The 56,513-nt window shown below is 60.2% G+C and carries 52 protein-coding genes (1 of these 52 only partly in view); 32 read left to right on the top strand and 20 right to left on the bottom strand.

The genetic code is table 11. The features are described from left to right. Window positions 1-554: 554 nt before the first annotated feature. Window positions 555-2,774: a TIR domain-containing protein gene (locus HMPREF1531_RS03620; RefSeq protein WP_084669260.1), complete on the top strand. Its 2,220-nt coding sequence runs from the start codon at window positions 555-557 to the stop codon at window positions 2,772-2,774. A 121-nt stretch (window positions 2,775-2,895) separates the two neighbouring features. Here HMPREF1531_RS03620 and HMPREF1531_RS03615 read toward each other — a convergent pair whose 3' ends face one another. From HMPREF1531_RS03615 to HMPREF1531_RS03575, 9 genes are all read right to left on the bottom strand, one after another. Beyond that, the gene (locus tag HMPREF1531_RS03615; protein WP_156860158.1) at window positions 2,896-3,594 is read right to left on the bottom strand and encodes a hypothetical protein; all 699 of its coding nucleotides are present in this window, start codon (window positions 3,592-3,594) and stop codon (window positions 2,896-2,898) included. Window positions 3,595-4,000: 406 nt separating this feature from the next. Continuing rightward, window positions 4,001-4,342 carry a hypothetical protein gene (locus tag HMPREF1531_RS03610; RefSeq protein ID WP_198010978.1) on the bottom strand — a complete coding sequence of 114 codons (342 nt, stop codon included), beginning with the start codon at window positions 4,340-4,342 and terminating at the stop codon, window positions 4,001-4,003. Between the two features lie 134 nt (window positions 4,343-4,476). After that, a complete protein-coding gene (locus tag HMPREF1531_RS03605) occupies window positions 4,477-4,845 on the bottom strand; it encodes a hypothetical protein (RefSeq protein ID WP_016668545.1) in 369 nt (122 codons plus the stop codon). Between the two features lie 72 nt (window positions 4,846-4,917). Beyond that, complete coding sequence (locus tag HMPREF1531_RS03600; RefSeq protein ID WP_016668544.1) at window positions 4,918-5,355, bottom strand: hypothetical protein; 438 nt, start codon at window positions 5,353-5,355, stop codon at window positions 4,918-4,920. Window positions 5,356-5,749: 394 nt separating this feature from the next. Beyond that, window positions 5,750-6,463 carry an MIP/aquaporin family protein gene (locus tag HMPREF1531_RS03595; RefSeq protein ID WP_016668543.1) on the bottom strand — a complete coding sequence of 238 codons (714 nt, stop codon included), beginning with the start codon at window positions 6,461-6,463 and terminating at the stop codon, window positions 5,750-5,752. A 273-nt stretch (window positions 6,464-6,736) separates the two neighbouring features. Then, entirely contained in the window at window positions 6,737-7,834 is a 1,098-nt protein-coding gene (locus HMPREF1531_RS03590) for a 1-propanol dehydrogenase PduQ (protein ID WP_016668542.1), read from the bottom strand. Then, window positions 7,834-9,168 carry a PocR ligand-binding domain-containing protein gene (locus HMPREF1531_RS03585; RefSeq protein WP_016668541.1) on the bottom strand — a complete coding sequence of 445 codons (1,335 nt, stop codon included), beginning with the start codon at window positions 9,166-9,168 and terminating at the stop codon, window positions 7,834-7,836. The genes HMPREF1531_RS03590 and HMPREF1531_RS03585 overlap by 1 nt, the downstream gene beginning before the upstream one ends. Next, complete coding sequence (locus HMPREF1531_RS03580; protein ID WP_016668540.1) at window positions 9,156-9,590, bottom strand: EutP/PduV family microcompartment system protein; 435 nt, start codon at window positions 9,588-9,590, stop codon at window positions 9,156-9,158. Before HMPREF1531_RS03580 ends, HMPREF1531_RS03585 begins: the two co-directional genes overlap by 13 nt. Window positions 9,591-9,598: 8 nt before the next feature. Next, a complete protein-coding gene (locus HMPREF1531_RS03575; protein ID WP_016668539.1) occupies window positions 9,599-9,955 on the bottom strand; it encodes a BMC domain-containing protein in 357 nt (118 codons plus the stop codon). Between the two features lie 156 nt (window positions 9,956-10,111). Between HMPREF1531_RS03575 and HMPREF1531_RS03570 the strand changes: the two genes are divergently transcribed. From HMPREF1531_RS03570 to HMPREF1531_RS03490, 17 genes are all read left to right on the top strand, one after another. Next, window positions 10,112-10,396, top strand: coding sequence for a BMC domain-containing protein (locus HMPREF1531_RS03570; protein ID WP_269593318.1), 285 nt, complete (start codon window positions 10,112-10,114; stop codon window positions 10,394-10,396). A 12-nt stretch (window positions 10,397-10,408) separates the two neighbouring features. Further along, window positions 10,409-11,197 (top strand): propanediol utilization microcompartment protein PduB, encoded by a 789-nt coding sequence (gene pduB / locus HMPREF1531_RS03565; RefSeq protein ID WP_016668537.1) that lies wholly within the window; start codon window positions 10,409-10,411, stop codon window positions 11,195-11,197. 16 nt (window positions 11,198-11,213) lie between these two features. Beyond that, window positions 11,214-12,875: a propanediol/glycerol family dehydratase large subunit gene (locus HMPREF1531_RS03560; protein ID WP_016668536.1), complete on the top strand. Its 1,662-nt coding sequence runs from the start codon at window positions 11,214-11,216 to the stop codon at window positions 12,873-12,875. A gap of 10 nt (window positions 12,876-12,885) precedes the next feature. Further along, window positions 12,886-13,551, top strand: coding sequence for a propanediol/glycerol family dehydratase medium subunit (locus HMPREF1531_RS03555; RefSeq protein WP_016668535.1), 666 nt, complete (start codon window positions 12,886-12,888; stop codon window positions 13,549-13,551). An 8-nt stretch (window positions 13,552-13,559) separates the two neighbouring features. Continuing rightward, a complete protein-coding gene (locus HMPREF1531_RS03550; protein WP_016668534.1) occupies window positions 13,560-14,087 on the top strand; it encodes a diol dehydratase small subunit in 528 nt (175 codons plus the stop codon). A 24-nt stretch (window positions 14,088-14,111) separates the two neighbouring features. Continuing rightward, a complete protein-coding gene (locus tag HMPREF1531_RS03545) occupies window positions 14,112-15,929 on the top strand; it encodes a diol dehydratase reactivase subunit alpha (protein ID WP_016668533.1) in 1,818 nt (605 codons plus the stop codon). Next, the gene (locus HMPREF1531_RS03540; RefSeq protein WP_016668532.1) at window positions 15,929-16,312 is read left to right on the top strand and encodes a glycerol dehydratase reactivase beta/small subunit family protein; all 384 of its coding nucleotides are present in this window, start codon (window positions 15,929-15,931) and stop codon (window positions 16,310-16,312) included. Before HMPREF1531_RS03545 ends, HMPREF1531_RS03540 begins: the two co-directional genes overlap by 1 nt. Next, a complete protein-coding gene (locus HMPREF1531_RS14265) occupies window positions 16,290-16,904 on the top strand; it encodes a BMC domain-containing protein (RefSeq protein WP_016668531.1) in 615 nt (204 codons plus the stop codon). Before HMPREF1531_RS03540 ends, HMPREF1531_RS14265 begins: the two co-directional genes overlap by 23 nt. 16 nt (window positions 16,905-16,920) lie before the next feature. After that, window positions 16,921-17,196, top strand: coding sequence for a BMC domain-containing protein (locus HMPREF1531_RS03530; protein ID WP_269593317.1), 276 nt, complete (start codon window positions 16,921-16,923; stop codon window positions 17,194-17,196). Window positions 17,197-17,199: 3 nt separating this feature from the next. Next, on the top strand, window positions 17,200-17,832 hold the full coding sequence (gene pduL / locus HMPREF1531_RS03525) for a phosphate propanoyltransferase (protein ID WP_016668529.1): 633 nt from the start codon (window positions 17,200-17,202) through the stop codon (window positions 17,830-17,832). 9 nt (window positions 17,833-17,841) lie between these two features. Continuing rightward, a complete protein-coding gene (gene eutJ, locus HMPREF1531_RS03520; protein ID WP_016668528.1) occupies window positions 17,842-18,648 on the top strand; it encodes an ethanolamine utilization protein EutJ in 807 nt (268 codons plus the stop codon). After that, window positions 18,648-19,373 carry a flavoprotein gene (locus HMPREF1531_RS03515; RefSeq protein ID WP_016668527.1) on the top strand — a complete coding sequence of 242 codons (726 nt, stop codon included), beginning with the start codon at window positions 18,648-18,650 and terminating at the stop codon, window positions 19,371-19,373. Before eutJ ends, HMPREF1531_RS03515 begins: the two co-directional genes overlap by 1 nt. A 1-nt stretch (window position 19,374) precedes the next feature. Then, window positions 19,375-19,644 (top strand): EutN/CcmL family microcompartment protein, encoded by a 270-nt coding sequence (locus tag HMPREF1531_RS03510; RefSeq protein WP_016668526.1) that lies wholly within the window; start codon window positions 19,375-19,377, stop codon window positions 19,642-19,644. Beyond that, entirely contained in the window at window positions 19,644-20,705 is a 1,062-nt protein-coding gene (locus HMPREF1531_RS03505) for a cob(I)yrinic acid a,c-diamide adenosyltransferase (protein ID WP_016668525.1), read from the top strand. Before HMPREF1531_RS03510 ends, HMPREF1531_RS03505 begins: the two co-directional genes overlap by 1 nt. Beyond that, complete coding sequence (locus HMPREF1531_RS03500; RefSeq protein ID WP_016668524.1) at window positions 20,702-22,123, top strand: aldehyde dehydrogenase family protein; 1,422 nt, start codon at window positions 20,702-20,704, stop codon at window positions 22,121-22,123. The genes HMPREF1531_RS03505 and HMPREF1531_RS03500 overlap by 4 nt, the downstream gene beginning before the upstream one ends. Continuing rightward, a complete protein-coding gene (locus HMPREF1531_RS03495; RefSeq protein ID WP_016668523.1) occupies window positions 22,120-23,097 on the top strand; it encodes a malate dehydrogenase in 978 nt (325 codons plus the stop codon). Before HMPREF1531_RS03500 ends, HMPREF1531_RS03495 begins: the two co-directional genes overlap by 4 nt. Before the next feature lie 69 nt (window positions 23,098-23,166). Beyond that, window positions 23,167-23,907 carry a helical backbone metal receptor gene (locus HMPREF1531_RS03490; protein ID WP_016668522.1) on the top strand — a complete coding sequence of 247 codons (741 nt, stop codon included), beginning with the start codon at window positions 23,167-23,169 and terminating at the stop codon, window positions 23,905-23,907. A 31-nt stretch (window positions 23,908-23,938) separates the two neighbouring features. On the opposite strand, the gene HMPREF1531_RS03485 is transcribed toward HMPREF1531_RS03490, so the two are convergent. Beyond that, window positions 23,939-24,487, bottom strand: coding sequence for a TetR/AcrR family transcriptional regulator (locus HMPREF1531_RS03485; protein ID WP_232210217.1), 549 nt, complete (start codon window positions 24,485-24,487; stop codon window positions 23,939-23,941). 796 nt (window positions 24,488-25,283) lie between these two features. On the opposite strand from HMPREF1531_RS03485, the gene HMPREF1531_RS03480 reads away from it, so the two are divergent. The 6 genes from HMPREF1531_RS03480 to HMPREF1531_RS03455 all read left to right on the top strand — a co-directional run bounded on the left by HMPREF1531_RS03480 (window position 25,284) and on the right by HMPREF1531_RS03455 (window position 35,540). Continuing rightward, a complete protein-coding gene (locus HMPREF1531_RS03480) occupies window positions 25,284-25,970 on the top strand; it encodes an ABC transporter ATP-binding protein (RefSeq protein WP_016668520.1) in 687 nt (228 codons plus the stop codon). A gap of 86 nt (window positions 25,971-26,056) precedes the next feature. Beyond that, on the top strand, window positions 26,057-28,303 hold the full coding sequence (locus HMPREF1531_RS03475; RefSeq protein ID WP_198010977.1) for an ABC transporter permease: 2,247 nt from the start codon (window positions 26,057-26,059) through the stop codon (window positions 28,301-28,303). Further along, the gene (locus HMPREF1531_RS03470; protein WP_016668518.1) at window positions 28,300-31,572 is read left to right on the top strand and encodes an amino acid adenylation domain-containing protein; all 3,273 of its coding nucleotides are present in this window, start codon (window positions 28,300-28,302) and stop codon (window positions 31,570-31,572) included. The genes HMPREF1531_RS03475 and HMPREF1531_RS03470 overlap by 4 nt, the downstream gene beginning before the upstream one ends. Next, on the top strand, window positions 31,569-34,571 hold the full coding sequence (locus tag HMPREF1531_RS12765; protein ID WP_016668517.1) for a polyketide synthase: 3,003 nt from the start codon (window positions 31,569-31,571) through the stop codon (window positions 34,569-34,571). Before HMPREF1531_RS03470 ends, HMPREF1531_RS12765 begins: the two co-directional genes overlap by 4 nt. Further along, window positions 34,568-35,266 (top strand): thioesterase II family protein, encoded by a 699-nt coding sequence (locus tag HMPREF1531_RS12760; protein WP_016668516.1) that lies wholly within the window; start codon window positions 34,568-34,570, stop codon window positions 35,264-35,266. Before HMPREF1531_RS12765 ends, HMPREF1531_RS12760 begins: the two co-directional genes overlap by 4 nt. A gap of 16 nt (window positions 35,267-35,282) precedes the next feature. Further along, window positions 35,283-35,540: an acyl carrier protein gene (locus tag HMPREF1531_RS03455; RefSeq protein ID WP_016668515.1), complete on the top strand. Its 258-nt coding sequence runs from the start codon at window positions 35,283-35,285 to the stop codon at window positions 35,538-35,540. Between the two features lie 94 nt (window positions 35,541-35,634). Here the strand turns inward: HMPREF1531_RS03455 and HMPREF1531_RS12755 are convergent, their stop codons facing one another. Then, a complete protein-coding gene (locus HMPREF1531_RS12755; RefSeq protein ID WP_016668514.1) occupies window positions 35,635-36,402 on the bottom strand; it encodes a 4'-phosphopantetheinyl transferase family protein in 768 nt (255 codons plus the stop codon). A gap of 62 nt (window positions 36,403-36,464) precedes the next feature. Here HMPREF1531_RS12755 and HMPREF1531_RS03445 point away from each other — a divergent pair, with 62 nt between their 5' ends. The 4 genes from HMPREF1531_RS03445 to HMPREF1531_RS03430 are packed head-to-tail and all read left to right on the top strand — an operon-like array spanning window position 36,465 to window position 41,097. Further along, window positions 36,465-38,297 carry a class I adenylate-forming enzyme family protein gene (locus HMPREF1531_RS03445; protein ID WP_016668513.1) on the top strand — a complete coding sequence of 611 codons (1,833 nt, stop codon included), beginning with the start codon at window positions 36,465-36,467 and terminating at the stop codon, window positions 38,295-38,297. Then, a complete protein-coding gene (locus HMPREF1531_RS03440; protein WP_016668512.1) occupies window positions 38,294-39,310 on the top strand; it encodes a hypothetical protein in 1,017 nt (338 codons plus the stop codon). Before HMPREF1531_RS03445 ends, HMPREF1531_RS03440 begins: the two co-directional genes overlap by 4 nt. Continuing rightward, entirely contained in the window at window positions 39,297-40,826 is a 1,530-nt protein-coding gene (locus HMPREF1531_RS03435; protein WP_016668511.1) for an AMP-binding protein, read from the top strand. The genes HMPREF1531_RS03440 and HMPREF1531_RS03435 overlap by 14 nt, the downstream gene beginning before the upstream one ends. Window positions 40,827-40,866: 40 nt before the next feature. Further along, entirely contained in the window at window positions 40,867-41,097 is a 231-nt protein-coding gene (locus HMPREF1531_RS03430) for an acyl carrier protein (RefSeq protein WP_016668510.1), read from the top strand. A gap of 275 nt (window positions 41,098-41,372) precedes the next feature. Here the strand turns inward: HMPREF1531_RS03430 and HMPREF1531_RS03425 are convergent, their stop codons facing one another. The 3 genes from HMPREF1531_RS03425 to HMPREF1531_RS13545 all read right to left on the bottom strand — a co-directional run bounded on the left by HMPREF1531_RS03425 (window position 41,373) and on the right by HMPREF1531_RS13545 (window position 46,985). Beyond that, window positions 41,373-45,650 (bottom strand): non-ribosomal peptide synthetase, encoded by a 4,278-nt coding sequence (locus tag HMPREF1531_RS03425; RefSeq protein ID WP_016668509.1) that lies wholly within the window; start codon window positions 45,648-45,650, stop codon window positions 41,373-41,375. Then, the gene (locus tag HMPREF1531_RS03420; protein ID WP_016668508.1) at window positions 45,647-46,633 is read right to left on the bottom strand and encodes a SagB/ThcOx family dehydrogenase; all 987 of its coding nucleotides are present in this window, start codon (window positions 46,631-46,633) and stop codon (window positions 45,647-45,649) included. Before HMPREF1531_RS03420 ends, HMPREF1531_RS03425 begins: the two co-directional genes overlap by 4 nt. Before the next feature lie 178 nt (window positions 46,634-46,811). Continuing rightward, complete coding sequence (locus HMPREF1531_RS13545) at window positions 46,812-46,985, bottom strand: hypothetical protein (protein WP_016668507.1); 174 nt, start codon at window positions 46,983-46,985, stop codon at window positions 46,812-46,814. A gap of 73 nt (window positions 46,986-47,058) precedes the next feature. On the opposite strand from HMPREF1531_RS13545, the gene HMPREF1531_RS03415 reads away from it, so the two are divergent. Together HMPREF1531_RS03415 and HMPREF1531_RS03410 are read left to right on the top strand one after the other, a co-directional pair. Further along, window positions 47,059-47,592 carry an HXXEE domain-containing protein gene (locus tag HMPREF1531_RS03415; protein WP_016668506.1) on the top strand — a complete coding sequence of 178 codons (534 nt, stop codon included), beginning with the start codon at window positions 47,059-47,061 and terminating at the stop codon, window positions 47,590-47,592. Beyond that, complete coding sequence (locus HMPREF1531_RS03410) at window positions 47,585-48,004, top strand: HXXEE domain-containing protein (protein ID WP_016668505.1); 420 nt, start codon at window positions 47,585-47,587, stop codon at window positions 48,002-48,004. The genes HMPREF1531_RS03415 and HMPREF1531_RS03410 overlap by 8 nt, the downstream gene beginning before the upstream one ends. Before the next feature lie 171 nt (window positions 48,005-48,175). Here HMPREF1531_RS03410 and HMPREF1531_RS03405 read toward each other — a convergent pair whose 3' ends face one another. The 3 genes from HMPREF1531_RS03405 to HMPREF1531_RS03395 all read right to left on the bottom strand — a co-directional run bounded on the left by HMPREF1531_RS03405 (window position 48,176) and on the right by HMPREF1531_RS03395 (window position 51,394). Continuing rightward, the gene (locus HMPREF1531_RS03405) at window positions 48,176-49,909 is read right to left on the bottom strand and encodes an ABC-F family ATP-binding cassette domain-containing protein (protein WP_016668504.1); all 1,734 of its coding nucleotides are present in this window, start codon (window positions 49,907-49,909) and stop codon (window positions 48,176-48,178) included. 234 nt (window positions 49,910-50,143) lie between these two features. Continuing rightward, entirely contained in the window at window positions 50,144-50,881 is a 738-nt protein-coding gene (locus HMPREF1531_RS03400; RefSeq protein ID WP_016668503.1) for an RCC1 domain-containing protein, read from the bottom strand. Window positions 50,882-51,040: 159 nt separating this feature from the next. Continuing rightward, entirely contained in the window at window positions 51,041-51,394 is a 354-nt protein-coding gene (locus tag HMPREF1531_RS03395) for a VOC family protein (protein ID WP_016668502.1), read from the bottom strand. Window positions 51,395-51,769: 375 nt separating this feature from the next. Here HMPREF1531_RS03395 and HMPREF1531_RS03390 point away from each other — a divergent pair, with 375 nt between their 5' ends. Beyond that, window positions 51,770-52,462, top strand: coding sequence for a 4'-phosphopantetheinyl transferase family protein (locus tag HMPREF1531_RS03390; protein ID WP_016668501.1), 693 nt, complete (start codon window positions 51,770-51,772; stop codon window positions 52,460-52,462). Here HMPREF1531_RS03390 and HMPREF1531_RS03385 read toward each other — a convergent pair. Both HMPREF1531_RS03385 and HMPREF1531_RS03380 read right to left on the bottom strand, forming a co-directional pair. Further along, window positions 52,450-53,634: an MFS transporter gene (locus tag HMPREF1531_RS03385; protein WP_016668500.1), complete on the bottom strand. Its 1,185-nt coding sequence runs from the start codon at window positions 53,632-53,634 to the stop codon at window positions 52,450-52,452. The genes HMPREF1531_RS03390 and HMPREF1531_RS03385 overlap by 13 nt on opposite strands. Before the next feature lie 17 nt (window positions 53,635-53,651). Next, entirely contained in the window at window positions 53,652-54,239 is a 588-nt protein-coding gene (locus HMPREF1531_RS03380; RefSeq protein WP_016668499.1) for a TetR/AcrR family transcriptional regulator, read from the bottom strand. Between the two features lie 637 nt (window positions 54,240-54,876). Between HMPREF1531_RS03380 and HMPREF1531_RS13540 the strand changes: the two genes are divergently transcribed. Then, window positions 54,877-55,335 (top strand): hypothetical protein, encoded by a 459-nt coding sequence (locus HMPREF1531_RS13540; RefSeq protein WP_156860156.1) that lies wholly within the window; start codon window positions 54,877-54,879, stop codon window positions 55,333-55,335. 153 nt (window positions 55,336-55,488) lie between these two features. On the opposite strand, the gene HMPREF1531_RS03370 is transcribed toward HMPREF1531_RS13540, so the two are convergent. Continuing rightward, window positions 55,489-56,513, bottom strand: partial view of a 6-phosphofructokinase gene (locus HMPREF1531_RS03370; RefSeq protein ID WP_016668497.1) — the 3' end only. It continues 1,201 nt past the right edge of the window; only the last 1,025 of its 2,226 coding nucleotides appear in the window; its start codon lies beyond the right edge, outside the window; its stop codon occupies window positions 55,489-55,491.

The raw sequence follows: 56,513 nt of genomic DNA, 5'->3' as shown, positions 1-56,513 counted from the left end.
CTCAACGGGTCAGTGCACCTGCCCCGACCCTGCTTGATGTCTTCGTCCTGTGGCATCCGGATGATACAGAAGGTGAAGGCGTCTGTGATGCCTTGTTCCGGCACTACCATTCGGAGGCTTTCGCTGGACTGGCTGGGAGCGCCATCGAAGTCTATGGACGATCCCATGCCGTGACCCCTGAGCGCGACAGCCAACCTGCCCCCATCCACACAGCCGATGGCGTGATCGGGGACCCCATCCGGTTGCCGACAGAACCAGCACCCTTTTCGGCCATCCTGCGCCTATCAGGAGGAAGCCCTGCACACTTGACTTTACGTGGCCGACGGGCTTGGTGGAACTGTGGCCTTGCTCGCCACCCTTCTCAATCTGGAGTTCACGCTTCCGGTGTTGCTGCAAGCCATCAGTTCCTATAGACAGGAGTACCGGATGCCGCGATCTCGTTGACGAGATCAAAGAATTGACAACCCAAGCCTCACGGGGTTGGATGAGGATGAGACATAAGCTGATGGCAACTCGTCGCGTATCAGAACTCGCAGGTCTTGTGGTGAAAGGGCTTGTGCAGTTCCCTGCTGAACCACTATCATTCCGATGCCTTCTCTGGTCTCGCCGGGGAAGGTATCCAGGTCTTCGCTCGCAGCAAGGGATGGGATGATCCAGATGGTCTTCCGCTTCCTGTCATTGAGGATGGCCGTCAACCGGCTGCGCTGACAGTTGTCATTCCGGTTATGTCACGACAACTGGACGAGGCTGCATGTGATAAGACTACTAAATGGGGCAAGTATCTCAATAATCTCCTTCAACGGGAGAACTGCCCTCCAAGTAATACGAGATTCATCATCTGTCCAGTTTGTGCCGGTGGTGTCGAGTTGGTCTCTGATCCCTTGAAATTAATGAAAAAGAAGCAGGCCATCTGGAGGGATAGAGAGTCGATCGGGCTTGATATTGACTATGACAAGAGTGGATGCGCAGCGGATGTATCAGATCGGTATATGCTTTCTCTTGAAGTGGGACATGTTGTTGCTCGTCAAGTGACGAATGAGAGCAACGGGGAGAATGACTTGGAGCCGTTAAAAGTATTTATAAGTCATACTAGGCAGCTTGGATCTGATGCGCCTGATGTGGCTGAGCTCGTCAGGAAGGAGTTGCAAAGGACTAGATTGGGTAGGTTCTTCGACGCGGAGAGTATTCAGACTACCACGCAATGGAAAGAAAAAATTGATTCGGAGGCGTCTAAGCGAGCCCTGCTCGTGGTGCGCACGGATCATTATTCGAAACGACGCTGGACTCAGCGAGAGGTCCGGCTTGCCAAGCAGAACGAGGTCCCCATCGTTGCTCTTTCTGCCTTATCGAGCGGAGATCAGTATGGGTGCTTCATGCTCGATAATGTTCCGACGATCCCCTTCCCTGCATTCCCTGTTGGTAATGCTGATGCGATTGCGCCTCAGGAGGAAGATGCTGATGCGATTGCGCATGAGGAGGAAGATGCTGATGTTCCGCAGAGGGACGCTGTGTTGCGTGCACTTCTGCGTCTGGTTGATGAGTGCCTCAAAAAGGCGGTCTGGGAGTATACGGTGGAGGCCTACGTGAGGGCAAATTTTGACTGGGTGTCTTTGCGTGCGCCTGAGCCTACCACCATTATGGATTGGTTGCAGAAGAAGAAGCGACTTGGCGAGGATCGTCACTTGTGGGTGTTGCATCCCGATCCGCCAATCACTTCCGAGGAATGGGAAATTCTTCGAGAAATGAGCAATCTGGCAGGCTTCAAAAAATCGAAACTCACGATCGTGACACCACGAGAACTGGATACTCGTGGAGGTTCTCTTCAAATAGGATCTGATCCTCAGATTCCTGTGTCGGCTGGCAGTCTTTGTGGGGTGAGGATTGGAATCTCGGCATCGATGAGTGATGACCTGCGAAGAATGGGTATGGATGCGATGCATATGGACAGTGCTGTTGCTGAGCTTGCGCGCCATGTGTTTGTTCAAGGCGGGACTCTCGTTTATGGAGGCCGGTTGTTTGATGAGGACAAACCGCATGATCTCATGCTTGTGCTCGGCGAGGAGGCGAAGCGTTACGGTAATGGCATCAGAGATCCGAAGGAAGGGTCTGATGAGACTGAACCGGACGATACGGGATGTCGACCAGTCTTTGAAAATTTTTTTGCATGGAGTAAATATAGCAAGGAGATAGCTGATCGTCTTGACGTACTCCAGGATCGTTTCTATCCCGATGTGAAGTTCTTTGTTGCTGACCCAGATGGCAATTGCAGGGATCTAGATTCTGCTCGCGAGGTCTTGTTTAGAGGCGACTATCCTGCAGAAAATCACCCCAACCATGAGTGCTTGACTAAAATGAGAGAAGTCCTGATCAAAGAAAGCGATATTCAAATTGTTATGGGTGGTCGGTTTCATCACGATGATAAATCTGAGGATAAACTTCCCGGCATCCTGGAAGAAGTATGGATGGCGGTGAAGGCTGGGAAACCACTCTATATTGCGGGAGGGTTCGGTGGAGTGTCTCGGGTCATCGCGGAACGTCTGGGGCTCACCGACAAGACATGGCTCAGTCGGGAACGGCTGAGCAAAAAGGCCTCGGAGGTACTCGATGAACTGGAAGAGTACTGGAAAAAGGGAGGTCAAGAGCGCACCGGTCTCAATGATGAAGACCTAGGCTTGCTGGCGACGACGTCTCGCCCCAGTATTATCATGCGGCTCGTCCTCAAGGGCCAGGAAGCCGCGAAGATGACAAGCGACAACAAGGCAACGGAGAAGTGACCTCGTCGCCCACCCGGCCTCGTTCGTGGGTGAGCGTTGATGGTCAAACCTGAGGAACCTCGGGAGTGAGTCTGTAGACAGACCCGATGATCGTGGCAGCAGGAATCGCCACGAAAAGATCTCAGCGGTAGCCGTTGGGTTGGGCAGCGAAGGGCTGTGTAAAGCCAGGCTGCATGGGAACAGGCTGTGCGGGGTAGCGCGTCGTCTTCAGGAGAATTGCGCCAACTAAGCACAGCGCGAAGGCGAAGCCATACAACCACGTCGCCCAGTTCGTCATGTCACCCGAGTTGAAGAAATAGAACCCGGGTGCCACGGCACCGGCGGCGACCAGACCCACCACGGAACCGATTATTGCTACCGCTTTCGCTGCCCGACCGCCCTTGGCCAAACAGCGCGCGGCACCTGCGATGGCCAGAACAGCACCAAGAACGGCTAGCCCGAGGCTCAGGTACATCAGCAATCCCATGGCTGGATTGAAACCCATCAGTGCTTGGATGTGCTGCCAGCCGTTCCGCCAATCGGCGGGCACCATGCCTATCCCACCACCGTCCATTGGCTCCCACGTGTAGTTCCTATACCACGGGCAGAAGAACCCCACCGCCGAACCAACGATGCCGAGCAGCACCAGGACAAACCCCACGCCGGAGCGTGCCTTTCCGCCGTGGGCCGGTGAACTGACAGGTGCGGGAACCGGCTGATTGCCCCACGGGGCCGGGGCCATCTGAGGTGAGATCGCTCGCTGTGGGTAAGGGGCCTGCTGTTGTGGCCATGACGCCTGTGACTGCGGGTAATACATCTGTTGCTGCGGTGGATGGGGCATTTGTGTGGGTTGGTTTCCCCATTGAGGTTGTGGGGCTTGCGTCGGTGCAGGTGGTCCGGGAATAAAGCCCGGGTGGGAAGGATGCTGCATGACGAAAGCTTACGGTGCAGCCGTCCTGGTGTTCGTGGTGGGGTATGGATCGGCTACCGCGGGTGATTGGCCTTAGCACGCGCCACTCGGTATGGGTTCAGCATGAGAAATGGGGCCGGGTATCCATCGTGGATGCCCGACCCCATCTCATGGGTGTGTGTGGCTCACTTGGGTTCGGGAGTCAGGAACCTGATCACTGGTAGGGGTGCTGATATCCGGCTTCGTTCTGCGCCGCTGTGGTGATGCGACACAGATCAGACCCCACCCGCACCTCACTGGTCCAGGTCTGCTACGACCTACCTCCTCAGCGGAACTGCTAACTGCTCGGGGCAGGCGGAATGTATTGCGTATCGTGTTCCAGAAGGTACTGCATGGCAGATGCGTCAATGACCGGGTGAGAGAAAACGATGACCCGGCGCTCATGTCGACCCGCAGCGAACATGCGGCTCCACCACGCGGCATCGCGGATCCTGTTCCGTTGGAGAGCGCGCTTGGTGGGTTTGATGACGAACTCGGAGTCAGTGATCCAAGCGGCTTGGATCTCGTGCCAGGACAACCGCCAACCGCTGAAGCCCAGTTGTTCCACGCCGTCGGCAGTCACGGACAGGCGAACCCGTGAACGTACCACGTACATCAACCCGAACAGTCCCCAGGTCACGACGATAGCCAGTGTGAAGATGTTGCCCCACGTGAAGGATCGGACCAGAATCTGAAGAACTCTCACGAGAGCGATGGCGGCGCAGACCAGACCAATCCCTCCCAGAATAAGGACGCGAGGGTACGTGGCGCGAATCATGCTCGGCGACCCCGCCGTCGGTCAATCCTGTCCTGCAGTGCGGAGCTTCGTTCCTGCAGAACCTTTCCTCTGGCCAGCAACTGCTCCTGCACATCGTCGAAACCCAACCGCGACTGGATCCCGGTGACGAGGGTACGGGCGAATGGACTGTCCTGCGCCAAGAGCGCAGTCAACGCTTCGGTGAATGCGGCTTCCAAACTGGCCCTCGTTGTCTTGTTGAGGCCGGTCCGTGAGGACAAGCGAACTGTGACCTGGGGGCTCGATTCCAGTGTGACCCATCCCAACGAATCCGTTGAGGAATGGTGCTCTTTCTCGAATCCTGAAATGGATGGATTCTGCTTGTCCGAGTTACTGAAGTTCTTCATTGCTTTTCTATTCACCTTCTCCTGTGGGAATGGGCGGCGGATAGCCGACGGGATCCCACTACCAACGTTTCATCACCGTCTCCGGTCCTGACCAGCGAGGCGGTAGCCGTTGGGCTGGGCGGTGGTGAAGGGCTGTGCAAAGCCAGGCTGCATAGAAACAGGCTGTGCGGGGTAATGCGCTATCTTCAGGAGAATTTCTCCGACCGTGCACAGCACGAGGGCGACGCAGTGCAGCCATATCGCCCAACTCGTCGTGCTAACCGAGCTGAGAAAGTAGAACGCGGGTGCCGCGGCGCCGGCGATGAACAGCATCACCCCGTACCCGCTTACCACTGCCGTTTTCACTCCCTGGCTGCTCTTGGTCAGACAGCGCGCGGCGCTTACGATGGCCAGAACAGCACCAACAAGGGCCAGCCCGAGGCTCAGGTACATCAGCAATCCCAGTGCCAGGCTGGAATCCATCAACGCGTGGACGACCTGCCAGCCGTTCTGCCAATCGGAGATCACCATGTCTCCTATCCTGCCTTCCGTGGTCTGCCACGTGTAGCTTTGTACCACGGGCAGGAGAACCCCACCACCGAACCAATGAGACCGAGCAGCACCAGGATAAACCCTAAAACGGAGCGTGCTTTTTGCGGTGCATGGGGCATTTGTGCGGGTTGGTTTCCCCACTGAGGTTGAGGGGCCTGCGCCGGTGCAGGTGGTCCGGGATTAAAGCCCGGGTGGGAAGGATGCTGCATGACGAAAGATTACGGCACAGTCTGTTTGGTGTTCGCGGTGGGTTATGGATCGGCTACCGCGGGTAATCGACCTCAGCACGCGCCACTCGGTATGGGTTCAGCATGAGAAATGGGGCCGGGTATCCATCGTGGATGCCCGACCCCATCTCATGGGTGCGTGTGGCTCACTTGGGGTCGGGAGTCAGGAACTTGATCACTGCGAAGGCGAGTCCGCCACCGATGAGCTGCATCAGGATGAACATCAGAACAGAGCTCGGAGCGATGCCGCACAGGCTGTCAGTGAAGATACGCCCGAAGGTCACCGCCGGGTTTGCGAAGGACGTCGAGGAGGTAAAGAAGATCGCACCCAGGATGTAGAAGCCGACGGCCAGCGGCACGTACTGGCCATTTCCCGCACGACCGGTGACGAAGACCACCAGCATCAGACCGAAGGTCGCGACCACCTCGCCGATCCACAAGCCGGGAGTATTGCGGGCTGTCGTGGAGATCTCCACTGCAGGCAACGAGAACATCAACTGGGTCACCACGGCACCGACGAAGGCACCCGCCAGCTGAGCCACGATGTAAGCGCCGATCTCACCCCACTTGGCATTCTTCGGGTCGAGCAGCCCACCGATGATCGACACCACCGGATTGAAAGACGCCCCGGAGATCGGGCCGAACAGCCAGATCAGGGCGGTCAGCACCGGGCCAGTACACACCGCCACGACGAGGACCTGGATTCCGAGATCAGCGAAGGGAGTCTTGTTGGCAATCTGGAGTGCCTGAGCCTGGGCGCCCGAGCCGATAATTACGGCAAGCAGGAGAGCGGTACCGATGAACTCTGCGGCCAGGCGCTTGACCAAACTCGGTCCGGCGGCCACGGTTTCGTCAGCCATTTTTTCCACCATTCTTCGACAAGCGCACAAGTGCGCGACGGTTCAGACGCAACATCGCGTCGATGCTCTGATGTTAGGGCAGCTTGCCGGAAGTCCAGAAGTCCTCTGCAGCGCAAGACGCAGTTTTGTGCACCAACAGGGCGGTTTTGTGAAGGAAATCCGGACCTACGGGCAGCGTGGCCAATCGCCGGGTACCCAACGGGTGTGGTGCCCGCAGGCAGCGAAATGCAGTTCACGGCCCCGAAACCACAAGGTCACAAGGCTGTTCATAGCTCACAAAGCAGCGATCATGATGCGCTCAAGATCGCTCGCATCCACCTTAGCCGGGTTGGTTCTGGTACAGGTGTCGGCCAGGGCCGCCCCGGTGATCTCAGATGCGATCCGCACGACGTCGCGGTCCACCCCAGCCTCGGTCAGCCGAGCCGGAATGTCCAGGGCCCGGTTCAATTTCTCGATCCGCGCGATGAGCGTGGAAATCGCAGCCCGCCCCGTTGACGAGGGAGAGACAATCCGCCCCAGCTGCGCATAGCGGGCGGCAGCGTGCTCGGAATGCTCGGCGTTGAAGGAGATCACGTGTGGCAGCAGGATCGCGTTCAGCCGCCCGTGGGCCACCGGGTAGTGGGAGCCGACGGCATGCGAAATCGAATGCACGATCCCCAGCCCGACATTGTCGAAGGCCGCTGCAGCGAGGGTGGATGCATTGTGCATGTGGGTGCGGGCGGCTAGATCACCACCATTGCGGTAGCACCTCTCCAGATTCTCGAAGACCAACCGCACGGCCTTCTCCGACAAGGCATCGGAGAAATCGCAGGCCCCCGAGGAAACATGCGCCTCGACGGCATGGGTCAACACATCCATGCCGGAATCTGCGGTGGTCCGTGGCGGGCACCCGGCGACGGCCGTGGGATCCAGGATCGCCAACTTGGCGACGAGGTCAGGGGAGACCAATGCCGTCTTGGCATGGGTGGCGTCGTCGGTGATTACTGCATAGGAGGTCACCTCAGAACCGGACCCGGACGTGGTGGGGATCGCGATCAACCCGCCGGGAGCTGCCATGCCGTGTTCGGTGGTGATCATGTGGATCGCCTTGGCGGTGTCCATCGCCGAACCACCGCCGTAGGCGATGATCACAAACGGCTCACAGACCACGGCCAACTGAGTCCCCTCTGCGACGAGAGAGGTCGTCGGATTGGGCAGCACCTTGTCGAAGACGACGACTTCGCCCAGATGAGCACGCACCTGGGCGAAATGCTCGGTTGTGGCAAGGAAGGAATCGGTGACGATCAGGGCACGCTTGTCCCGGTACTCGTCGAGCGCGGTGAGGGCGTCGGCGCCCATTCGCACGCGGGTGTTCAGGTGGAAGTTCTCCATCAGGCAACCTCTTCGGTGTACTTGTCACGGTATTCGCCGGGAGTCATGCCCGTTTGTTTCTTGAAGACCCGGGAGAAGTAGTTCTCTGGGCGGAAACCGAGCTGATTGGCGATGCGGGAAACGGGTCTGGTGGTGTGAACGAGCATGAGCTTCGCCTTTTCCAGTCGTTTGTCCTTGACGAACTGGATGAAGGAAAGACCGGTCTCGTCTTTGAACCGCCGGGAGAAATGGGATTCCGACCAGTTGAGGTATTCGGCGGCCTTGCCGACGGTGAGGAAACTCGTCGGATCCTTCTCGATCTCGTTAATGAGGGTGGCCACCGAACGATCCTGATCGGCGAGATCGGGCTCCATCAGATTGTGCATCTTCACCAACAACCGCTCGCAATACACTTGACACTCGTAGCGGTTGATGGCGCCGTGGCGCCTGGCCCGGTTGCTCGTCACCATGCGGGAGATCTCCCCGGCGACCATCGGCCCGTCCGTCCTCGCCAACCCGATGATGGCATCCTCGAACCCGGTGAGTTGACTGGGTTTGATTTTCATCGACCAGTGGGGGAGCACGTCGTCGAGGAAACGGCTCAGCATGTCCAGGTTCCCCGAGATGTTGCGCTCCATCAGATTGCGCAGCATCTCGTCCTGATCGATCAATGGTTTCGGATGGGGGGTCGCGATGTGGTTGAGCGCTGGCAGGCCATCTACCTCGAACAGCTGCGGTTCCCCGGTGCCATGATCCGTGCTCGCCGTCTGCCGGGCCGCCCCCAAATGAGCGCCGAATCGGGTGTGCACTGTGCCGGGGGAGACCCCCAGGGCTTGGTTAGTGAGCTGGATCAACTGGTCGGCCACTTGATAGAGGCGATCGACATGCACCACGTTGATCTGCTGCATGAGCTTTTCGGCATCGTCGCCAGCCACCTGCAGCTGACGGTTCAACTCCCCCATCGCCTCTGCCTGCTGCTCCCGGGAGTTCAGCACTTGACCAGCGAGAATGGCCCCGATGTAGGAATCGCCGACGAGGATCGGGATGGAGAAATCGACCAGCCCGGCGTGGCATTTGTAGACGATCGGGCGTCCTTCGATCGCGGCCTGCAGCCCGCCGTGCGCGTCGCAAGACATGCATAGCTTGCGGATCCGCGGATCCCTGCGCAGCAGCTGGCAGAAGCCTGAGAACTGGGAGCCGTTGGTTACCGGGGTGCCCACCGAGTCGACCATGATGATCGCCAGCCCGGTTTCGGCGGCCATCTCATCTTGGATTCGTTGCAGATCGGCGGAATCCACCAGGGAGCGCAGGTCTGGGCTGGCCAGACTCGGATGAAGAGCAACTACTTTGCGCATTCCAGCACCTCGACCAGATCGTCGATTCCCTCACCGGTGATGGAATCCACAACGAAGACACGGTCAACCCCGCCCTGTTGCAGTTTCCATTCGGTCATCTCGAGCTGTTCGGGGGTGGCAAGTGATTTCTTGGTGACCACGCCGGTCACCGGTCGGGGGAAGGTGGTCGCGATCCCAGGTGGGATGCGCAGGTCGTGATCGGTTGGATCCGCCAGCAGTAACACCCGGTCGACGTTGTTGGAACTGATCCGCAGGGCAGACCAGTAGACGCGGTGGTCGAAATACTCCCCAGGGGTGTCGGTGATCTCCTCCCCGGCCTGGATCGACTGGGTCTTCGCGTATTCGATGGGCATTCCCGACAGACGCTGGGTGAGCGTCGTCTTCCCGGCGCCGATGCTTCCGGTGAGCAGGATCTTGTACATGCTGCGATTCACGTGCGGGTAACCAATGCCGGGGTGAAGTCCAGGATCTGCTGCATCCCAGAGATCACCGAGCGCAGGGCGGATTCGACGTCGGCCAGTTCGCCAGTGATCACCACCGAACCAGAGAAACGGTCGACGAAGGCGAGCTTTACCGACGACGACTTGGAGGCGATGTCGGCGGCGATGATGGCGGCTTCGCTTGGTGTGATGGTGAGAATGCCGATGGCTCCTGAGTACTCGGAGGTGAGCCCGATGGCGCGGTGTAGATCCGGGGTGGGGGCGGCAATCACATGGGCCAGGGTCACCTGTTTGCCAGGGACGAACTCCTGGATGATGCGCTGTTTGCCGGGCGCCTCGTCGCTCATATCAGACCTCCTCGTCTTGCACAGATTATCGATGGATACACGAATGACTCAATCTTCGGGGCAGAAATGTGTACAACGCTGGTTGTTCCATGTATGGCAGCTGGTCATAGGCTGAGTTGCGGGTGACCACAGTTGGCCCCAACTGACGAAGGAGTCCTGATGCAAGAAGCACTCGGCATGGTTGAGACCAAGGGTCTGATCGGCAGCATTGAGGCGGCTGATGCCATGGTGAAGTCGGCGAATGTGTCGCTGATCGGCAAGGAGCAGATCGGTGCTGGTTTTGTGACGGTGATGGTGCGTGGTGATGTGGGCGCTGTGAAGGCTGCTGTTGATGCTGGTGCGGCTGCGGCGACGAAGGTGGGGGAGTTGATTTCCCAGCATGTGATCCCGCGTCCTCATGGCGACGTCGAAACCATCCTCCCGAAGAAGTCCGCGAAGTAAGGGGATTGACAGATGTCCAATGAACTCGTCGACCAGGTGATGGCCGAGGTCCTGAAGAAGGTCGGTGGATCCGCCCCTCAGGCTGCCCCGGCGGCCGTCACTCCTGGTGTCCGTCCGCAGAGCACCGAGTTCGTCGGTACCGGGCTGGGCGACACCATCGGCTTGGTGATCGCGAATGTTGATCCCGCGCTGACCGAGAAGATGAACATCGACCCGAAGTACCGCTCCATCGGCATCATCGGTGGTCGCACCGGTGCCGGTCCGCAGTTGTTCGCCGCCGATGAAGCCGTGAAGGCCACCAACACCGAGATCGTGCTCGCCGAGCTGCCCCGCGACACCAAGGGTGGCGCCGGTCACGGCTCGTTGATCGTTTTCGCCGCCGAGGATGTCTCCGATGCCCGGCGCGCAGTCGAGGTGACCCTCAAGGAGCTAGAGCGCACCTTCGGCGACGTCTACGGCACCGATGCCGGGCATCTGGAATTCCAGTACACCGCCCGCGCGTCCTATGCCTTGAACAAGGTCTTCGGAGCCCCGATCGGCAAGGCCTTCGGCATCACTGTCGGCGCCCCGGCCGCCATCGGCATCGTCCTAGCCGATACCGCGGTGAAGGCCTCGACGATTGACGTCGTGTCCTACGCGACCCCGCAGCACGGGCAGTCGTTCTCCAACGAGGTCACCATGACCTTCTCCGGCGACTCCGGCGCCGTCCGTCAGGCGGTCATCGCCGCCCGTGAGGTCGGCAAGACCCTGCTGGGCGCCTTTGGTGGCGACGTCGTCTCGACCACCACTCCCTACATCTGATCGAAGGCTGTGAATCGTGAGATCAAAGCGTTTTGAAGTACTGGACGCGCGTCCAGTCAACCAGGACGGCTACGTCACCGAGTGGGCCGAGGTTGGTCTGATCGCCGTCGACTCGCCCAATGACCCGACCCCGTCCATCCGGATCGAGAACGGCGTCGTGGTCGAGCTTGACGGCAAGAAGGCCGCCGAGTTCGACCTGATCGACTCCTTCGTCGCCCGCTACGGCATCAACCTCGACTTTGCCGAGGAGGCCATGAAGGTCGACTCCCTGGAGTTTGCCCGCCGTCTGGTCGACATCAACGTCCCGCGCTCCGAGCTGGTGAAGTACACCACCGCGTTCACCCCGGCCAAGCTGACCGAAGTCGTGAACCAGCTCACCGTGCTGGAAATGATGATGGCCGTCAACAAGATGCGTGCCCGTCTGCAGCCCGCCAACCAGTGCCACGTGACCAACACCCGTGACAACCCTGTTCAGCTGGCCGCCGATGCTGCCGAGGCGGCCCTTCGCGGCTTCGCCGAAGAAGAGACCACCGTCGGTGTGGTGCGCTACTACCCGTTCAACGCCTTGTCCATCCTCGTGGGTGCCCAGGTTGGCCGTCCCGGCATCCTGACCCAGTGCTCCGTCGAGGAGGCCACCGAGCTGCAGCTTGGCATGCGCGGGCTGACCGCCTATGCCGAGACCGTGTCGGTCTATGGCACCGAGGACGTCTTCATGGACGGCGACGACACCCCGTGGTCGAAGGCCTTCCTGGCTTCCTCCTATGCCTCCCGTGGCCTGAAGATGCGCTTCACCTCGGGCACCGGCTCTGAGGTGCAGATGGGCTTCGCCGAGGGCAAGTCGATGCTCTACCTGGAAGCCCGCTGCCTGGCCTTCACCAAGGCCGCCGGTTCCCAGGGCACCCAGAACGGTTCGGTTTCTTGCATCGGTGTTCCCGCTGCGGTCCCCGGTGGCATCCGTGCGGTGCTCGCCGAGAACCTCATCGCCACCATGCTGGATCTGGAATGCGCATCGTCGAACGACCAGACCTTCACCCACTCGGACCTGCGTCGCGTGGCCCGTTCACTGATGCAGTTCGTGCCCGGTACAGATTTCATCTGCTCCGGCTACTCGGCCACCCCGAACTACGACAACATGTTCGCCGGTTCGAACTGGGATGCCGAGGATTTCGACGACTGGGCCATCATCCAGCGCGACCTGAGGGTTGACGGTGGCCTGACCCCGGCCGTCGAAGATGACGTCGTGGCGATCCGCCGCAAGGCCGCCCGCACCCTGCAGGCCGTCTTCCGTGAGCTGGGGCTGCCGGCCATCACCGACGAAGAGGTTGAGGCCGCCACCTACGCCCATGGCACCAAGGACATGCCGCACCGCAATGTCGTCGAAGACCTGAAGGCCGCCGACGAGATGATGAAGCGCAATGTGACCGGCTTGGACGTCTGCCAGGCCCTGCTACGGGCCGGTATCGAGGACACCGCCGAGGCGATCTTCAACCTGCTGCGTGTGCGCTGCGCCGGTGACTACCTGCACACCTCCGCGATCTTCAACGAGAAGTGGGAAGTGAACTCGGCGGTCAACTACCCGAACAGCTACGAGGGTCCGAAGACCGGCTACCAGATCTCCGACGAGCGCTGGAAGCAGATCTCGACCATTCGCAACGCTGTCAGCCCGGAAAGCATCTGAGGTGGCAACGATGGACCAAGAAGCACTGCGCAAGATCATCGAGCAGGCGATTCGTGAGGTGGCTGCCGCCCAGGACCAGGCAGTCCCTGCAGCCCAGGTTCCTGCGGCCAGTTCGGTCGCAGGCTCTGGGGAAATGACCCTCACCGAGAACGGTGACGCCACCCGCGGCACCGATCCCAAGGAGGTCGTGATCGCTTTGTCCCCAGCGTTCTCCAGTACCATCCACGAGACGATCATCGGCCTCAAGCACTCCGATGTCCTGCGCCAGATCTGCGCGGGTATTGAGGAGGAAGGGCTGAAGTTCCGGTTCATCCGGGTTTACAAGACCGCCGACGTCGGCTTCGTCGCCCACGAGGCCGCCAAGGCCTCGGGCTCCGGCATCGGCATTGGCATCCAGTCGCGTGGCACGACGGTTATCCACCAAAAGGATCTACCGCCGCTGTCGAACCTGGAGCTGTTCTCTCAGGCACCACTCATTGAGCTCGACACCTTCCGCGCCATCGGCCGTAACGCCGGCCAGTACGCGAAGGGGATGTCTCCCGATCCGGTGCCGGTCCGTAACGACCAGATGGCCAGGCCGAAGTACCAGGCAGTCGCGGCTCTCCTGCATAACAAGGAGACCAAGCTGACCCAGAAGTCCAAGAAGCCGCAGGCCGTCCAGGTCTCGTTCAACTAGGAGAGGTCATGGACCAGGAATCTCTGATTCGCCAGATCATGGGCGAGGTTCTCAAGAACCTCGACAACAACGAGGTCTCATTCACGAAGACCGCTGCGCCTGCCGCGGCTGCTCCCGTCGGCGGTACGCTCCGTCGTGAGGACTACCCGCTGGCCGAGAAGCACGCGGATCTCGTGACATCGAACACCGGCAAGGCCCTCAAGGACCTGACCTTTGCCGACGTCAAGGCCGGCAGATTGAGCGCCGACGATTTCAAGATCTCCGCCGATACTCTCGAAAAGCAGGCGCAGATCGCCGACGCCGCCGGACGCCCGACCCTGGGCCGCAATTTCCGTCGCGCCGCCGAGCTGATCTCCGTTCCCGACGAGCGGGTTCTGGAGATCTACAACGCCCTTCGCCCCTACCGCTCCACCAAGGCGGAGCTGTACGCGATTGCCGAGGAACTCGAAGGCACCTACGGCGCCAAGGTGTGCTCGGCATTCGTGCGGGAGGCCGCCGACGAATACGAGCGCCGCGGCCGTCTGCGCGAGGACTGAGGAACGAAGGAAAGGAGTCCGGTCATGGGAATGGTGGCAGGCATCGACATCGGCAACGCGACCACCGAAGTCGCGCTGGCGGTGCGTGAGGGAGCCGGGATGCGGTTCCTCGCATCGGCCACCACTCCCACGACCGGCATCAAGGGCACCAAGGACAACATCAAGGGGGTCTTCCACTCTCTGTCCATCGCCTTGGACAAGGCCGGACGCAAACTCGAAGAACTGGAACTGATCCGGATCAACGAGGCCGCCCCGGTCATCGGCGACGTCGCGATGGAGACGATCACCGAGACGATCATCACCGAATCGACGATGATCGGCCACAATCCCTCTACTCCCGGCGGTGTGGGCACCGGAGTGGGCATCACCATCAGGATTGAGGATCTGGGCGCGGCGAGTGCGGGCGACTACGTCGTCGTCGTGTCTCGCTCCCACGACTTCGCCGAGGTGGCTGCCACCATCAACGCGGCCCGGGTCAATGTGACTGCCGCGGTGATGGAACTCAATGACGGTGTGCTGGTCAACAACCGGCTCGACCATATGATCCCGATCGTCGACGAGGTTGGGCTCATCGACAAGGTGCCGATCGGGATGAAGGCGGCCGTCGAGGTCGCCGAGACCGGCAGGATCGTCGAGGTTTTGTCGAACCCCTACGGCATCGCTACCCTCTTCGAGCTGAGCCCCGAGGAGACCAAACAGGTTGTTCCGCTGGCTCGCGCTCTGGTGGGCAACAGGTCGGCGGTCGTCATCAAAACCCCCGCCGGCGACGTGAAGGAACGTCGCATCCCGGCAGGGTCTCTCACCTTCCACGGGATCACCGCCACCGCGGCCACCGAGATCGTGGTCGACGTCGACTCTGGCGCCGATGAGATCATGCAGGCCGCCTCCCGGATGCGGGAAATCCACGACATCACCGGTGAACCCGGAACCAATGTCGGTGGGATGATGGAAAAGGTCCGGGTCACCATGGGCCAGCTGACCAGCCAGCATCCCCGCGACATCAAGATCACCGACATGATCGCGGTCGACACCATGACCCCCAAGCAGGTCTCCGGTGGGCTGGCCAATGAGTTCTCCATGGAAAACGCAGTCGGCATCGCGGTCATGGTGCAGGCTGATCGCCTCCAGATGCAGGCCATCGCCCAGGACATCGCCGCCCAGATCCGGATCCCGGTCGAGGTCGGTGGCGTCGAAGCCGATATGGCCATTCGTGGTGCGCTCACCACCCCGGGAACCAGCGCCCCGATCGCGATTCTCGACATGGGGGCCGGTTCCACCGACGCCTCGGTGATGCGTGCCGACGGCACCGGAGTCTCCACGCACCTGGCAGGGGCCGGGAATATGGTGACCTTGATGATCCAGACCGAACTGGGCCTGGACGCCTGGGATGCCGCCGAGGATGTCAAACGGCACCCGCTAGCCAAGGTGGAAACCGTTTTCTCGATCCGTCATGAGGACGGGTCGGTGCAATTCTTCGATGAACCGCTGCCCCCGCACCTGTATGCCAGGGTGGTGGTCATCAAGCCAGAAGAGGGGCTGGTACCCATCGGCGTCGATCTGCCGGTGGATGCCATCCGCAACATTCGCATCCGGGCCAAGGAGAGGGTCTTCGTCGCCAATGCGGTGCGTGCCCTGCGCCGGGTGTCACCCACCGACAACGTGCGCGATATCGATTTCGTGGTGCTCGTCGGCGGTTCAGCCCTCGACTTCGAGATTCCGCAGCTGGTGACCAAGGCGCTGGCCGAGTACCGGGTTGTCGCCGGGCGGGCGAATATTCGTGGCACCGAGGGGCCCCGCAACGCGGTGGCTACTGGCCTGGCCCTGTCGTGGGGTGAGCAGTGATGCCGCAAGCCACTCAGGAACGCCCGGTCATCCGGCTGCACGTGAACGAGCACGTCGACCTGCCAAGGTTGCGTGATCTCGTGCTGGGTATCGAGGAGGAAGCCGTGCCGGTCTTCGTCGAGGTGACCAGCGATGGCGACGCCGCCCACCTCGCCCACCAGGCATCCGTGCAGGCCACCTTGGAGATCGGGATTGGAGTCGACACCCAAGACATCGCGGTGACCACCAGCAAACTTCCCGATGGTGCCCCCTATCTGATCACCGGATTGAACCTTTCCGCCGCCAATGACCGCAATATCGGGGCGAATGCCGCCCGGTTGGTCAAGCGGAACCCGCTGCTACCCATCGAGAGGAGCCCACATGCTGGCGCTGGGAACCATTGAGACAGTCGGTCTCGCGGCCGCCATCGAGGCCGCCGACGTCGCCTGCAAGACGGCTGACATTCACCTCGTCGGCTATGAACTCACCAAGGGCGGTGGCCTGGTTGTGGTGAAGGTGGAGGGCCAGGTCGCCTCGGTGCAGACCGCCATCCAGGCCGCCCAGGCTGCGGCCAGTCTGGTTGGCCGGGTTGCGGGGATCTCGGTGATACCCCGCCCCAGCGAGCAACTGGAATTGATGGTCCGCAACCCGAAGACCGTTGGGTGGGCCACTCGCGCCCCGGCTTCCAAGGCTGCCGCGCCCGCCGTCGCGCAGTCCGCCCCGGCATCGAAGCCCGCGGCCAAAAAGCCCAGCCCACAATCCGGGGCCGTTGCCGCCGAGGCGCCGAAGACCGCCACAAAGGAACCGGTGGACAACGAGCAGCCCAAGGTGCCCGGTGAACAGGAAAAGACCCCCGCCGCGGAGAAGCAACCGGCCCCCAGCAAGGGAGATGCCCCGGCCAAGGTGGCCAAGAACACCGAAACGGAATCCGAACCCAAGACCACAGCGGCCAAACCCGCCACGGGTGGGGCCCGTCCCAAGCAGATCAAGAAATGAGCAGGAGGAATGAGGAATCATGAGTGAAGCACTCGGCATGGTTGAGACCAAGGGTCTGATCGGCAGCATTGAGGCGGCTGATGCCATGGTGAAGTCGGCGAATGTGTCGCTGATCGGCAAGGAGCAGATCGGTGCTGGTTTTGTGACGGTGATGGTGCGTGGTGATGTGGGCGCTGTGAAGGCTGCTGTTGATGCTGGTGCGGCTGCGGCGACGAAGGTGGGGGAGTTGATTTCCCAGCATGTGATCCCGCGTCCTCACGGCGACGTCGAAACCATCCTCCCGAAGGCCTGATCGATGGCTGACAAGCTTGTCGAGCAGATCGTCGATGTCGTCGTCGACAAGATCTTCGAGGCTGACCCCAGCCGTGTGAAGGTGGGTATCTCCAACCGGCACGTGCACCTGTGCGACGCTGATTTCCGCACCTTATTCGGTTACGAGGCCCCGCAGGTGTACAAGATGGTGCGCCAGCGCGGCGAATTCGCGGCCAAGGAGTCGGTGACCGTCGTCGGGCCCAAGGGGAGATTTGAACGCGTCCGGGTCATGGGCCCCAACCGCAGCGCCACCCAGGTGGAACTGTCCGCCACCGACGCCCGTGCGCTTGGGGTGAAGGCGCCGATGGCCCAGTCCGGGCAGCTGGCCCAGGCCGCCCCGGTGACCATCATCGGCCCCGAGGGACAGGTGGAGTGCGAGCATGCGGCGATCATCGCCGGGCGTCACATCCACATGAGCCCCTCCGACGCGGCGGCCCTGAGGCTGGAGGACCAGGACCGGGTGTCGGTTCAGTTCGACGGTGACCGCGCCGCGCGACTGGACAATTTCTTGGTACGGGTCAAGGATTCCTACCTTCTGGAACTCCACCTGGACACCGACGAGGGCAATGCAGTCAGCGCCCGCAGCGGTGACTGGGCGCTCATCTTGGGGAAGTGAGCACTAACCATGGGTCGTCAAGCACTGAAGAAATTCGCGAAGATGGTGCGCACCGGTGAGGTCGTCGAGGGCAGCGGTGAATACCGTCTCGGCATCGACCTGGGTACCGCCAATATCGTGCTGTCGGTGGTGGACGGCTCCAACAATCCCGTCGCTGGTGCCTGGCGGCACTCCACCGTGGTGCGCGACGGGATCGTCGTCGACTGGCTGGGCGCGGTGCGCGCGGTGCAGGAACTCAAGGAGGAACTGACCACCTCCACCGGTCATGCATTCGACCGGGCCGCCTTCACCATCCCGCCCGGCATTGATGAGGCTACCGTCAAGGTCTTCGCCAATGTGGTGCAGGCCGCCGACCTAGAGGTCGACGAGGTGGTCGACGAGCCCGTCGCCGCCGCGACCGCCCTAGGTATCACCGACGGCACCATTATCGACGTCGGCCACGGCACTACCGGTGTCTCACTGCTCAACGATGGGAAGGTCACCTTGTCGATCGACGAACCCACCGGCGGCCACCACATGACCCTGGTCATCGCCGGCGCGATGGGCGTCGACTACGAGGAGGCCGAGAAATTCAAGAAGACGGCCAAGAACGCCAATATTGCCGGGCCACTGGTGCGTCCCACCCTGGAGAAGATGGCGACCATTGCTGCCAGGGCTCTTGAGGGACGCGACCCGGGAACGATCACCTTGGTTGGTGGCGCGGCCTCGCTGCCCAATGCGACCGGCGTCTTCTCCCAGGTGCTTGGTCACCCGGTGGAATGTCCCGCCGAACCACTATTCCCGACCCCGCTCGGGGTAGCCATGAGGAGGCCATGATGACTCCCGGGGAGCTTAAAGAACTGGTCACCGCCATCGTCAAGCAGGTGCTTGCCGAGCAGGCCGTCGCCGAGGAGCGTCCCAGCGCGCTGGTGCTGTTCACCGGTGCCCTGGTCGGCTTCGAGGACGCCCTCACCTCGCTGACCGCGCTATCGGCCAGTGCCGATTTGGACATCATCCAGACCCCGTCGGCCCAGCGCATCCTCGACCAGCAGGCCATCGCCCGCATCGGCATGACTCCCGTCGAGCAGGGCCTGGTCTGTGGCCATGACATGCTCATCATCGCGTCGCTCACCGCGAACCTGGTGGGCAAGGTGGTCAACGGTATCGGGGATTGCATGGCCTCCAATGTGACCGCCGATTTCATCATGGCGGGCAAACCCGTCATCGCCGCCCGCGACGCGGCTTGCCCGGACAGCCCCGGCAAGCGCCGCTGGTTCCCCACCTTGCCCGAGGGATATGCGGCGATGATGCGCGAGAATCTCACAAAGCTGGCCTCCTTCGGGGTCCGGTTGACCTCCGCCAGCACGCTGGATTCCGTCGTCATGGATGCCTGGACGGCACCTTCGGAGATGGTCGGCTTCGACGCCAAGGTGCTGTCGGCCACCGACCTGCGTGGGCTGGCACCGGGTACCCAGCTGCAGATCGGAGCGCACACCGTCATCACCGCCCTGGCCAAAGAGGAAGCCGCGGCCCAAGGCATCACGATCTTGAGGAGGAGCTGACATGCAGTTGGCCAAGGTTGTCGGCAATGTGGTATCGACAAGCAAGGACGAGCGTCTCGTCGGCTTCAAGCTGTTGCTGATCCGCAAGATCGACGAGAACGAGAACTACATCGGGGAACTGGAGATCGCCGTCGACACCGTCGGCGCCGGTGCTGGTGAGGTGGTCATCGTGGTGCGCTCGGGTGGTGCCCGGCACGCCGCTGGCCGGGAACAGGCGCCGCTGGACGCGGCCATCGTGGGAATCGTGGATACCGTGGAAATGGAGATGTGATGCCTGCCATCTACACGCGCACCGGTGACAAGGGCGACACCGGGCTGTTCGGCGGGTCGCGAGTGCCCAAGCAGTCCCTACGCGTCGAGGCATACGGCACTATCGACGAGGCGAATGCCGCCATCGGTGCCGCGAAGGCCTGGATGGAGCGCGGCGAGTGGTGGGATCGCATCCAGCACATGCAGCTGCGGCTATTCGTGCTGGCCGCCGAGGTAGCTTCCGATGAAAAAGGCCGGGCCACCATCGGCGACAAGATCTCGGGAACCGACATCGCCGACCTGGAGCACCTGATCGACGACTGCCTGGCGATCACCGGCCCGCAGCGGGCCTTCGTCGTGCCGGGTCGTGACCACCGCTCGGCGGCCTTCCACCAGGCCCGCACCGTGGTGCGCCGCGCCGAGCGGGAGATGTTGCGCTTGGCCGAGGTGGAGGAACTGCGCCCCGAGCTCATCAAATACTTAAACCGCTGTTCGGATGCCGTCTATTCGCTGGCCAGGCTGGCCGAGCACTGGCACGACGAGCAGCACATCCGGGAACTCGTGGTGGCCGCCGTCGAGAAGATCCTCGGCAAGACACCCGATGACAGTTCCCTCGGCAAGGCGACCGATGGGAGTCGCCTTGGCAAGGCACCTTCCGGGCCGGTTCCCACCCGGATCGACAGCCTCGACCTGGCCTTGGCCCAGCGGCTGTGCGACGCGGCCTTGGCCAAGGCTGACGAGATGGGGGTGGCAGTGGTTTTCGCGGCGGTGGATGGCAGCGGTGCGCTGCTGCTGCTCAATCGCCAGCCCGATTCGCTGCTGGCCTCGATTGACGTCGCGATGAACAAGGCCTGGTCGGCTTTCGCCTTCAAGCGGCCCACCGCCGATCTGAAGAAACATGCCGACGATCTCAAGGGCCTCGAATCGACCAATTCAGGCCGGGTCATCATGTTCCCCGGAGGGGTACCGCTGACCGTCCGCGGCCGGATCATCGGAGGCATTGGGGTTTCTGGTGGATCCGACGAGGAAGATCTCGCAATTCTTGAACACGCACTCTCGACAGTGATTGGAGATAACCGATGAGCATCGACACCGCAATGCTGGAGAAGGTCATTCGTGACGTTCTGGCCAGCTACTCCGCCGGGGAGACCTCTGCACCGGCAGCAAAGGAGGTCGCTGGTGGGGCCGACGGCATCTTCGACGACATGGACTCCGCTGTCGAGGCCGCCGATAAGGCATGGCGCGAGTACATGGACTGCTCGCTGGCCGACCGGCGTCGTTACGTGCAGGCGATCCGCGACGCGATGTCGAACGAGGAACATCTCACCTACATGGCTGAGCAGGCGGTCAAGGAATCGGGCATGGGCAATGCCGCCCACAAATACCTGAAGAACAAGATCGCTGCCTTGGAGACCCCGGGGGTTGAGGACTTGGTCACCGACGCATGGTCGGGCGACGACGGGCTGACCGTGGTGGAGTACTCGCCGTTCGGCGTGATCGGAGCCATCACCCCGACCACCAATCCGACCGAGACCATCACCTGCAACTCGATCGGCATGCTGGCTGCCGGAAATGCTGTCGTGTTCTCCCCGCACCCGCGCGCCAAGAATCTGTCGCTGTGGCAGGTGCGCACCCTGAACCGGGCTTTGGCCGAGGTTGGCGCCCCGGCGAACCTGATCGTCACCGTGGCCGAGCCCAGCATCGAGAACACCAACAAGATGATGGCTCACCCGAAGGTGCGCATGCTGGTGGCTACCGGCGGGCCTGGCATCGTGAAGACCGTGCTCTCCTCGGGCAAGAAGGCCATCGGCGCCGGTGCGGGCAACCCGCCGGTTGTCGTCGACACCACCGCCGACATTGATCTGGCCGCGAAGTCGATCGTCGACGGGGCTTCCTTTGACAACAACCTGCCCTGCACCGCGGAGAAGGAATGCCTGGCGGTCGACGACATCGTCGACCTGCTGAAGTTCAAGATGGTGGAGAACGGCGCCTACGAGATCACCTTGGAGCAGGCCAAGCAACTCGCCGACATCGTGGTCAATCACGACAAGCATGCGGCTCAGACCGCATGGGTGGGCAAACCGGCCACTGTGCTGCTTGAGCAGATCGGTATCCAGGCCCCGGCCGGTACCCGGCTGATCATCGCCGAGGTGCCCTTCGAGCACTGCTTCGTGCAGACCGAACTGATGATGCCGATTCTGGGCGTCGTGCGGGTTCCGGATGTGGACACCGCCATCGACCTGGCCGTCCAGGCCGAGCACGGTAACCGGCACACCGCGATCATGCATTCGAAGGATGTCACCAAGCTCACCCGGATGGGCAAGCTGATCCAGACCACGATCTTCGTGAAGAACGGTCCTTCCTTCGCCGGGCTGGGCATCACCGGTGAGGGGTATCCCACCTTCACCATCGCCGGGCCAACCGGTGAGGGCCTGACCTCGGCCCGGTCCTTCGCGCGCCGTCGTCGCTGCGTGCTCGTCGGGGAATTGAATATCCGATGAGGAAGATCGCGATCACCGGGGCGGGCGGCAAGATCGGTTACGCGCTGGTCTTCCGCATCGCATCCGGGGAACTCTTCGGTGATGAGCCGGTGCAGTTGCGCCTGCTAGAAATCCCGGGTGCGGTGAAAGCGCTTGAGGGCGTGGCCATGGAACTTGAGGATTGCGCTTTCCCGACTCTTGCAGGAGTGGAGATCGGCGACTCTGCCGAGCAGGTCTTCGACGGGGCCAACGTCGCTATGCTCGTTGGTGCTTCCCCGCGCAAGAAGGGGATGGAACGCTCCGACCTGCTGGGTGCGAATGGTGCGATCTTCCGGGAACAGGGGCGGGCGCTGGCGGCCCGGGCGGCTTCCGATATCCGCGTGGTGGTGACCGGTAACCCAGCCAACACCAATGCCTGGATTGCCCACCGCAATGCCGATGGGATTCCCGCGCAGAGGTTCACCGCGCTGACCAGGCTGGACCACGATCGCGCCCTGCGACAGCTTGCCGATAAGGCGCGACGCGGGGTCGGTGAGGTGTCGAATATGACGATCTGGGGGAACCATTCCTCCACCCAGTACCCGGACGTGTTCAACGCCAGGATTAACGGGAAACCTGCCGCCACGTGGCTGGGCGACGACGCGTGGATCAATTTTGATTTCATCCCGACCGTCGCCAAGCGCGGGGCCGCGGTGATCGCCGCCCGGGGTTCGTCTTCCGCGGCGTCGGCGGCCGATGCGACGATCCGGCACGTGCACGACTGGTTCGCCGGAACCCCCGAGGGTGATTGGACCTCGATGGGCGTGGTCTCCGACGGTTCCTACGGGGTGCCCGAGGGATTGGTTTCCTCCTTCCCGGTCACCACCGGCGACGGGCAGTGGCGGATCGTGCCGGACCTTCCGGTCTCCGCATTCGCACGCCACCACATCGATATCTCGGTCGCCGAGTTGGCCAGCGAGGCCGCTGCGGTGAAGAAACTCGGTTTCGTCTCCTGAGCTGCTGCCTCGCTGCATGCCAGACGGGGCGTCGTCCAGTTCGGTGGGGCCGGGAAGGAGAATGGTCGTGTGTACGACGATCTCGGTTTCGATCTCGGGTCAGTGACACCTCCTCGGCGGGTGGTGTCGCTGGTCCCTTCCCTCACCGAGGCCCTAGCTCTCACGGTTCCTGGGATTCTGATCGGTGCCACTGATTGGTGCACCCATCCCGCAGGCCTGACGGTGAAACGGCTGCGCGGGACGAAGAATCCTGACCTGGACGGTATCCGGGAGTTGCGCCCGGATCTCGTCGTAGCGAACCAGGAGGAGAACCGGCGTGCCGACGTGGACAGGCTGCGCGCAGCAGGAATACCGGTCTGGGTCACCCGGATTGATAGCGTGCCCGGCGCGCTGGACAGCATGGGCAGGTTGTTTTCCGAAGTCTGCTCGGTCGGCGTTCCGGGGTGGCTGGATCGGGCCCAAACCGTGTGGAAAGCACCGGCGCAGTTCCCACCACTACGGGTGGCGGTCCCGGTGTGGAAGGACCCGTGGATCTGGGTGGGGGCCCACACCTACCCAGACGACGTGCTGCGCCGGAGCGGGGCGCACAATGTAGTAACCGCTTCCCGCTACCCGCATCTCGACCCCGGCGAGGTCCTCCGGCACCACCCGGACCTCGTTTTGCTGCCTGACGAACCTTACCCGTTCACCCGCGATAACTGCCCGGAGTTATCCAGTGCGACCAGAACCGTGTGCCTGCCAGGGCGCGCACTGTTTTGGTATGGCCCCGCCATGGTGGATGCCCGGAAGGCGCTGACGGATTGCTTTTAGGCAACGTGACCGGAACGCCCATTGGTTCAGCTCAGTTCTGCGAGGTAAGGCCCGAAGCCCCCGGTTCGGGTGTGAGCAGCCCGTCGATGATGGTGTCGAGCTGTTCTTGGGTGATGGGTTCGTGCAGCATCGCCAGCCTGTAGATGGCACCGCCGATGAGCAGGTCGGCCAGATCTGGGCAGGGGACAGCACAGTGCAGCTCCCCTGCGGCGGAGACTCGCTGCAATGCCGTCACAAGGAGCTGCCGGGCCGGCTCGACGATTCGGTTCCGGTAGTAGGCGCGTAGGGTCTCATCCTGCTGACGATGCAGGTCCATCGCCACCGCCAGCCAGGAGTCGCGGCCAGCATTCACTGAACCGACAAGCATTGCGCAGGCAAGACGGAGATCGCTCACCGGATCATCGGATTGGATCATCGTGCGCTCGCCGATGGTGCTGGCGATCGTCTCGACCACCAAGTGTGGCAGGGAGGGCCACCTGCGGTAGATGGTCGTCTTGGCTACGCCTGACAGTTTCACGATCTCGTCAATACGCACATTGGCGTACCCCTTGTCGGCAAGCAGTTGAAGGGTCGTGGTCATGACCCGTTCCTGGATCTGCGGATCCCGGGGTCGTCCTGGTGGCGTCATCATGTTCTCCTTTTAGGCTCTGGTATGAGCTCTTCGTGTTACACTACCGTTAGTAGTGAAAGCACCAGCGAAGAGGGTGGTGTCATGACAACGCATGACGCACGGGGCAAGCGACTTGTGCGGGCACCAGTCGATCGTGCTGCCACTCCTTGCCAGCTGGGGCGAAGTCGCTTGGGTGCTGAGTATCCGGGTGATCCATGTTCGGGGTTTCGCGTCATCCTTGCATCCCACCTTGAGCTGTGTATGGGGCGCGACTACGACGGTCGGAGCAGGTTGGCCAGGCTTCTGAAGCATCCCAGCTCGGAGAGTGTTGCGGCACGGTTGTGTATACAACCTGTGCCAAGCGCGTCAGTTCTCCCCGGCAACGGGAAGATGATGGCGTTTCGCTGCTGAATCGCATCCAGAACAGTGAGGACATGCCATGAGAGCGCATGAGATATCGGGAATCGTGGGTGCAGGCCCACCAAATTGCACAGAGCCTGACTTCTTGCATCACCTGCTGTGATGTCCTTCTGACCTTGACGTCTACCTTGGTGCTCGTCGGTGATCACTTTGAGGAAGACTGTAGGTTATTGCGTGCCCTCGAATAGTTTGGGCTGCACAGTCATGCGTTATTGACGCACATGCCGTTATTGATGTCAAACCTTAGCCAAGGGGATTCCATTCATTTTGTAGGAAGGCCTGCTGTGTGGAATGTGTTCCCATTGTGTGACGGTTTGCTGCACTCTGTCGACCCAAGGAAAACCCCATGTCATTGATTTCTGCTCGAGATGTTCAACGTGTCTACCGGACTGGGAATATTGATGTCCGTGCGCTGGACGGCGTGTCACTCGACATTCATAATGGTGAAGTGTCGATCATTGTGGGTCCCTCCGGATCAGGAAAATCTACTTTACTGAACATACTGGGTGGTATGGACCAACCCACTTCTGGGACTATTGAGTGTAATGGGGTTCGGATTGAGGAGATGACGAACTCGGGATTGACGAGATACAGACGTGAGAGTGTTGGATTCGTTTTTCAGTTCTACAATCTCATTCCCACGCTTACCGCTGCTGAGAATATCGGAATTGCCAGTCGTGGTGTCGAGTCGCCCATCGACCCATCTCAGATCCTTGCTCAACTTGGTCTGGAAGGGCGTGAGTCGTCTTTCCCGCACGAGCTATCGGGTGGCCAGATGCAACGGGTTGCGATCGGAAGAGCCCTCGCCAAGAGGCCGGCTCTGCTGTTGTGTGACGAGCCGACTGGGGCGCTCGACTCTGTCACTGGTGACGAGGTGATGGCAACCCTGTGTGAATCTGCCCATACCTCCAACACTGCGGTGGTCATCGTCACACACAACGAGGGATATGTCGGCTTGGCGGACCAACTGATTCGCCTTCGCGATGGTCGAATCGCTGAGGTTGTCAGGAATAACGTGGTGAGTCTCCCATGAGTAAATCTAGTGGAATGAAATTTAAGGTAGCCATGTTACGGCGTGGTCTGCTCCACTCATGGGCACAGTTCATTGCGGTTTTCTGCATGGCTACTCTCAGTGTTCTCGCATATACTGGACTCGAAGGTGGCTGGCGGGGAATGCAGGTGAGTCTTCAGGACTATGCCGAGTCATCATCCATGGCGAAAGTGTGGATCCAAGCTATTCACGTCGAGGAAGCGCAACTTAACGAGGCCAAAAAAATCCCCGGGGTCGATGCTGTGGAGAAACGTGTTATCCGATCTGCCGAGGTGGCATCGGACAATGGGGACACCTCCTGGCTGTCCCTCACTTCGACTGCGAATGCCGACTCGTGGCGGGTCAGCGTTCCCTCGGTCGTTGACGGGGAACCAGTCACGGATGCCGGTGAGGGGATCTGGGTGAGTCCGCGGTATCGCGACGCGAACGAACTAGTCCAAGGCAATCAACTGACGTTGACGGTAGCTGCCCCCGGAGGACGGAGAGAGGTGACGGTACCTATCCGAGGAATCGTGCAGTCCCCCGATCAGCTCTATGACGTCAAGGAGTCACTCTTCTTGGTTCCGGAACCAGGCATGTTCAGCTACGGCTTCATCACGCCTGCCACTGCTCAGAAGTTGTGGGGCCCTTCGTGGGAAGATGCAGCAAGTAACAGCATTTTGGTAAGTGGTGATGATTCCTCGGGGACAGTGGACGAACTGTGGGACTGCTTCGACGAGCAGGGATTGCGTATTACCACACGCCAGACCGACAGTCACATCTCTGCTGCCTATGACAGAGTCACCGTGATTCGCAATGTGTCGATGCTCTTTTCTGCGCTTTTCCTCCTGGTCGGGGTACTGGCTATGTACTCCTCGACGAGGCGCTTGGTAGACAGCGAGCTCAAGACAATTGCGACCCTCCAATCCATGGGCTACGGGCGTGGTGAATTGCGCCTACACTTTTCAATGTTTGGCATGCTGGCCGGTGTGGCGGGTTCCGTCGTGGGGCTCGCCGTGGCGCCGCTCTTGTCGCGCGTCGTGCTGCGCTCACAGTCGACCCAGTTCGATCTACCGCATTGGCGTGTTGCGTACACCTGGGCACCACTACTCGTTGCCGTCCTCGTGGTGGTGGCATGCGTGGCCGGGGGCTATCTTGCATCAGGGTCAGCACTTACCCGGTCTCCCGCGTTGTTGATGCGTCCGGGGCTGGTCCGGGCCTCTCGTGCAGCCACCAGGTTGCGTCGTCTGGGTAATGGCCATCGCTATGGCATTCGGTGGGCGATCCGTGACACCGCATCCAACATCGCACGATTTCTGATGGGAATAATCGGAGTCGCTGGTTGTCTCATGCTGCTGTTCACCGGGTTTGGGCTACCCGACACCATGCAAAACAGAGCCGAATCGTCATTCAGCGCCGACTCCATGGACTATGACTTCCGAGTAGATATGGGTGGCCTTCCCCAGGTGACCACTCCCATTGAGGGATTGGGATCCAACCCACAAGCTATCATGCAGATGCCTGTCATGACTGACCCTTCTGATGGGTATGACCGAGTCATCACCGTGCTGGACGAGAACGATCGATTCCATCTGCGAACCCAAGATGACCAAGCCGTGGTGGGGGATGGACTGTGGGTGACCAGCGACACTGCGGAGCGGCTTCGTCTCGACGCTGGTTCCCCGGTGAGGCTGAGGCTTCCACGTGGTCTCGGTGATCTCGATCTGACCGTCAGTGGCATCGTCTCAGCGGAAATGCCCCAAGGATTCTTCATGAGCCGACAGGGCTGGGAATCACTGGGGATGGTCTTCTCCCCGACGTCGATGCTCGTGGGATCGGATGCCGATGTCACTCAGGTACTTGATGACCCGCGAGTGCTGGATGTTGTGTCCAGGGCTGATCAGCAGTCCAATTCCCTCAATATCAAAGAAAGCCTCGGTGACATCTTCAATTTGATGAGAGTGATGGCAATCCTGCTGTGCATCATCGTGCTTTATTCGCTGGGGAGTCTCACTTTCGATGAACGTCAACGCCAGTATGCTACATTGAGTGTGTTGGGGATGTCTCCTGGTGAACTGCGGCGGTTGTCCTCTGTAGAGGTCGTGGCTTCAGCTTTGATTGGTGTGGTGCTCGGGATTCCCGGTGGGGCCTGGTTCCTGGATCTCTACTTGGCTCAGTTTGCGAGCCCTCGCCTTCAATACCTCCCCTACATCACATCTTTGTCAGTGACGCTTGCAGTGGTGATTGCCGTGTCCTCCGCACTGGTCACGACTATCGCTTTGGGCAGCAGGATAGCCGGGATCAATATGGTCGACGCACTAAAGGAGGCGGAATGAATATCCCCGTATCATCCACCGGAATCTCTCACGACGAAAGAACCCATGACGTCGCTGTCATAGCCGATGGGGATGGGGCCGAAGAGCCGACCTGGCCTCAGCAGATTCTTTTGAGGCAGATTGACTTGTACCCTCAGGATCCGGCGCTGACCATCGTCCGGTTGATCAGGGTGTCCGGTGAAGTGGACACCGCTCGCTTGGAGCGAGCGGTGGATAGTGTCCTGCAGAATGAACCGGGCATCGCGATGAGGATGGTACGGACCACGTCGGGTTGGCGTCGGCTCCTCGGATCCCATCCCCAGCAGACCTGCCGAATGGTAGAGATCGGTGATGATCCGGATCGGCAGGCGAAGCTCAGGGCTCGGGCCCGGCAGAAGTCGGCCATGGAGGTTGACCGTTCACCCTTGGTGCAAGTGGAACTACTCACCAGCCACGGAATGGTCACTCATATCTTGCTCTGGGCTTCCCACCTCGTATGGGATGCGCAGACGGGAGTAGTGGTTGTACGGAGGCTTTCGGAGGTCTATGCGGGTCGTGACCCCTACGCCAAGGGGCGCCAGCAGGCTACGGGGCTTGAGCCCAGCCATGCTGACAGGGAGCGTGCCGTTGCCGCCGCCGACTTCTTCGGAAAGGCCTTCGAAGGATTGGTCTCCTTCGGGCATGAGAGAATGCCGAGCCTTCGGGATGACCTTGGTCGTCTGCCTGGGCGCCGGGTGGAGATTATCGTGGACGGTGAGCTCGGCGCTGGGGTAGGCCGGGTGTGTCAGGATCATCATCTTCCTCCAAGCGCCTTGTTCATGGCGATATCGGCTCTGTTCCAAGCGCGGTTGCTCGACACGGAGTCGGTGGTCATTGGATGCCCGGTGAACACTCGCACCGCTTCCGAGGACTGCGGCTGTCATGTCAATACTCTTCCGGTTCTTATCAAGGTCCATGATCAGATGGACGTGGTGGAACTGGCTCGCAGCGCCTATACATCCATCATCGAGTGTCTGCGACGCCGCGATGTCGACTATTCTTTGACTGGAGTCCGACCCGGAATGGGCACGTTGGCCTCGTGTTTCACGTTTCAGGGTGAAGAGCCGTCGGGCACGCTGGGGGATGCGACGGTGACGCCGGTGTTCTTCCCGAGCGATTTCGTCTCCTTTCCCCTGTGCATCGTCGCGTCGACGTTTCGCAGCATTGACGGGCTCGGGCATCGTTTCATCGTGGAGGTGGGCCGGTGGGCGGATGGGATCGACATCGCGAGCACCCTGCGGTCGATCATCCAGCAGCTGCTGGCCGCACCCTTAGCTCCTCTCGGAACGATGAGCTTGGTCGGGACCGATGAGTATGACGCGGATCGGAGTGCTCTGATCGAACCCGTGATCGGTCAGGCTCCGGACATGGTGACGAGTCTTCGGCGCCAGGCCCAACAGGAACCTGAGCGAATCGCGCTGATCACTGGTGAGCGAGAGGTGACTTATGGCCAGCTCGACGACCGGACGGATCGACTCGCAGCAGCCATCCAACAGCGATGGCCTTTGGCCAGATACGTGGTCATCTGCCATTCGTGGGGTGTTGACGAAGTAAGTGCAGTCATCGCGGTGCTGAAGAGCGGCAAGGCCTATGTCCCCGTGGACCCAGATCTGATGACTCGGGTGCCGTCCATTCTCAAGGACCTCGGGAAGGTTCCGATCATCGGTGATGCGTGTACGTCGCAGTTGCTGGCGGCTCAAGGGATGGAGGCTGTCGCGTTCGAAGAGTTGGAGCCCACTCAGCCCGTTTCATCCTTGCGTGTGCAAGCTCACGACGATGATCCGGCTTATGTGATCTTCACATCGGGTTCGACAGGTCAGCCCAAGGGGGTGGAGGTGCCCCACCGGGCATTGTCGACGTTTATTCGAGGCTGGAGAGGGTTCGTCTCCTGTGAACCCGGTGACATATACCTACGCACTCATCACCTTGCATTCGACGTCTCCGTGGTCGAGATCCTCACACCCCTGGCGTTGGGCGCAGCTGTTCATCTTCCGGAGCAAGAGCAGATTCGTGATGCCCAGCAGTTCGCGGATGTGCTCGTCAGGTCGCGCGCAACTTGTCTGATGATCACCCCAAGCTTCGCTGACCAGGTGAAGGCGTTCTTGCCTCAGAGCGGCGTCCCGGATCTGCGCACAACCTTGTTGGGTGCTGAGGCGGTCCCTTCGGCAGTCGCGTCCAACTGGGCTGCCTGCGTGAGCAATCCAAGACACCGCATTATGAATGTCTACGGGCCGACGGAGGCAACGGTCATCTGCGTCGCCGGAGAAGTGGCTGCTGCCGATCTGCTCGATCGTGACGGGTTGGTTCCCCTGGGACGTCCGCTCGCCCAGGCAGGGGCGGCCGTTATCGATTCAGCCGGACGGCGCGTTCCACAGGGTGTCGTTGGCGAGTTGGTGGTGAGTGGCCCTTGCCTCGCTAACGGCTACCTCAACCGGGAGAAGAATACTCGTCGTGCTTTCGTGACCAATCTAGTGGGGTTGCCCGGTAGGTGGTACAGAACTGGTGATCTTGTCCGGGTGAATTCCGATGGCAGGTTTGCCTTCCTGGGGAGGACAGATGATCAGGTCAAGGTGGGTGGCTACCGCATTGAACTCGGTGAGGTAAGCAGTGCGCTTCGGCGTGTCAGCGGGGCCTCCAGCGCGGTTGCCTTCGTTGATCCCAAAAAGCGGACGAGGCTGATCGCCGCGGTTGTCGCGGATGAGGACTCCCCAGTGCAGAGCTGGCGGTCCGCAATGCGTCGCGTGGTCCCTTGGTACATGGTCCCTGAGCGGATCGTCACGGTTCCGGCCCTGCCCATGAACATCAACGGGAAGGTCGATGTCGCGACATTAGCAGTGTTGGCCGAGGAGATCACCGGAGCACATCTCGCCGAAGGCCCTGTGATCTCCGATCCGATGCAGGCACGTGTCCACGATGCAGTGTCGCAAGTCATCGGTTCGCGGGATTTCACCTGCTCGGAGAATTTATTCGACATCGGGGTCACTTCACTGAGCCTCACGGATCTCTTCGACCAATTACACCGCGATTTCCCAGACGCAAATCTGGCCATCGTCGATCTTTTTCAGCATCCAACGGTGGAATCCATCGCTGCACGTATCAGACACAACCGGGTGCAGGACGATGAGGAAGCGGAAGAGGCGCAACGTACTAAAGAGCTCGACCGGCAGAGGCGCCGTGATCGTGACCTTCAGCGGCGCGCGCAGCGGCGTCGCGACGCACTTGCTATACGAGAAAGAAGGACAAAGCAATGAGCGGATTCGACATCGCTGTAGTGTCTACAGCCGGGCGGTACAGCAGCGTGTCATCTCCTGATGAACTCTGGGAAGCTCTTGTCAAGGGTCGTGAACTGAATATGGATGCGGACCAGCCGATTCCGCAGGGTCACATTCCGCGGGTCCCTCAAGTAGCTGATGTAGCAGATTTCGATCATGAATTCTTCGGAATGTCGTCGGCCGAGGCAGACCTCACCGATCCGCAGCAGAGACTCATGCTGACATGCGCTTTCCGCGCTCTAGAGGATGCGGGATATGGAGATGGAATCCCGCGTCGTTGGGGAGTGTTCGCGTCGACCTCTTTCAGTACCTATCTGCTCAACAATGTGATGACTGCGCGCCCGGATCTCATTCAGGGGGCGAACATGCTCACCATGATTGGCAACATCCCGGATAGTGCGGCCACTCGACTTGCCTATCGGCTCAATCTCCAAGGCCCGGCGATGACTATCCAGACAGCCTGTTCCTCGTCCTTAGTATCCTTGGAAATTGCTTGCCGGAGTCTTCTGGACTATGAGTGCGATGGCGCCGTTGTGGCAGCTTGCTCATTGACCATCCCGCAACGAGGGACCAGACGACACATGCGGGAGTCGATTTTCTCCGCTGACGGTTACTGTCGGCCTTTCGATGTCAGCGGCGCAGGGACGATCAAAGGCAATGGATGTAGTGCAGTGGTGTTGCGCCGACTTGAGGACGCCATCGCCGACCATGATCCGGTCTTGGCTGTCATCGATGCCGTTGCTGTTAACAACGACGGTGACGATAAGGTCGGATACACGGCTCCCAGTATTAACGGTGAGGAGGAGGTGATTCGGGAGGCGTTGTCCCTCGCCGGTCTTGAACCTTGTGACATTGACTATCTTGAAGCTCACGGAACCGGTACGGCGTTGGGTGATCCGATCGAGATCCGTGCCCTTGCACGCGTCTTTGATTCACAGACCGTGGGACTTCCTGTAGGGAGTATCAAGGCCAACATTGGGCATCTCGACTGTGCTGCCGGGCTGGCCTCCTTGGTGAAGGTAATCAGCATGCTCCGCACCGGCATCATGCCACCCCTCATCAATTTCACTGGGTTGAATCCGGAGATTGATAATAGTAAGGGAACCTTCAGATTCCCGACGCAGATCGAGAAGAATCATCAACTGCGCCATATCGGCATCAGTTCCTTTGGGATCGGAGGGACGAATACTCATGCCATCGTCAGTGCTCATACAGGTCGAACGCATGCCGACAGGATGTCTGTTGTACAGCTGCCGACGTTGGTTCATGTCTCTGCCGTGCGTCCTCAGGATGTGGAGCGGAGACTCGATGACCTGCGGTGCACGGTCGAGTCCGGAGCTGACTCTTGGGACGTAGCCTATTCGGCCCTGCGCAACGACAGACGGATGAGTTGTGATGGATTCGCGTCCCTCGGCGGAGACATCCCCGGTGACGTCGCATTGGACAGGTTGCTCTCCTATACAAGTGTCACCACACCCGGTTTGCTCCCCGTTTTGGACGCGTGCCGCCGGGCAGTCATCGAGCGGCACTTGCTTCCGGGGCATGCTGAAACCGAGGCAGCTGTCCTCCTTTTGGTGGCAATGGTCTGCCCTCAAGATCCCATAGTGGCTCAGTTGGGTTTGGAGGAGGAAGCATCCCAAGTCATCAAGTTTTTGCCACCCGCTGAGACTCAGCTGTGGAATAGACCGGTCGGGTGCGATGCTGTGGATGCGCTCGGCGTTCTGCTGGGGTTTCTCCTGGGTACACGCGGGGATAAAAATCTCATGCCATTGTTCGCAGGTACTGGGGCGGTTCGTGTACCGATACCCCACTATCCATTAGCACGCATCAAGCATTGGGTCGGACCCGAGGATACTACCCGTTCTGAATGGGCACCGATGAGCAGTTCGGATGCTCACTCAAGTGTGCGTGTCGGATGGGTGCCCACTGTGCTTGATCGGGTGGTGTCAGCGGTGAGCGAGGTACTCAAAGTGGCGGCTGCACCAGACAGCGATTTCTTTGCTCTTGGCGGTGACTCGCTTCAAGCAATCGAGGTTCTTGACCTGTTGCGGGAGGAATACCCTAGTTTAAGCTTGGCAAGCTTTCTTGGGGCATCGAATTTACGTAATGTTGCGGAGATCATCGAGGCCGAAGCTGCATCCGGGCGATCTCACCCAGTTCTTCCTGAGAATTTCGCCGTGCTTCGCAACGATGCGGGAGACGAAGCGACACCGACCTTCCTCATTCATCCTGCCGGCGGCACGGTGTTCCAGTACCGGGCGATGAGCCGGATGATGATGACCCCTATGCGTCTCGTGGGCATCTCCTTGCCAGATGACTACCGCGATTACCAGAATCTACGCTCTCTGGCCGATCTGTACGCTCGACAAATCGACCACTTCTGGCCGTGTGGTGAGGTAAGACTCGGGGGGTACTCCGCAGGCGGGAACATTACCGTTGAAGTTGCGACGATTCTTGCTGAGCAAGGGAGGGTGGTCGTTCCTCCAGTTCTTATAGATCCCCTACCTCCGTTGAGCTATGCGGATGCTGATCCAGGAAGCAGCATCCCTCAGGGGATGCGGAGTTTTCTCCTGGAAGTCATGGGATTTGAGCCAGAAAAATTTGATGACAGTGTCGCTCATGATGAGCAAGCTATCCAGAAACTGTTAACCTCCCGGGGATTAACTCAGACCGAGAGCCAGGACATCGTCGATAAATGGCTCATGAACCACAGAATCCTGGCCTACAATCCGCCGAAACGCTTTCCGGGGGATGTGACTGTCGTATGCGCCCGGGAGAAGATGCCTCGAGATGTCCTCGCCGAGATGGGCATCGTGGAACACCCTCGCCGACTCTGGTCAGACTACATCGATGGGGTATGCCACCTAACTACCGTCAATGGTAACCACATGTCGATGATGACGGGAACCAACTTGGCTGCGGTCGCGAACCGGGTTGATGAATGGCTTTCCCAACTGACGACGGGAGTTCAGCGATGAAACTCTTCTGTTTTGCTCATGCCGGTGGTACCGCCGCATCGTTCGGTTCGGTCATCAAGCGTGTCGACGGTTGTGCGTTGGTTCCAGTAGAGCGTTCCGGCCACGGAACCAGACTGGCCGAACCTCTGCTGGAATCGATGGAGGATTATGTGCAAGACGCCATCAAACAGATGGATGCAGCGTTGGATGAGCCATTTGGTCTGCTGGGTCACAGCATGGGTGCGTGGCAGGCCTACGAGGTGGCTGCAGCACTCTATCGGATGGGTTTACCCCGACCAGCCGTGTTGGTGGTCTCGGGTAATACGAGACCGAGGACAGTTCCCAAATTAGATATGACGGAGTCGGTCAGTGACCAGGCTTTCCTTGAGTCGGTCAGGGGCTACACCAGCATTCCTGTGGAGATACTCTGCAGGCCTGAGTTGCGTAGCGTTTTCTTTGAGCCATTGAGGTCTGACTTCAGTGTCCTCGACAGGTACGTTTGTTGTGAAGAGATCGTACTGGAATGCCCGATCATCGCCTTGTATGGATCAGTCGATCCGTTAACTGCATCGGGTGATGCTGATTGGAGCTCTCTCACCGCCGACCGGTGTGAAGAGTACACCTTCGTGGGAGATCATTTCTTCTTCTATGAGAACGAAGAAGTTCCTCGATATTTGGCCAGCCGACTGAATGAACGTGAATCGATGGTTTGTTGAAAATGAGGAGTAATCAGTGATTACCTTTGATGAAATTGTTAATTTCCTGTCCGAGAGTTACGGTCTGCCCGCCGATGAGTTGACCCCGGACATGGACTTAACCTCGACATTCGGCATAGATTCGTTGGGACTTGTGACCCTCGGCGATAGGATCCAGGACCGATACAGGGTGGTGCTTCCCGCATCTGATCTCGTCGAGTGCCGAACGATAGGTGACTTTCAAGCTCTCATCGAGAGGCTCACAGCAGATGATGAGTCAGCCCAGGCATCGTGAGGCTCTCGCATCTCTGTCACGAGGTGTTGCCGCAGGCCTGATCAGCGTCGTTGTTCCTGTCGTGGGCCGAGTTCAAGAGTGGTCTTCGCCAGGGTCAGTGTGTCTTCGGCTGAACCGAAGGCGGTTGGACTTGTCTGTCATCCGGCGACGAGTTGGGAACGGTCCTGTCACCCCTCCACGACCGGAGAACGGGCAACTCCCCGGATACAAGGTCAGCCACGGCAGCCGAGAGGAACCAGGTGAGGTTCTCGATGGTGCACACGGACAAGGCATGATCATCGTCGAGCTCAAGCGTGATGCAATTCGCCATCCCGAAGGGCGTGTCATAGCAGGATTGAAGTCCCGTGTCGCGGATGAGCGTGCGCGAAGTCTTGGGAAGTGCCAGGCCCAGCCCGGTGACCTTCATAATCGCTTCCATTTGGGTCCATCTATGGAGAAAATGCGTGCGCGGGTTGGGCCCGGTGGGTTCGAGTTCCGCATCAATCGCCACCAACTGCCATCCGAGCGGGATTTCCTCGGGATGGTGTTGCACGTCGACTCCGATGCGATCATCTGCCACTGCGACGGCGACGAGGTCGCCGCTGTGGGAGATCGAGCACTCCAGCCCAGTTCCCGGCAGTTCGGGACGACCCCGCCGGTCCTGCAAGAAGGGCACCTCGGAGCTCTCCATACCCAAGTGGCAAGCTGCGAGTACACGCACTGCTCCGTGGCCGATCACGAAACGTCGACGGTCTACCTCGTGGCGGAACGCGGATGCGCGTTCAAGCTCCTCTCGCGTCAGCAGCGACTCGGCCCATGATGTCGCAGCACCGACCGCGCACAGCACCACCTCCGCCCCGTGCTCGGGGAGCTTCGTCTCCATAATTCCCAATGTTCACCCATTCCCCCCATCCCCGCAAAACCCTCAGACCTCTGGAGAAGACCATGACCATTGTTCGGGAAGAAGAGTTGTCTGCATTAGCGAAAGAGCTCTTTCCAGATTTAACCGATATTCCCCTCACCCTTCCCATGACCAGTATGGGCATCCTCGACGAGGAAAGGCGTATCATCCTCGGTGACGCGGTGGCCCGACGATGGGATGTGCCCGTCGAGGCCCTTCCCGCCCCGACCGGCGATGACACGATCGTCGGGTGGGTCCATGCGATCAACGCCGCGTTGGGGCTATCCGACATGACCGTACGCGACATGTTCCTTGATATCTGCCACCGTCACTTAAATGAGATCGCTCTCAGGTTCGATGATGAGGTTGTCACCTATGATGACCTGCACGCCGCCGTCATGACCCTGGCCGAGGGACTCCAGCGTTTGGATGTGCACGCCGGTGACCGGGTCGCCTTGTTGATGGAGAACCGGTTGGAATACATCTACTCCTATTTTGCCCTGTTCGTCTTGGGAGCTCTGCCTGTTCCTCTGAACAGCCGTTGGCAGGAACGCGAGATACGTAACGTTCTTGAGGACTGTGGAGCCATGGGGATGATTTTTCAGGAAAGAGGGGCGGGTAGATCATACCTCGAGATGGTCCAAAACTTGGTCGCCGAGGGTTTACCACTGACCGCGTGCATTGTCATCGCAGATGAGGTACCGGCGCCGTTCGTTCGATACACCGATGCAACGAAGAATGCAGGGGAGCCACGACTGGAGCCCATCGCTGGTGAGGATGCTGCGATGATCTCCTACACCTCGGGAACGACCGGCTCCCCGAAAGGTGTCGTCACTCGCAACAGAGACATCGTGACTATCTCATTGAGTACCTGCTACACTTTTGCGGCTTCGGGTCTGGAGGCATTGTCTATCGCGCCCCTCTACTCGGCTCAGGGGTTCATCGGGTTGTTCGAGAATTTTGCTCGTGAATGCGGTTTCCATATGCTGTCGACATTCAATCCCAATGACATTCTCCGGCAGGTCTCGACTGGGCAGGAACAGTGCATCCACACGCAGCCGACCATGTGGTCCCTCATGCTGCACTCCCGGGAGATGGACTTCGCTCGGTTCGAGGGATTGGAGCGGCTAGTCGTCTCCGGATCGGTATGCAGCCCCGAACTGGCACGGCAGATCGAGAACAGGCTAGGTTGCGAGCTGCTCAATGCTTATGGGCTGGTCGAATCCTGTTCGATCGCCACTATGACCCGGATTGGTGATCCCGAGGATGTACGCCTCCGGACGGTCGGTCGACCTGTCCCGGGGGTCGAGATCAAGATCGTTGACGCTGATCGCAGGGAGATCCCTCGGGGTGCGAGCGCCACCGGTGAACTGGCCGTTCGGGGGTTTGTCATGAAGGGATATTACGGAAAGCCTGATAAGACGGCTGAGGTAGTTGATGACGACGGATGGTTGTACACGGGGGACTTGGCGCGCTGGCACGATGAGGAGAACATCAGCATCGTGGGACGCTGCAAGGATATGGTCATCCGCGGCGGGTTCAATGTGTATCCCAGCGATATTGAGGAGCAACTGCTGCAGCTGCCGGGGGTGCAGACCGCCGCTGTGGTTGGTATACCGCACGATATCCTGGGCGAGAAACTCGTCGCTTTCGTTGTCCCGCTACCAGGGGAGGAGATGACCTCGGGAACATTGGCCAGGGCGATGAGGCCTCGGATCGCGGACTACAAGCAGCCGGATGAATACCACGTCGTTGCCCAGGTGCCCATCATCCTCGCCGGGAAGGTTGATAAGAAGGCGCTCGTTGACTGGGCCATCAATGGTATTCCGGGTGATCAGCAAGTCGTCTTTGGATGGGCGAAGGGGGCTGCGTTATGAGTACGGTTGTTGCCACAGGATTGGCGAACCCCTCGCAGCCCTGGGACATGGAGATCATCAGAAACAGTGTAGCGGCTTGCGACTTGGATGGAGGTCTGTGCGGGCGGTTGGTCGGCTATTGGATCGGTGAGAGCGATCAAGGCATAGTCGGGACCGCTTGGATGTGCAATATGGCTGATGCCGAACGCTTCGATGTTGCTTTTCCGCTGATGCTGTCCATGAGGTGGGATGAGGCAGGTGTGGTCAAATCCTTCGACATCGACGAGTCATTCCAAGGAAGTCAAGGAATCACCTGTTCTCGGTCCTTCATCGAGCGCAGGACGCGTGCTCATGTCGTGGGTGTTCCCCTGCGTACTCGGGAGCCGGCCCTTGTTGAGCCGACCAACTATGGATGCCGACATGTCTTCGAACTCGTTTACGGACTCGCTGGCTTCAAGGCCTTTCTCCAAGAGCGGCAGGAAAAAACGGGGCTGTTCCAGGAGTCGACCATAAGTCATCGGACCGACACCGGCCTGGAATTGTTCGATGTGATCGAATGCATGGATCGATGCACCGAAGTCACTGTGAATGCAGAACTCGACCCAGGTTCCATCGCTTTTGATCGGAATGGTGTGCTGCAAGGGATCGGAACGGTTCGGGTGAGCGCACCCAGTTTTGTAGAAAACGGTGTAACGACAGCTCATCCAGTTCCTGTTGGCTCTTTTTCCGGAACCACGAATTCTCAAGTCACCGCGATGGCAGTGCGCGCATTCACTCCCATCTGGCGATGGGTATCAGGTCATCATGGTCAGGCTCGGGGCCTATTGTGTTCCACCCTGTGGCCCCCGTCCATGTACAGCGTCCTAGTCCAAGGTCTCGCTCAGATTCTTTTCCACAACAATTTCACCTATTTTCAGCACTGCGTGGCCGGGTTGCAGCGAACGACCGGCAAGGCGAAGTGCATCGGCTGTGTTCGCAGCTTCGATGAAGCTGCCTCGATCTTCCCGGAGGTACGACGTGATGATTTCATCTGATCTGCTTAAGTTCCCGACCGCCCAGCAACTGGTTCGTGGATGCGCTGAGCGGTTTCCCGACATCCCGGCGGTTGTCAATACTCTCGATGGCGATTGCTCCCTCACCTACTCGCAGTTGGCGCGCGTTGTGTTCACCGCTGCTGCTCGGTGGGAACATGATCTGCGAGGGCGTGTTGTGCTCGTCCGAGGAGCCCTCGACGAGCACCTCATCGTCGATCTGCTTGCATTGCTGTGCGCTGGGGCCATAGTTCATCCGGTGCCTCCGAACACGAGCGTGGAAGTACTCGCGCACACGGCGGTTCAGCTCGGTGCAGTGGCAGTACGTGCTGATGGGATCGACCTTCCCGGTGCAGCGAACGTAAAGGTGCTGCCTCCGGCAGCTTGGAAGCCCAGCAACGCCGAGCCTGGGGAACAGCGTCCAGACGATGTCGCATCCTACTTCAGAACATCCGGCACCAGTGGTCTGCCCAAAGTCGCCGTGCTCACCCATGAAGCCGTCTTCACCGGTGTCGCTATCACCAACCAGCAGATTTTGGGCAAGCTGGATCTCGCCCCTGGAAGTGTCACTGTGCCGCTGCTTCCTGCGCATCATGTCTTGGGCACTGTGGCTGCGGTGCTGACCGCTATGGAGCATGGCTGCACCTTGGGGTGCGCACACAATATGAAAAACATGCCAGTTGTCATGCAGCACTATCAGCCGCGGATCCTGGTGACGGTGCCAATGATCGTCGAAGGGATCTGGAAGCTGTCACAGTCGGCCCGGATGAAGGCTGCGGGAATGGGGCCCAAGGAGTTATTGGGCGGGCATGTGGGGTACTTGGTGTGTGGGGCTGCCCCACTTCCGAGTCTGCTCATCAGCAGCTTGTCGGCCAATGGGATCCGGGTCCTTAATGGATACGGTATGACCGAGTGCAGCGGAGTGGTGTCGTGCCAGACCAGCCCCGAGGAGCCGGTCGGGGGTGTTGGGCTTTCCATGGGTGAGGTCATCCGTACTCGCGTTGTGGATGGACAGTTGCAGGTAGCCGGTCCCACACTCATGTCCGGATATCTCGTGGACGGTAAACCGGATTGTTCTCCGGTCAGCTCTGGGTGGCTCGCCACCGGAGATTTGGCTGAGATCCGGCCAGACGGAGAGATCATCCTCACCGGCCGCAGCAAGAACATCATCATCCTCGGTGACGGGAACAATGTGTCACCCGAGCAGATCGAGAGGGAACTGACGGAGTTTCCGTCTGTCGTCGAGGCCGTCGTCACTGCCGAGCCTTTGGGGCTGGGTGGGCGCGACGTGCTCGCAGCGACGTGCGTGTGCGACGAGATAGCGGATGTCGAGGTCAGTGAGTATCCGGGGATTAGGGTCGTCGGCCGGGTGCCGCAGTCACTTGTCAGTGCGGTGGTTGCGGTGAACAGCCAAGCGCCTGCCTATCGTCAGATACGGGTTGTCCGTGTCGCCCCAAGCGATGTCCCCCGTTCAGATCTGGGAAAGATCGTTCGCCGGAAGTTGACTTGGCAACGGTGAACGCTGCATCCAACGGGTTTTAGAGAAAGGAAAAGACACAATGAACCAGCACCTAATCGATGCACTGGGTGCGTACTGCGAGCCAGGTACCCAGCTGAGCGAGGACTTGCATCTCGTGACAGATCTTGGAATGACTTCCTTCGACCTCATCCAAGCTTTGGGTGATCTTGAGATGGCTACAGGGAAGGGCATCGATGTAGATGAACTGAATGGTATCGCAACCGTCGGCGATCTTAATTCGGTGGTCAACCGGGCCCTGAATGCCGATTGACTGGCGGTTTGCCTTTAAGAAGGTTGGTGGTTTTTGCAGGTCGGGGTGTGGGTCGGGTCTGAATCCGCTGACCGGACAAATGCTGGCCGACGACGATCAGACAGGGGTTGTCGAGACGGCGCAACGTGGTCAGGTTAGGTGAAGGAAGGTAGCGTGGGGCACTTTGAGGTCTTTGGTGAGCCAGCGTAGGAACTTCCATCACCTAAAGACCTCGGCCCGCATCCACACCCGACACCGCCACCGACCCACACTCGCATCTGCAAAAACCCAGGTTATCAGACTCCGATCAAGGCGAGCGCGGGTGGGACGACGGTCTGCGGTGACGGCCAATGCACTCCCAATGAGGCCAGTAATTTGTTTGTTTCCTTACTTGAGAAGGCCATCCCGTAGTTCCCGTCCCAGATATGGGCATTCAGTAGGCAGTTTCGCAGGCACTCATCATCGGGGTGATCTGCGAACTCTCGTTCCACCATGGCCCGGAATTGCTTGGCCGGAACGGGTGTCGAAGGGGCTCCCGCGAGCTGTTGGATGATCCCGAGTTCGGGGCGTGTCCCGTTCATGATATGGAACACGCGACTGTTCGGTAGGCTTTCTGCATGGATCAAGGTTGTCAGCGCCTTGGCAGCGACGTCGACGTAGGATAGATCCGCGATGGTCGCCAAGTTGTCGGGAAGCGCATTCAGCCTGGTGATAATTGAAAGGAGTGCCGTGAAGGTGATCTCCAGTGGGTTGTCGGGTGTCGCTCCGGTTCGGGAGTCGAAAGCGAGATTGCCCACTCTCATGACGGCACCGCCCAAGCCAGCATCAAAGGCCTTGAAACAGATCTGTTCCGCCAAAAACTTGCTCGACGAGTACTGGTCGATAAATGTTTGTCCCACGTCCCGACTCAGTTCACCAAAGATCCCTTGATTCCCCTCGACGATGCCCATGACTTGCGATGTGGATACATGGAATAAGTTGCTCTCCAGTGCTTGGGCAACCTCAATGACATTCCGCATGGCATTGCCATTCACCTCGGTGAGCAGACCCGGAGCCGCGAAATGGGAGACGTCAGCGGCGGCATGGATCACCGTGTCCACTCCGGAGCAGAAGGACAGGGCCGCTTCGGACATGCCGAGCATTGAGGAAGTGATGTCCCCTGGTATGGCGTGGATCCGTGCCAGGGCATCGCGGGGAATCTGATCACCGAACCGGGCGTTGAGTGTGCTTTCCACGCGTGCCTGTGCCTGGCTCGCTGAGTCTGCCCGGACCAAGCACCAGGTCTCTACGCCTCGTTCCAATTCCTCTCGCAGCAGGTAGCTGCCCAGGTATCCGGTGGCCCCGGTGAGCAGAATCTTGTGCACCGGTGGTCTCTTGGTAGTTCCCAGCGACTCCCAAGCCTGGGCGTGCTCTTGTGCTGTCCACAGCCGTGTTGACATTGTCGGCTGCGCGGGGATCTGATGGGTCTGCGGAATGAGTGCCGCGAGGCCCCTAATGGTGGGGTTTTCGAAGATGTCGTAGACCGAGAGGCTCCTGATGCCAGCATTCCGCAACTCCGAATGGAATTGGATGACGTTGAGTGAGTCGGCGCCTAGGTAGAAAAGGTCATCGTCGAGGTCCAATGACTCCTTGTCTAGGATGGTGCACCACAACCGCTCGATCAAGGCTTCGCGCGGGTTCATTTCCTCCTGGGTTGAATCGGTTGAATTGCTTCTGATCGGCGTAGGCAGAAGGGCCGTATTCACCTTGGAGTTGGCGGTCATTGGTAGCTGGTCCATACGGATCACGTGTGATGGGAGCATGTATTCGGGTAGACGAGAACGCAATTGGTCCCGCACGTCAACCAGGGACAACTCCGTGTCGCCGGTGTAGTACACGCACAGTGCCTTTTTTGCGCTGGGTGAAACCTCCTTGACCGCGACGCAGACCCGCGAGACAGGGAATGACCTGATGATGCTCGACTCGATCTCGGACAGTTCGATGCGGTGTCCGTTGAGCTTCACCTGGGAATCTCGTCGTCCGAGGAAACGGATCTCGCCATCTGGGTCGAGGAGCCCGTAGTCGCCGGTGCGGTAGATGCGCCCCAGGTCAGGGGTTGTGACGAATGCCTTGTCGGTGAGGTCGGGCGCATTGAGGTAGCTAGATGCGACGCCCTGACCTCCGATGCAGATCTCTCCGACGCAGCCCACGGGTGCGAGTCTCAAGCGGTGGTCGACGATCCACATCGATTGGTTTCTCATCGCGTGACCGTAGGGAATGGCTCGCCAGCTTGGATCAACCTTGCCGATGTCGAACCAGATCGACCAAATGGCTCCCTCCGTTGCGCCCCCTAGGCTCATCACCCGCGCTGACGGAGCTAGTGCGCGAATCCTGTCCGGTAGGTCGACGGGGATCCAGTCGCCGCTCATTAGGACGAGGCGTAGATCCCAAGGGATATCCACGTATTGTGCTTCATTTGACCTCCAGTAGGGCTGGAGTAACTGCTCATCACGTCGCTCGAGCTCATCGGTGACCAGGCTCATGATGGCGGGAACGGTGTTCCACACGGTGATACCATCGCGGCATAGGCCTTCTGTTAAGGAGGGAATGTCTCGCTGGTCGGGATAAAGGAGCAATTGTGCCTGGGACAGGAGAGCGCCGTAGATGTCGAAGACGGAAAGGTCGAAGGAGAATGAGGATACCCCGGCGATCCGGTCGCCCGGACCGATCGCGTGTGATTCAAGCACATCTAAGATTGTGTTGACAACCGATCGGTGGGAGATCACCACTCCTTTCGGGGTTCCTGTCGTCCCCGACGTGAATATTGCATACGCGGGGTCCAAGGTCATTGGCCTCGACCTGGTGCCCAAGCCTTTGTGCAGCGGCGTGATGCACGTCGACGTGATCCGTGCGCACGCATCGCTGGATTCAAGTATCTGCTGGTGGCGGAAATCGGGCTGGCGTGGATCGAGGGGGATGTAGGCAGCCCCCGCCTGCATAACCGCGAGCATGGCGGCAATGCTGCGTGCTCGTCGATGTCCGTCGACAGCGACGTAGTCACCGACGCCAATACCCATATCAACCAGACTCCGGCAGATGTTTTCGGCTTCTTTGAGCAGTTCTTGGTTAGTATGCCATCCTTGGTCATCGCGAATGATCTGACGATCTGGGTTGGTGGACATGGCTGCTTCCACCATGTCGTGGAGTAGCCCGTCTGGGTGTTCCCATTCTGTTGAATTTACATCGGCCCACAAACGTGCATCCTCGTCAGACAGTAAGCATGCAGTCTCGGGAGTCGTACCGGACTGACAGGCACGGAGCATGGCCATAATGTCGTCAAGGATTGCCTGCGCAATTCGTTCGTCGATGTAGGGCTCGCGGTAATCCAACGAGATCGTCACATCGTTCGATGTCTCGATCACTTGACAGTCGATGAGGACCTGTGGGGTGGAGGAAACTGACCACACGACGGGCCCGAAGGCCGCAGCTCCATCGTTGAAACCCCGAGAGTCCATCAGCATTCCGGTGAACACTACCGGGGCGGCCAGGTAAAAGTTCTGCCCGAATTGCGTCTTCAGGTCTTTTACGACGCTGATTCCGCTGTACCCACGGTGGGACAGCAGGTGACTCAGGTTGCGTGATAGTACTCGGGCATCTGTCCAGTAGTCCCCCGAAGGGGATTCCACGGGAAACAGCATCGTCGAGGTGTACTCTCCCAAGACCTTGGCACCCGTATGTGTGGCCCCTGGCCGGTTCGAAGTAGTGAAGTTGAGGGTGAACTCGGGTACCCCAGCCCATCGGCGGAGGGCATCCACGTATGATTCTACGATGGTCCCGATTGGCGGTACACCGTGTTCCCGGGATCTGTCCTTGAGTTCTTGCCACTCATCGATCGTGAGGATCTCACGGACCCGACGGAAGATGCCGGTAGGTTTTCCTGCAAGATTCCGGCCAAGGGGAAGAGGGAGGGGTTCCGGGGCGTTAGTGAAGAGGGACAACCAGAATTCCTGGTCCTTGTCACGGCGATGAGTCCGCCTTTCCTCGATTTCTTGGCAGAGGTCCACGAATCGAGGCTCATTCGTCTCATGGTTCGTGATCTGTGAGGACGGATCTGCGATGAGGTTCATGATCTCCTGAAAGAGCGCAAATATGCTTGGTCCATCCAGGAAGAACAAGTCAAAGTCTACGGCTAGCAGCTGCTTTCCGTGGGGGAGGAGAAACACGGAGAAACGGAAGCATGGCCAAGTGGTGACGTCCATAACCTCGAGGACTCGCTTCTCACGCATCTCGGCCAGATGCTGCTCAACTTCATCCATGGTCATATGCCGCAGGTCAGTGATTGGTACCCGGTAGCGAGGAGGAATGATTGGATACTGGGTACGTCGCTGTGGGCAGGCGACCATTCGCATCATCTCGTGTCGTTGGATGACGGTGTTAATGGCTTGTTCTAGTTTTTCCGGATCGACGCAACACGCATAGTCGTAATGTCCAGCGGTACCAACCCCGCCCAGTGGCACCTGCGGATCACGGCCTTTCAGATATGCTTCCTGAAGTTGTGTGAGGGGAATCTCGGGAGTATCCGTGTTGATTGTCATGCCTGCTCCTCCATAGTTCCGATTTCGATCGCGTGCACGACCTGCTGGGTGTTCGTGAGGTGAAGAACCTCGTGGGTTCCGTCGAAGTCGAAGTCGCCGATGCAACAAGAGCCGAGATGAGCGTCACATGCAGCGAGACTGAGCGTTGCGGCCACGACTCCGGCATCGATCAAGGCCAGCAGGTAGCCGAGGTCGTGGTACTTCGGCATGATAGCTACCAGATCTACCACGAGGATGGCCGTCATCGCGGAACTGTTGTGGATCGCGCGATTGGACAGATACTGGAAGGATTCTCCCCAGTTCCCCGGACCTTCGACCTCCACCAAGGCATTCTCTACCGGGTCAAAGGCGTAGATACCTGGTTCAATGGATTCGACTCTGTTGGGTTTCACATCAAGAAAGCAGTCGATCTCGTACAAGCCCCCAGCGCTCGGCCACCCGCGTCTTCCTTCGGGAAGATCTGCGCATGGCCGATGACGCAGTGGTGCAAGGAGTTGACCCAGCTGTTGACGAGTCACGGAACTGGTGGAGAAGCGCCGTATAGATCTTCTGTTGGCCAGCCAAGGGGGTAGTTGCGTTTCCGGCAGTGGGACGTTGCGGTTCCCCGCTGGTTGACGAGAAGCCTGCCGTGCGCGGAAAGCGGCATTCTTTTCGGGGTCGACCAGTTCTTGATCTGTGAGCAGTGGCTCTCCGAGAATGGCCGCTTGGCCATGTGCGAGCTGCTTGATGCCCATGGGTGCGTCGATGAGAACACCGAGTTGTCTCAACGATCTCACTAGTCGGTGGACGTCCCCGATTCCGGGGCATGAGGCAGCGATCTCCTCGCTCGTCGCGCCGCCCGCTGTCAGATCCGCGATGGCTTCGATGGTTTCTGACGCTGACCCAGGGAAGGTGCATCCGGCCACCTTGCAGGAATGCCCCAATCGGCGCACCCCCGCGCTGGGGTTCCAGAAGAGGCGGCCCTCAGTGGTTGACGTGTTCATTCCTACTCCTCGATTGTTGCTGCTCAGGATGAGTGCTTGTGGATTCGGTGGTCACTGGGTTGATGCTCATGGCGGTTTGTCGTACTGGCGAGGGCTCGCTCAGGACGCAGGTCACCTCTCGGGTCGTCGGTGGGTTCTAATTTCAACGCGGTGGTAATTGACACGATGGCGTCGACGGTCAAGTGGGCGAGGGAACCCCACCGTCTGCGATGGTCATCTTGGCCGCCCGTGAAGCCTTGACGATCTCATCGATGCAGAGAGCAGCGTGTCCCTTGACGATCAGCAGCATCAGCGCGGCTGAAGTAACTCTTTCCTCGATGTCCGGGGCAGGCAGGTGCCCTGACCGTGTCATCGTTCCTCCTCGTCTGCTGTCGAGAAATACGCTACTATATGTAGCAGAATTATGGGAGAAAGGAGCCACTCTCATGGATGCAGTACTCGATGATCGTCAGCGATGGGCAGTCCCGCTGTCGCTTGCGGTGTCCTTCGTAGCCAACGATGGTGAAGAAATCGTGACGCTGGTGCCGACACTGCACAAGACCTTGGATGGCCTGCCGTCGTGGGTGCGGGTGCCCTCGTGGTCCCGGCGGGTGGATCAACGCCACGTCAATGTGGGGATCGCCATGATGGGCGGGCTATGCGCCGCCGCTGTGGCGGACGGTGTGCGCACCAGAGGACGCGGTCGGCTGTACCAGGATTTCCAGTGGGTCTTCGGGTTACACGGAATCGGCCACTTGGCGATGGCGGCGCTCACCAGGGGCTACACCACGGGTTCGGCGACGTCCCTGCCGGTGGTGCTGCCGCAACTGGCGTACGCCATTCGTGCCCTTCGCGCCTGTGGGGTGCCCTCAACCGTCAGACCCCTGCGCGCCGTGTGTGTCGTCGGGGGATGGCTGGCTGCCTCCCATGCCACAGGTGCGCTGGTCTCGCACGTGCTAAGGACGCGCAATCATGACTGACTGTGATCGGGCTTGGGCGCTCACGGCGATGCTGCTCGGGATTCACCAGTCCGAGGAGGTCGCGATCAGCATGGCGGCGTGGCTCGACCGCGTCGGCAGCACTGGATTCCCACGCCTTGATGCCCACATCCGTCCGAACCCCCTGGCCGGGGAGGACATTCGTGTCAGGGCCGGGGTGATTGCCGCTCAGGCAGGGTTGGTGTGGCTCGCTTACCGGCTGACCCGCCGCAGCGCCACCGCCACCCGATGGGTGACCAGTGCCTTGGTCATCGGATGGGCTGCTGCATTTTGCATGCATATCACGGTGTCGGTGCGCACCCGATCCTTTATGCCGGGTACTGCAACGTCGATCCTGCCCGGGCTTCCGGGGGCCTTCATCGTCTTTCGGAAGATCTGGACGCTGACCCGCTGAGACCGTCAGAATCCGCCGTCGTTTCGTCGTCGATCCGAGACTTGGTGTGCAGGGTAAGAGCCGTGAGACTTGTCGGGGTGGACCCGGAATCCTGAGGTAGGGCCGCGGTCACCTTCGAAAACGCCAGCAGCGGCGGTCCGTCTCGCGCGATGTGCTGAACGGCTTCTGCGGCTATGGTGCGCCCAGTTCCAGCAGATCACCTGTCCAATGTCGGCGTAGCCATCGATCGTGTGATGCGATCAACACCGCTCCCGGATAATCGGGTATCGCGGCTTCGAGTTCGGTGACCAGCGCCAGGGAAAGGTGGTTGGTCGGTTCGTCGAGGAGAAGAATCTCAGGCGGGTCCGCGAGAATCGTCGCTAGGGCCAATCGTCGCTGTTGGCCAACGCTGAGGACCCCGATCTGACGATTCTCGTCTCGCCCTGCGATCAGGCCGAAGGTACTCAGAGGAACGCGCTCGGCTAGTTCAGGTCCGACGAGTTCGTTGTAGGCCTGTCGCACCGTCCGAGACGGGCCTCGATGGTTGGGATCGGGGAGGGAGACCTCTTGAGCGAGAAGACCGGTTCTCGCCCAGGAGGCGAGGGTGATGCTTCCGCTGGTCGGCTCCAGGTTGCCGCCGAGAACCTGCAAGAGGGTGGATTTGCCGGATCCGTTGGGGCCGGTGATTAGCCATTTTTGTCTGGCGCCCACAGTGATCGATGTCGTGGGGAGCCGACCAGCGACAAAGACGTTCGTTGCGACGAGGATGGCGCCAGAGTTTGCAGATGGTGCTTTGGCATCCGGCGCTGCAGCCGTCAGCCCCTTGAAAGTCAGGTCCTTCGGCGGCTTGCGAATTTGCCGCGCTCGGAGGTCTTCTAGCTTAGAACGTGCATCGTTCACCCTGCGGGAGACGACCTTGGCGTTGCGGTCGGCATAGAACTTCTTTGCCATGCCTGCCTCGGTGCGCGGTTTGCGGCCCTGATGCCCCACACTGTGGCTTTCGTGGAGTGATGCGGAGAGTCGTTTGAGTTCCGCCTGTTCGGTCTGAAACTGATTGATCCAGCGGGCCCGCGCATCTGCCCGGTATTGCTTGAATTCAGTGTAGCTGCCGGTGAAACGGGTGACGCCGATCCCGGATCCGGTGTCGTCGCCGAGTAGCTGTTTTCCGAGCATCTGCGGGATCGGCGCCGGGTCCAGGTCGGCCAGTCCGGTCACTGTTTCATCGAGGAAAGCACGATCGTGGCTCGCGATAAGCACCGGATCGTTCCAGGCGGCCAGCGAGCTGCACAGGTGCTCCGTAGCTGCGTCATCTAGGTGGTTGGTCGGTTCGTCTAGCAGCAGCAGATCGGGATGAGAGAGCAGGAGCCAGGCCAACGCGAGCCGCGCGCGCTGTCCTCCAGATAGCTGTGCGGTCCGCCGGTTTCTCGGAAGGCTGGCGAGCCCGAGCCCGGCTAGCGTCTCCTCGACGTGGGCGTCGATATCCCACACGCTGAGTCGTTCGGCTTTCTCTAGGGCATCCGCATAGGTCTGGATGGCAGTCTTGTCCGTCGGAGCCGCCGTCATCGCATCTGCTGCACGGTCCAAGGCCGCAGCGGCGGCCAAGACTGGGGCGACCGCATCGTTGAGTGCCTCGGTGACCGTTGCGGTGGGCGCAAAAGGAGGCTCTTGATGGAGGAGGCCGAGCCGGGCGTCGTGCCCGCCAGGAACGCTGATCTGTACCGTACCCGCATCGGGCTCGATCAGACCGGCGATAACTTGCAGCAAGGTGCTCTTTCCGGATCCATTCTCGCCAATCAATCCCAGGCGTTCACCGCCTGAGATCGTGAATGACACGTTGGTAAGGACTCGACGCTCACCGAACGAAACGGAGACCCCATCGACGCGGACGTGGGTTGCCGCGGTGCTACCGGCAGAAGAAAGCGACACCAAATCTCCAATCTCATAGGCAACGCCAGCTGGATGCGAACTCGAGCACTGAAATGAGAGCTTTAAAATAATGAGGCTATCACAAGCTGCTCCGATGTCGGGGCTGTGTCAAAGCGAGGAAAAAGCGGGTGGTTGTTGAATAGTTGCCAGAATTTCTCTGGAGGTAGTAGCCGGTTTTCATACTTCTCGGTGATTCGGATTCACGCTACCTTGGCTCGAAGCCGTATCAGGGCCTCAGCCCATGCGGGTCCAGTCGAGAACGTTGCACTGACCATGGTCATTTCCGCCTGTAGCCAGGACGGTGCCGTCTGCGCGCAGGCCGAGGGTGTGGGTGGCTCCCGCATCGACAGCGACGATGTCTCGCCATGTGTGGGTGTTGCACTGTCCGTGACTGTTGGAGCCTGCTGTCACGACGAGACCGGATTGCATCAGGCCGATGCTGTGGTGGCTGCCTGCTGCTACGTGGACGATGTCCTTCCATAAGCCCACGTCGGGGCCATTACCGGCTGCCGTGCCGGTACTCAGAACCAGCCCGTCGGCGGTGAGCCCGAGGGAATGCTGGTATCCGGCGGATATGTCGACCACTTCATGCCAGTTGGCGACATTGATCTGCCCGGCTTGGTTGTTCCCGACCCCGACGACCGTCCCGTCGGCGCGGAGACCGAGACTGTGCCAGTCGCCGCAGGCTACTGCAATCACATCGACCCAGTCGTCCACAGCACTTTGTCCTTCCGCGCCGCGACCAGTAGATACGACGTGGCCGTCGGTGGTGATGCCGAGGGAGAAACGCCACCCGGCTGCGATGGCGCGGATGCCTACCCATTCGGTGACATCGCACTGTCCATGGGCATTCCATCCGGTGGCCAGCACCGTTCCGTCTGCTCGCAGGCCGAGGGTGTGAGACTTGCCAGTATTACTGAAGGCATGCACGTTCCCGGCGGCCACAGCCACCACATCTGACCAGTCGGACACGGAGCATTCGCCCGCAGCTCCGTTGCCTACAGCCAATACACTGCCATCGGTTCGTCTACCGACACTGTGGCGGCATCCCGCAGCCAGGACTGGTGGGTGATTGGCGACGGTTGTTTGCACGGCACCAGTCTGGTGGAACGAAGCACTCGCGGCAGCAGCTCAGCGCTCATCCGTGTGCATACCCACGTTGATGACTCGCCCGTCGCTGGCCTTATAGAAGAAGCGAGTCACGCCCCAAGGTTCTTCCGTGAGCGGATGGACAATCTCAACACCGGCGCGACGCGCGCGATCGAAGGCTTCGTGCACGTCATCGACGAAAACGGAAACCTCAGGGTTCACCGGGCCTGAGGCATCGTGTGTCATGAGGCTCAGTTGATGCCCATCGTCATCCGCCAAGGTGACGATCCACCCGTGATCCATAACTGGCCTGAGCCCAAAAACAGCAGTGTGCTCGGCGATTGCCTTCGCCAGATCAGTGACGGTGAGATTAGGGACAACTCGATTAATTCGCATGCCACCCACCTTCGCATGCCATTCACCTCAACACAATACTGTATGAATTGCTAGCGCCGGAGGTGCTGTCATCAGCCTGCCGGAACGCACAAGCCTTTTTGGGGTCTCGACCTGAACGTCGAAAAGCCGGATTGCTACGACGATGGCCGGGTTAGAAACTTTTGTCTGTTTACAGGGTGTGGGCAGGGTCGTGCGCCAAAAGATATAGGTATGCCGTATCTGACGCTGAAGAATTGTGCTTTTTGCCGGGCGGATGTGATCGTGACCAGCCAGTCAGCTGGTCTTGCCGAGACCGTACTGATCTAGTGTCTCGCGGTCAGCCCTGGGTATCGCCGGGAAGAAGGCGGCTGAACGGGAGTGGGGGATGATGGGGCCATGGTGATCGAACGAGTGCTCCCGGAGGGTGTGGCCTCCGCTGACACCTTCGAGGAGATCGAGGAGGCCTTGTTCGATGAAGAGTTATCCAGTATCGAACACGCGGTTGAGCGGCGGGTCCTCGAATTCACGACGGTGCGTGGATGCGCTCGCCGCGCATTGAGTGATCTGGGCATGGCTCGGACCCCGATGCCGTCGAAATCTGGGCACGGCCCGCAGTGGCCGCAAGGAGTTGTCGGGTCGATGACTCACTGCGAGGGCTACCGAGCTGCCGCCGCCGGGTACTCGTCCCAATGGCTATCCATGGGCATAGACGCCGAGCCGGATCTCCCCACGCCCGAGGGCGTCCTGAAAGAGATCTCGCTGCCAAGGGAACGTCGGCTTCTGAAGGCCCTCCAAGCCATTGATCCTTCCCATGCATGGGATCGCCTGCTGTTCTCGGCTAAGGAATCGGTGTACAAGGCGTGGTGGCCGGTGATGCGTCGGTGGCTGGGTTTCGAAGAAGTCGCGGTGATGGTCGACCGCCCGACTGGTGCATTCACGGTGCATGCCCTCAGCGACAACGCTAGGACATGCCCAATGCTCGATGGGGCGCACGGCAGATGGCTGGCCGATCAAGGTCACCTGGTCACCGCGTTGGTGCTGCCATCCCTCGACTCAGGTAAGCGACTCAGCCGGGACTACTTGGCTTGATGTGTTCCTTCTGGGAGCCGTGTCAGTGATACCCCACCGATCGCCGCGAGTGCGGCGGCGGTGATCACCATAGCTGCGGTGAACCCCCACAGCCCGGTAGTGATGCCGGTGAAAAGTGGGCCGCCTGCGAGTCCTGCAGCGTAGGCGAGGTTGTACAGCGCAAAAGACCCGCCGAGTGTCTGCGGCTTGGATTTGTACCCCTGTTCGCTGATGAGAGTCGTAGCCGGAGCCAGCAGTAACGCAGAGGAGAAACCGAGAAGCACCATGCCGATGCAGGTCTGCCACAGTTCAGTGGCGAACCCGGTCACTGTGAGTGCTGCCGCAACCGCGACGACCCCGGTGCCAATGAGCAGCCGCGGGGATGCGGTGGCCACTAGGCGACCGACTATGGGGTTAGCAATGATCGAAGCGAGGGCCGCGAGACCGAAGAGCAATCCGACTATCAGCGTGCTCGCGCCAAGGTGAACAGGTAAGACGGGCTCAATGGCAGACAGTACGGCTGCGCCGACTGCGACGGCCAGGACAATGGAGAATGACCCTGGCACTTTGAGTACCGCGAGTGGCCCGGCGGTGTCGTCGGTCACGTGGGGTGAGTCCTTCACGAGCACAATCCGCAATATCCCATCTGAGAGCGTTACGGCGGTGGCGAATAGGAACGGTGATGCGGTGCCGAAGTGTTCGACCAGGAACCCGGCCAGCGGCGGCCCGATCAAAACACCGAGGGTGACGGTGGATAGCGCGATGCCCATTGACTGGCCGCGCTTTTCCATGGGAGTGGTCGCCGCGATTAATGACAGCGCGGCGACCCAAGACATGCCACCTGCGATGCCTTGGGCGAGGCGGGCAACGAGCAGGAGCCAGTATGGACCTCCTGTGGCGAACAGCAGCGTCGCCATAGCGAGCCCGGCAAGGCCGATCAGTAGCGGGGTGCGCGGACCGTATCGGTCCACGATGAGCCCGGCGAACAAGGTTGCGATGATCATCGCAGCGGCATAGGAGGAAAACAGGACCCCGGTTGCTGCAGGTCCTGCCTCAACGACCGAGGGCAGGAGCGGCAGGACTGGGACTGCGAGGCCGTGTACGAGCATGTCCGTGAACAACGCTGCGGACGATACGATCAGCGCGCGCGTGGGAGTGGTGCCTCCCGTGGGGGCGGTATGTGAAGTTTTCATGTCTAGTAATGGTCTTTCTAGGACAGCAGCCCCCGAACCAGCGCAGCGACCGCGCTTTCGCAGTGTGGGGGTTGTGGAAGGTCTTGTGGGCGGGTCACCGCGGTCACGGTGAGCCCTTGAAGCAGGACAAGTACCAGCCCCGCTGTCTGTGCGGGAGGCAGTGTGCTCGTCACGGAGGTGTCGGCGAGGATTAGTTCGGTCAGGCGGGCATGCCAGTCATCCAGACCGGCTCCCTTCTCCGACGCATCGTCGAATGCCTGCGGTGCGACGAGCACTGTCGAAGATGCCAGCGCACGGAATAATGGGTCAGTACTCAACAGATGCACATACTCCGACAGCAGGCTCGATAGCCCGGTGGCTGCATCTGGGGTCACTTCGGACGGGAACAGTTGGTCGCCGTACTCGCCCCAGCCCCAGGCGAGGGCTTCGCGCAGGAGCGTGGCCTTGTTGCGGAAGTGGTGGTGCAGTGCGCCGCGGGTCACTCCCGCTCTTTCCGAGATCGCCTCGAATGTTGCCCCACGCCATCCCTTCGCGTCGAAGACCATCAGCGCAGCTTCGCACAACGACAAACGCGTGCGCTCCGCGTCCTCAACTGACCGTCTCATACATGCAGGTTAGCATGTATGTATGAGTGTTGTGAACTCTTCTCCCCGGTCAGCAGTGATGCAAGCAGCCGCATCGCTACATCGATGCTCGGGGTGGAATCTGCATAACCATTGCATTGGGCGTGCGGTCCATCTGGCGATGAGGTTCGTGAGATGACAGCCACACCGCGTTGTTTGGTAGACGGTGGTGAGCACTACTAGCGCCACCAGGTTGGTGGTCAGCAGATCGTTAGCGGCGGTCGTTTTGGGTGGAGCGTGCCGCCACGGCCTGCTGAGCCGTGACGGAGTCACAGCATGACTTTGGTGTTGTGTCCCTGGCCAAGTGATTGGCATAAAGCGTCGCTCATGCGACGTTATCTGCATGGAGTTGACCGTCGCGGGCGCAGCGCAGATTGCCGGAGTGAGCCTGCGAACCGTGCAGCGGGCATTGGGGAATGGCAGCCTGGGCACGGCCCGGGTACTCGGGCGACAGGCCACTACAGACGACCTTGCCGTGCAGGCATGGATCCGGACGACATCGCGTGGACGGAAGTGGTCGAGCAGGACACTCGAGGCAGCTATCGATTTGCTATCTGGTGGACGAGGTGAGTCGGTCTCATCGTCCGAGCGGTCAAGGCTGCGGGCGACACTACGTGAGATGACCGCTCGACAGATCGCATCCTCGTCGTGGATTGGCACATGGTCGAGATACCGGACCTTTGGTGAGGTGGACGCCCAACTGATCGGCCCCAGCATCGCCGATCTGTCTTTCTTGGGGATTGTGGCGGGTGAGTCGTGGATGCGGTTTGCCGAGGTGGCCGACCTTGACCAGTTTGAGGCGAACCAGCCGGTTGCGGCAGATCCCGATGGTGACCTTGTCGTCATTGAGCGTTTCCACGACAATCGCGGGGCCAGACAATTAGTGGACATATATGTGCTCGGCGATGCGCGGGAATCCGCTGCTGCAGCCTGCGAGCTGGAGGCGGCTGCTCATTGCTCCAGGGACCGGGTCAGAGCCAGCCAGTGCATCCAAACATTTCGCCAGAACTGGGTGGCCCCTTCATTCCTCGGGTCCACCACCGCGCCGACAACACGCCGCCGTCGTCCCAAGTCTTAGGTCCGGGGCGCCGAGGGTGCAGTGCTGATGTGAGCCGAAAAGGGAGCGCATCTCACCCTCGGCAGGTAACCTTCGCGGATCGTGATCCGGAACGCAGGTCGGCTCAGGTTCACGGCGGTGATGAGTGTTGTTGTTGATGGTGGTGTGCGCTCGTCAATTTTGCCGTGGTGGTTCGTCGGCCATCGCGCTCAGCACGGGGCGCAGTGTCATCCACCACTGGTCGATGGGGCGTCGGTGCTGGGTATCGATGTGCTCTGTCATGTGGGCCAGCGGGTGGCATCCGATGTGGGAATCCTGGAGGCCCAGATACCAGCCTCCTCCCTTGCCGGAGGCCAGCGCGGTGCCCAGCTGGTCGAGAGCTGCCGACGCCATGCGGGTGGCCAGCAGCCGGTCGGCGGGGGTCGGATCGGCGCCCTGCTGCACATGACCAATGATGTGGGTGCGCACATCGTAGGCGCCATCGGCCGCACCTTCGAGGAGTCGCCCGATGAACTCGGTGGTGTACGACTCCGAGGCCCGCTCATTGCGCACGGCCAGGAAGAGCCGCCGTCCCGCGGCGAAGGAGGCCTTGAGCCAGTCGACGTCGGCATTGAGGGCCGACAACGAGATGCCCTCCTCGTTGAGATAGACCCGCTCAGCCCCGCCAGCCAGGCCGCTCATCAGGGCCAGGTAGCCGCAGTAGCGACCCATGGTCTCCACGACGAATGATCTCGTGGTTGCCGACCCGGACATCTTGATCCGGTCGATCGCCTCGACATTTACATTGAGGGCGGTATCGGTGCCGATGGCCACCTCGGTGCCCGGAAGATTGTTGTCGATTGATGCCGGTATCGCGACGAGCGGGATCTGAAAGGCCGGGTAGCGGTCCCGCTCGGCATGCAGCAGGTAGGCGGCCTGATAGGCATTCCAGCCGCCGATCACCAGCAGCGCGTCAATGTGGTTGTCCTCCAGCGAGCGGGCCATCTGGTACAGGTCCTCGGTGACCGGGACCCCGCGACGCAGACCCAGCTCGGCCCCGCCGCGTCCGCTCCACCCGTCGACGTCGTCCCAGCCCAGCTCGCTCATGATGCCCTTGCGCAGCCCGGAGAACCCGTTGTGGATGCCGACCATACGGTGACCACGGGCGATGCCGAGCCGCACGGCTGCCCGGGATGCGGTGTTCATTCCCGGGGCCAGCC

It is taken from the genome of Propionibacterium sp. oral taxon 192 str. F0372, assembly GCF_000413315.1.
In the GTDB taxonomy this organism is placed as follows: domain Bacteria; phylum Actinomycetota; class Actinomycetes; order Propionibacteriales; family Propionibacteriaceae; genus Brooklawnia.
This window is presented reverse-complemented; position numbering and strand designations above follow the sequence as displayed.

What these genes read in the sequence shown, in the direction of transcription:
- HMPREF1531_RS03480 (WP_016668520.1), top strand. Translation starts at nt 25,284, where the DNA reads ATGTCATTGATTTCTGCTCGAGATGTTCAACGTGTCTACCGGACTGGG.
- HMPREF1531_RS14265 (WP_016668531.1), top strand. Translation starts at nt 16,290, where the DNA reads ATGCTGGCGCTGGGAACCATTGAGACAGTCGGTCTCGCGGCCGCCATC.
- HMPREF1531_RS03555 (WP_016668535.1), top strand. Translation starts at nt 12,886, where the DNA reads ATGGACCAAGAAGCACTGCGCAAGATCATCGAGCAGGCGATTCGTGAG.
- pduB (WP_016668537.1), top strand. Translation starts at nt 10,409, where the DNA reads ATGTCCAATGAACTCGTCGACCAGGTGATGGCCGAGGTCCTGAAGAAG.
- HMPREF1531_RS03575 (WP_016668539.1), bottom strand. Translation starts at nt 9,955, where the DNA reads ATGAGCGACGAGGCGCCCGGCAAACAGCGCATCATCCAGGAGTTCGTC.
- HMPREF1531_RS03470 (WP_016668518.1), top strand. Translation starts at nt 28,300, where the DNA reads ATGAATATCCCCGTATCATCCACCGGAATCTCTCACGACGAAAGAACC.
- HMPREF1531_RS03430 (WP_016668510.1), top strand. Translation starts at nt 40,867, where the DNA reads ATGAACCAGCACCTAATCGATGCACTGGGTGCGTACTGCGAGCCAGGT.
- HMPREF1531_RS03580 (WP_016668540.1), bottom strand. Translation starts at nt 9,590, where the DNA reads ATGTACAAGATCCTGCTCACCGGAAGCATCGGCGCCGGGAAGACGACG.
- HMPREF1531_RS03505 (WP_016668525.1), top strand. Translation starts at nt 19,644, where the DNA reads ATGCCTGCCATCTACACGCGCACCGGTGACAAGGGCGACACCGGGCTG.
- pduL (WP_016668529.1), top strand. Translation starts at nt 17,200, where the DNA reads ATGGCTGACAAGCTTGTCGAGCAGATCGTCGATGTCGTCGTCGACAAG.
- HMPREF1531_RS03510 (WP_016668526.1), top strand. Translation starts at nt 19,375, where the DNA reads ATGCAGTTGGCCAAGGTTGTCGGCAATGTGGTATCGACAAGCAAGGAC.
- HMPREF1531_RS03550 (WP_016668534.1), top strand. Translation starts at nt 13,560, where the DNA reads ATGGACCAGGAATCTCTGATTCGCCAGATCATGGGCGAGGTTCTCAAG.
- HMPREF1531_RS03540 (WP_016668532.1), top strand. Translation starts at nt 15,929, where the DNA reads ATGCCGCAAGCCACTCAGGAACGCCCGGTCATCCGGCTGCACGTGAAC.
- HMPREF1531_RS13540 (WP_156860156.1), top strand. Translation starts at nt 54,877, where the DNA reads ATGACCGCTCGACAGATCGCATCCTCGTCGTGGATTGGCACATGGTCG.
- HMPREF1531_RS03435 (WP_016668511.1), top strand. Translation starts at nt 39,297, where the DNA reads ATGATTTCATCTGATCTGCTTAAGTTCCCGACCGCCCAGCAACTGGTT.
- HMPREF1531_RS03420 (WP_016668508.1), bottom strand. Translation starts at nt 46,633, where the DNA reads ATGAACACGTCAACCACTGAGGGCCGCCTCTTCTGGAACCCCAGCGCG.
- HMPREF1531_RS03415 (WP_016668506.1), top strand. Translation starts at nt 47,059, where the DNA reads ATGGATGCAGTACTCGATGATCGTCAGCGATGGGCAGTCCCGCTGTCG.
- HMPREF1531_RS03410 (WP_016668505.1), top strand. Translation starts at nt 47,585, where the DNA reads ATGACTGACTGTGATCGGGCTTGGGCGCTCACGGCGATGCTGCTCGGG.
- HMPREF1531_RS03500 (WP_016668524.1), top strand. Translation starts at nt 20,702, where the DNA reads ATGAGCATCGACACCGCAATGCTGGAGAAGGTCATTCGTGACGTTCTG.
- HMPREF1531_RS03425 (WP_016668509.1), bottom strand. Translation starts at nt 45,650, where the DNA reads ATGACAATCAACACGGATACTCCCGAGATTCCCCTCACACAACTTCAG.
- eutJ (WP_016668528.1), top strand. Translation starts at nt 17,842, where the DNA reads ATGGGTCGTCAAGCACTGAAGAAATTCGCGAAGATGGTGCGCACCGGT.
- HMPREF1531_RS12765 (WP_016668517.1), top strand. Translation starts at nt 31,569, where the DNA reads ATGAGCGGATTCGACATCGCTGTAGTGTCTACAGCCGGGCGGTACAGC.
- HMPREF1531_RS03390 (WP_016668501.1), top strand. Translation starts at nt 51,770, where the DNA reads ATGGTGATCGAACGAGTGCTCCCGGAGGGTGTGGCCTCCGCTGACACC.
- HMPREF1531_RS03585 (WP_016668541.1), bottom strand. Translation starts at nt 9,168, where the DNA reads ATGCGCAAAGTAGTTGCTCTTCATCCGAGTCTGGCCAGCCCAGACCTG.
- HMPREF1531_RS03545 (WP_016668533.1), top strand. Translation starts at nt 14,112, where the DNA reads ATGGGAATGGTGGCAGGCATCGACATCGGCAACGCGACCACCGAAGTC.
- HMPREF1531_RS03600 (WP_016668544.1), bottom strand. Translation starts at nt 5,355, where the DNA reads ATGGTGATCTCCGATTGGCAGAACGGCTGGCAGGTCGTCCACGCGTTG.
- HMPREF1531_RS13545 (WP_016668507.1), bottom strand. Translation starts at nt 46,985, where the DNA reads ATGACACGGTCAGGGCACCTGCCTGCCCCGGACATCGAGGAAAGAGTT.
- HMPREF1531_RS03515 (WP_016668527.1), top strand. Translation starts at nt 18,648, where the DNA reads ATGACTCCCGGGGAGCTTAAAGAACTGGTCACCGCCATCGTCAAGCAG.
- HMPREF1531_RS03595 (WP_016668543.1), bottom strand. Translation starts at nt 6,463, where the DNA reads ATGGCTGACGAAACCGTGGCCGCCGGACCGAGTTTGGTCAAGCGCCTG.
- HMPREF1531_RS03495 (WP_016668523.1), top strand. Translation starts at nt 22,120, where the DNA reads ATGAGGAAGATCGCGATCACCGGGGCGGGCGGCAAGATCGGTTACGCG.
- HMPREF1531_RS12755 (WP_016668514.1), bottom strand. Translation starts at nt 36,402, where the DNA reads ATGGAGACGAAGCTCCCCGAGCACGGGGCGGAGGTGGTGCTGTGCGCG.
- HMPREF1531_RS03445 (WP_016668513.1), top strand. Translation starts at nt 36,465, where the DNA reads ATGACCATTGTTCGGGAAGAAGAGTTGTCTGCATTAGCGAAAGAGCTC.
- HMPREF1531_RS03380 (WP_016668499.1), bottom strand. Translation starts at nt 54,239, where the DNA reads ATGAGACGGTCAGTTGAGGACGCGGAGCGCACGCGTTTGTCGTTGTGC.
- HMPREF1531_RS03605 (WP_016668545.1), bottom strand. Translation starts at nt 4,845, where the DNA reads ATGAAGAACTTCAGTAACTCGGACAAGCAGAATCCATCCATTTCAGGA.
- HMPREF1531_RS03475 (WP_198010977.1), top strand. Translation starts at nt 26,057, where the DNA reads ATGGCTACTCTCAGTGTTCTCGCATATACTGGACTCGAAGGTGGCTGG.
- HMPREF1531_RS03485 (WP_232210217.1), bottom strand. Translation starts at nt 24,487, where the DNA reads ATGACCACGACCCTTCAACTGCTTGCCGACAAGGGGTACGCCAATGTG.
- HMPREF1531_RS03385 (WP_016668500.1), bottom strand. Translation starts at nt 53,634, where the DNA reads ATGAAAACTTCACATACCGCCCCCACGGGAGGCACCACTCCCACGCGC.
- HMPREF1531_RS03615 (WP_156860158.1), bottom strand. Translation starts at nt 3,594, where the DNA reads ATGCCCCATCCACCGCAGCAACAGATGTATTACCCGCAGTCACAGGCG.
- HMPREF1531_RS03395 (WP_016668502.1), bottom strand. Translation starts at nt 51,394, where the DNA reads ATGCGAATTAATCGAGTTGTCCCTAATCTCACCGTCACTGATCTGGCG.
- HMPREF1531_RS03590 (WP_016668542.1), bottom strand. Translation starts at nt 7,834, where the DNA reads ATGGAGAACTTCCACCTGAACACCCGCGTGCGAATGGGCGCCGACGCC.
- HMPREF1531_RS03440 (WP_016668512.1), top strand. Translation starts at nt 38,294, where the DNA reads ATGAGTACGGTTGTTGCCACAGGATTGGCGAACCCCTCGCAGCCCTGG.
- HMPREF1531_RS12760 (WP_016668516.1), top strand. Translation starts at nt 34,568, where the DNA reads ATGAAACTCTTCTGTTTTGCTCATGCCGGTGGTACCGCCGCATCGTTC.